The organism is Limosilactobacillus rudii, from assembly GCF_014145455.1.
GTDB classification, from domain to species: Bacteria; Bacillota; Bacilli; order Lactobacillales; family Lactobacillaceae; genus Limosilactobacillus; species Limosilactobacillus rudii.
The window spans coordinates 1-56,024 of sequence record NZ_JACIVB010000051.1 but is presented as its reverse complement, the minus strand read 5'-3'; the positions used below and the strand labels follow the sequence as shown (position 1 = coordinate 56,024).

At 37.4% G+C, this 56,024-nt stretch carries 64 protein-coding genes, 2 pseudogenes, 1 riboswitch and 1 other annotated feature (1 of these 68 running past the window's edge); of the genes and pseudogenes, 21 read left to right on the top strand and 45 right to left on the bottom strand.

The annotated features are described in order from the left end of the window. Positions 1-478, top strand: the 3' portion of a protein-coding gene (locus H5S39_RS05210; RefSeq protein WP_182596083.1) for a GNAT family N-acetyltransferase. Its footprint begins 17 nt before the window's first position; 478 of the gene's 495 nt are visible here — the last part of the coding sequence; the start codon falls outside the window, past its left edge; the stop codon is at positions 476-478. 101 nt (positions 479-579) lie between these two features. Here the strand turns inward: H5S39_RS05210 and H5S39_RS05205 are convergent, their stop codons facing one another. The 5 genes and pseudogenes from H5S39_RS05205 to H5S39_RS05185 form a co-directional block, all read right to left on the bottom strand. After that, positions 580-825, bottom strand: coding sequence for a cytochrome b5 domain-containing protein (locus H5S39_RS05205; RefSeq protein ID WP_182596082.1), 246 nt, complete (start codon positions 823-825; stop codon positions 580-582). Between the two features lie 20 nt (positions 826-845). After that, the gene (locus tag H5S39_RS05200) at positions 846-1,064 is read right to left on the bottom strand and encodes a cytochrome b5-like heme/steroid binding domain-containing protein (protein ID WP_182596081.1); all 219 of its coding nucleotides are present in this window, start codon (positions 1,062-1,064) and stop codon (positions 846-848) included. Positions 1,065-1,166: 102 nt separating this feature from the next. Beyond that, positions 1,167-1,604: pseudogene (locus H5S39_RS05195) on the bottom strand (GNAT family N-acetyltransferase). Between the two features lie 170 nt (positions 1,605-1,774). Further along, positions 1,775-2,431 (bottom strand): NAD(P)H-binding protein, encoded by a 657-nt coding sequence (locus tag H5S39_RS05190; protein WP_182596080.1) that lies wholly within the window; start codon positions 2,429-2,431, stop codon positions 1,775-1,777. A 128-nt stretch (positions 2,432-2,559) separates the two neighbouring features. Beyond that, positions 2,560-2,868, bottom strand: a complete 309-nt coding sequence (locus tag H5S39_RS05185; RefSeq protein ID WP_182596079.1) for a winged helix-turn-helix transcriptional regulator — start codon at positions 2,866-2,868, stop codon at positions 2,560-2,562. Positions 2,869-2,972: 104 nt separating this feature from the next. On the opposite strand from H5S39_RS05185, the gene H5S39_RS05180 reads away from it, so the two are divergent. Both H5S39_RS05180 and H5S39_RS05175 read left to right on the top strand, forming a co-directional pair. Continuing rightward, positions 2,973-3,575 (top strand): nitroreductase family protein, encoded by a 603-nt coding sequence (locus tag H5S39_RS05180; RefSeq protein ID WP_182596078.1) that lies wholly within the window; start codon positions 2,973-2,975, stop codon positions 3,573-3,575. Positions 3,576-3,642: 67 nt separating this feature from the next. Next, positions 3,643-4,110, top strand: a complete 468-nt coding sequence (locus tag H5S39_RS05175; protein ID WP_182596077.1) for a winged helix-turn-helix transcriptional regulator — start codon at positions 3,643-3,645, stop codon at positions 4,108-4,110. Here the strand turns inward: H5S39_RS05175 and H5S39_RS05170 are convergent. Together H5S39_RS05170 and H5S39_RS05165 are read right to left on the bottom strand one after the other, a co-directional pair. Further along, a complete protein-coding gene (locus H5S39_RS05170) occupies positions 4,094-5,275 on the bottom strand; it encodes an MFS transporter (RefSeq protein WP_182596076.1) in 1,182 nt (393 codons plus the stop codon). The two genes, H5S39_RS05175 and H5S39_RS05170, sit on opposite strands and share 17 nt — an antisense overlap. A 296-nt stretch (positions 5,276-5,571) precedes the next feature. After that, positions 5,572-6,894, bottom strand: coding sequence for a C1 family peptidase (locus H5S39_RS05165; RefSeq protein ID WP_182596075.1), 1,323 nt, complete (start codon positions 6,892-6,894; stop codon positions 5,572-5,574). 196 nt (positions 6,895-7,090) lie between these two features. Between H5S39_RS05165 and H5S39_RS05160 the strand changes: the two genes are divergently transcribed. The 5 genes from H5S39_RS05160 to asnS all read left to right on the top strand — a co-directional run bounded on the left by H5S39_RS05160 (position 7,091) and on the right by asnS (position 13,928). Next, on the top strand, positions 7,091-7,732 hold the full coding sequence (locus H5S39_RS05160) for an SDR family oxidoreductase (RefSeq protein WP_182596074.1): 642 nt from the start codon (positions 7,091-7,093) through the stop codon (positions 7,730-7,732). Positions 7,733-7,849: 117 nt separating this feature from the next. Next, entirely contained in the window at positions 7,850-10,384 is a 2,535-nt protein-coding gene (locus tag H5S39_RS05155; RefSeq protein WP_182596073.1) for a M1 family metallopeptidase, read from the top strand. A gap of 146 nt (positions 10,385-10,530) precedes the next feature. Next, positions 10,531-10,626: riboswitch (THF riboswitch) on the top strand. A 54-nt stretch (positions 10,627-10,680) separates the two neighbouring features. Next, the gene (locus H5S39_RS05150; RefSeq protein WP_182596072.1) at positions 10,681-11,232 is read left to right on the top strand and encodes a folate family ECF transporter S component; all 552 of its coding nucleotides are present in this window, start codon (positions 10,681-10,683) and stop codon (positions 11,230-11,232) included. A 53-nt stretch (positions 11,233-11,285) separates the two neighbouring features. Next, positions 11,286-11,536 (top strand) — a binding site (T-box leader). Between the two features lie 64 nt (positions 11,537-11,600). Then, positions 11,601-12,611, top strand: a complete 1,011-nt coding sequence (gene asnA, locus H5S39_RS05145; RefSeq protein WP_182596071.1) for an aspartate--ammonia ligase — start codon at positions 11,601-11,603, stop codon at positions 12,609-12,611. 18 nt (positions 12,612-12,629) lie between these two features. After that, positions 12,630-13,928, top strand: a complete 1,299-nt coding sequence (gene asnS, locus H5S39_RS05140) for an asparagine--tRNA ligase (RefSeq protein WP_182596070.1) — start codon at positions 12,630-12,632, stop codon at positions 13,926-13,928. 200 nt (positions 13,929-14,128) lie between these two features. Here asnS and H5S39_RS05135 read toward each other — a convergent pair whose 3' ends face one another. Continuing rightward, positions 14,129-15,064: a helix-turn-helix transcriptional regulator gene (locus tag H5S39_RS05135; protein WP_182596069.1), complete on the bottom strand. Its 936-nt coding sequence runs from the start codon at positions 15,062-15,064 to the stop codon at positions 14,129-14,131. Between the two features lie 81 nt (positions 15,065-15,145). Between H5S39_RS05135 and H5S39_RS05130 the strand changes: the two genes are divergently transcribed. After that, entirely contained in the window at positions 15,146-15,787 is a 642-nt protein-coding gene (locus H5S39_RS05130; RefSeq protein ID WP_182596068.1) for an FMN-dependent NADH-azoreductase, read from the top strand. 58 nt (positions 15,788-15,845) lie between these two features. Here H5S39_RS05130 and H5S39_RS05125 read toward each other — a convergent pair whose 3' ends face one another. Both H5S39_RS05125 and H5S39_RS05120 read right to left on the bottom strand, forming a co-directional pair. Then, positions 15,846-16,481, bottom strand: coding sequence for an HAD family hydrolase (locus H5S39_RS05125; protein ID WP_182596067.1), 636 nt, complete (start codon positions 16,479-16,481; stop codon positions 15,846-15,848). A 12-nt stretch (positions 16,482-16,493) separates the two neighbouring features. After that, entirely contained in the window at positions 16,494-17,348 is an 855-nt protein-coding gene (locus tag H5S39_RS05120) for a GRP family sugar transporter (RefSeq protein WP_182596066.1), read from the bottom strand. 88 nt (positions 17,349-17,436) lie between these two features. Here H5S39_RS05120 and H5S39_RS05115 point away from each other — a divergent pair, with 88 nt between their 5' ends. Further along, entirely contained in the window at positions 17,437-18,381 is a 945-nt protein-coding gene (locus H5S39_RS05115) for a LacI family DNA-binding transcriptional regulator (protein WP_182596065.1), read from the top strand. A 44-nt stretch (positions 18,382-18,425) separates the two neighbouring features. Here H5S39_RS05115 and H5S39_RS05110 read toward each other — a convergent pair whose 3' ends face one another. The 3 genes from H5S39_RS05110 to H5S39_RS05100 form a co-directional block, all read right to left on the bottom strand. Continuing rightward, entirely contained in the window at positions 18,426-19,100 is a 675-nt protein-coding gene (locus tag H5S39_RS05110) for a type 1 glutamine amidotransferase (protein ID WP_182596064.1), read from the bottom strand. A 100-nt stretch (positions 19,101-19,200) separates the two neighbouring features. Next, entirely contained in the window at positions 19,201-19,563 is a 363-nt protein-coding gene (locus H5S39_RS05105; protein WP_182596063.1) for a HesB/YadR/YfhF family protein, read from the bottom strand. A 38-nt stretch (positions 19,564-19,601) separates the two neighbouring features. Then, positions 19,602-20,201 (bottom strand): DUF7679 family protein, encoded by a 600-nt coding sequence (locus H5S39_RS05100; protein ID WP_182596062.1) that lies wholly within the window; start codon positions 20,199-20,201, stop codon positions 19,602-19,604. A gap of 108 nt (positions 20,202-20,309) precedes the next feature. Between H5S39_RS05100 and H5S39_RS05095 the strand changes: the two genes are divergently transcribed. Continuing rightward, positions 20,310-21,299, top strand: coding sequence for an asparaginase (locus H5S39_RS05095; protein ID WP_182596061.1), 990 nt, complete (start codon positions 20,310-20,312; stop codon positions 21,297-21,299). Positions 21,300-21,399: 100 nt separating this feature from the next. Here the strand turns inward: H5S39_RS05095 and H5S39_RS05090 are convergent, their stop codons facing one another. From H5S39_RS05090 to H5S39_RS05035, 12 genes are all read right to left on the bottom strand, one after another. Beyond that, positions 21,400-22,203, bottom strand: coding sequence for an SDR family NAD(P)-dependent oxidoreductase (locus tag H5S39_RS05090; RefSeq protein WP_182596060.1), 804 nt, complete (start codon positions 22,201-22,203; stop codon positions 21,400-21,402). A gap of 142 nt (positions 22,204-22,345) precedes the next feature. Beyond that, entirely contained in the window at positions 22,346-22,747 is a 402-nt protein-coding gene (psiE, locus tag H5S39_RS05085; RefSeq protein WP_182596059.1) for a phosphate-starvation-inducible protein PsiE, read from the bottom strand. 21 nt (positions 22,748-22,768) lie between these two features. After that, positions 22,769-23,770 (bottom strand): DUF1002 domain-containing protein, encoded by a 1,002-nt coding sequence (locus H5S39_RS05080; RefSeq protein ID WP_182596058.1) that lies wholly within the window; start codon positions 23,768-23,770, stop codon positions 22,769-22,771. Positions 23,771-23,890: 120 nt separating this feature from the next. Beyond that, positions 23,891-24,439 carry a PadR family transcriptional regulator gene (locus tag H5S39_RS05075; RefSeq protein WP_182596057.1) on the bottom strand — a complete coding sequence of 183 codons (549 nt, stop codon included), beginning with the start codon at positions 24,437-24,439 and terminating at the stop codon, positions 23,891-23,893. Positions 24,440-24,480: 41 nt separating this feature from the next. Continuing rightward, positions 24,481-25,020, bottom strand: coding sequence for a phenolic acid decarboxylase (locus H5S39_RS05070; protein ID WP_182596056.1), 540 nt, complete (start codon positions 25,018-25,020; stop codon positions 24,481-24,483). 97 nt (positions 25,021-25,117) lie between these two features. Continuing rightward, positions 25,118-25,978 (bottom strand): alpha/beta hydrolase, encoded by an 861-nt coding sequence (locus tag H5S39_RS05065; RefSeq protein ID WP_182596055.1) that lies wholly within the window; start codon positions 25,976-25,978, stop codon positions 25,118-25,120. Between the two features lie 67 nt (positions 25,979-26,045). After that, a complete protein-coding gene (locus H5S39_RS05060; protein WP_182596054.1) occupies positions 26,046-26,570 on the bottom strand; it encodes a DapH/DapD/GlmU-related protein in 525 nt (174 codons plus the stop codon). 159 nt (positions 26,571-26,729) lie between these two features. Continuing rightward, the gene (locus H5S39_RS05055; protein WP_182596053.1) at positions 26,730-27,215 is read right to left on the bottom strand and encodes a flavodoxin; all 486 of its coding nucleotides are present in this window, start codon (positions 27,213-27,215) and stop codon (positions 26,730-26,732) included. A 244-nt stretch (positions 27,216-27,459) separates the two neighbouring features. Next, a complete protein-coding gene (locus H5S39_RS05050; protein ID WP_182596052.1) occupies positions 27,460-28,092 on the bottom strand; it encodes a PepSY domain-containing protein in 633 nt (210 codons plus the stop codon). 100 nt (positions 28,093-28,192) lie between these two features. Further along, positions 28,193-29,530 carry a sensor histidine kinase gene (locus H5S39_RS05045; RefSeq protein ID WP_182596051.1) on the bottom strand — a complete coding sequence of 446 codons (1,338 nt, stop codon included), beginning with the start codon at positions 29,528-29,530 and terminating at the stop codon, positions 28,193-28,195. Next, a complete protein-coding gene (locus H5S39_RS05040) occupies positions 29,527-30,207 on the bottom strand; it encodes a response regulator transcription factor (protein ID WP_182596050.1) in 681 nt (226 codons plus the stop codon). Before H5S39_RS05040 ends, H5S39_RS05045 begins: the two co-directional genes overlap by 4 nt. A 38-nt stretch (positions 30,208-30,245) precedes the next feature. Then, positions 30,246-31,265: a serine hydrolase domain-containing protein gene (locus H5S39_RS05035; protein WP_182596099.1), complete on the bottom strand. Its 1,020-nt coding sequence runs from the start codon at positions 31,263-31,265 to the stop codon at positions 30,246-30,248. A gap of 213 nt (positions 31,266-31,478) precedes the next feature. On the opposite strand from H5S39_RS05035, the gene H5S39_RS05030 reads away from it, so the two are divergent. Both H5S39_RS05030 and H5S39_RS05025 read left to right on the top strand, forming a co-directional pair. Continuing rightward, entirely contained in the window at positions 31,479-32,156 is a 678-nt protein-coding gene (locus H5S39_RS05030; protein ID WP_231832860.1) for an MgtC/SapB family protein, read from the top strand. A gap of 93 nt (positions 32,157-32,249) precedes the next feature. Continuing rightward, complete coding sequence (locus H5S39_RS05025) at positions 32,250-33,356, top strand: glycosyltransferase (RefSeq protein WP_182596049.1); 1,107 nt, start codon at positions 32,250-32,252, stop codon at positions 33,354-33,356. Positions 33,357-33,429: 73 nt separating this feature from the next. Here H5S39_RS05025 and H5S39_RS05020 read toward each other — a convergent pair whose 3' ends face one another. Together H5S39_RS05020 and H5S39_RS05015 are read right to left on the bottom strand one after the other, a co-directional pair. Continuing rightward, positions 33,430-35,001, bottom strand: coding sequence for an amidohydrolase (locus H5S39_RS05020; RefSeq protein WP_182596048.1), 1,572 nt, complete (start codon positions 34,999-35,001; stop codon positions 33,430-33,432). Positions 35,002-35,155: 154 nt separating this feature from the next. Beyond that, positions 35,156-35,593 carry a MerR family transcriptional regulator gene (locus H5S39_RS05015; protein ID WP_182596047.1) on the bottom strand — a complete coding sequence of 146 codons (438 nt, stop codon included), beginning with the start codon at positions 35,591-35,593 and terminating at the stop codon, positions 35,156-35,158. 137 nt (positions 35,594-35,730) lie between these two features. On the opposite strand from H5S39_RS05015, the gene H5S39_RS05010 reads away from it, so the two are divergent. Continuing rightward, positions 35,731-36,522, top strand: a complete 792-nt coding sequence (locus H5S39_RS05010; protein WP_182596046.1) for a Cof-type HAD-IIB family hydrolase — start codon at positions 35,731-35,733, stop codon at positions 36,520-36,522. An 85-nt stretch (positions 36,523-36,607) separates the two neighbouring features. Here H5S39_RS05010 and H5S39_RS05005 read toward each other — a convergent pair whose 3' ends face one another. The 6 genes from H5S39_RS05005 to H5S39_RS04980 all read right to left on the bottom strand — a co-directional run bounded on the left by H5S39_RS05005 (position 36,608) and on the right by H5S39_RS04980 (position 42,109). Then, positions 36,608-37,246 (bottom strand): nitroreductase, encoded by a 639-nt coding sequence (locus H5S39_RS05005; protein WP_182596045.1) that lies wholly within the window; start codon positions 37,244-37,246, stop codon positions 36,608-36,610. Between the two features lie 13 nt (positions 37,247-37,259). Beyond that, the gene (locus H5S39_RS05000; protein ID WP_182596044.1) at positions 37,260-38,078 is read right to left on the bottom strand and encodes an aldo/keto reductase; all 819 of its coding nucleotides are present in this window, start codon (positions 38,076-38,078) and stop codon (positions 37,260-37,262) included. A 95-nt stretch (positions 38,079-38,173) separates the two neighbouring features. Next, the gene (locus tag H5S39_RS04995; RefSeq protein WP_182596043.1) at positions 38,174-39,088 is read right to left on the bottom strand and encodes a LysR family transcriptional regulator; all 915 of its coding nucleotides are present in this window, start codon (positions 39,086-39,088) and stop codon (positions 38,174-38,176) included. A gap of 95 nt (positions 39,089-39,183) precedes the next feature. Continuing rightward, the gene (locus H5S39_RS04990) at positions 39,184-40,110 is read right to left on the bottom strand and encodes a DMT family transporter (RefSeq protein WP_182596042.1); all 927 of its coding nucleotides are present in this window, start codon (positions 40,108-40,110) and stop codon (positions 39,184-39,186) included. 236 nt (positions 40,111-40,346) lie between these two features. Then, positions 40,347-41,210, bottom strand: coding sequence for an aldo/keto reductase (locus tag H5S39_RS04985; protein WP_182596041.1), 864 nt, complete (start codon positions 41,208-41,210; stop codon positions 40,347-40,349). Between the two features lie 17 nt (positions 41,211-41,227). Further along, positions 41,228-42,109, bottom strand: a complete 882-nt coding sequence (locus H5S39_RS04980; RefSeq protein ID WP_182596040.1) for an aldo/keto reductase — start codon at positions 42,107-42,109, stop codon at positions 41,228-41,230. A gap of 123 nt (positions 42,110-42,232) precedes the next feature. Here H5S39_RS04980 and H5S39_RS04975 point away from each other — a divergent pair, with 123 nt between their 5' ends. Beyond that, a complete protein-coding gene (locus H5S39_RS04975) occupies positions 42,233-43,093 on the top strand; it encodes a LysR family transcriptional regulator (RefSeq protein WP_182596039.1) in 861 nt (286 codons plus the stop codon). Between the two features lie 213 nt (positions 43,094-43,306). Here H5S39_RS04975 and H5S39_RS04970 read toward each other — a convergent pair whose 3' ends face one another. From H5S39_RS04970 to H5S39_RS04945, 6 genes are all read right to left on the bottom strand, one after another. Next, positions 43,307-43,747 carry a GNAT family N-acetyltransferase gene (locus tag H5S39_RS04970; RefSeq protein ID WP_182596038.1) on the bottom strand — a complete coding sequence of 147 codons (441 nt, stop codon included), beginning with the start codon at positions 43,745-43,747 and terminating at the stop codon, positions 43,307-43,309. 16 nt (positions 43,748-43,763) lie between these two features. Continuing rightward, on the bottom strand, positions 43,764-44,129 hold the full coding sequence (locus tag H5S39_RS04965; RefSeq protein WP_231832859.1) for a DUF3021 domain-containing protein: 366 nt from the start codon (positions 44,127-44,129) through the stop codon (positions 43,764-43,766). Positions 44,130-44,150: 21 nt separating this feature from the next. Then, positions 44,151-44,603, bottom strand: a complete 453-nt coding sequence (locus H5S39_RS11700) for a LytTR family DNA-binding domain-containing protein (RefSeq protein WP_182596037.1) — start codon at positions 44,601-44,603, stop codon at positions 44,151-44,153. A gap of 18 nt (positions 44,604-44,621) precedes the next feature. Beyond that, positions 44,622-45,461: an ABC transporter permease gene (locus tag H5S39_RS04955; protein WP_182596036.1), complete on the bottom strand. Its 840-nt coding sequence runs from the start codon at positions 45,459-45,461 to the stop codon at positions 44,622-44,624. Further along, a complete protein-coding gene (locus tag H5S39_RS04950) occupies positions 45,461-46,300 on the bottom strand; it encodes an ABC transporter ATP-binding protein (protein ID WP_182596035.1) in 840 nt (279 codons plus the stop codon). The genes H5S39_RS04955 and H5S39_RS04950 overlap by 1 nt, the downstream gene beginning before the upstream one ends. Positions 46,301-46,450: 150 nt before the next feature. Then, entirely contained in the window at positions 46,451-47,302 is an 852-nt protein-coding gene (locus H5S39_RS04945) for an NmrA family NAD(P)-binding protein (protein ID WP_182596034.1), read from the bottom strand. Positions 47,303-47,433: 131 nt separating this feature from the next. Between H5S39_RS04945 and H5S39_RS04940 the strand changes: the two genes are divergently transcribed. Continuing rightward, positions 47,434-47,967, top strand: coding sequence for a TetR/AcrR family transcriptional regulator C-terminal domain-containing protein (locus H5S39_RS04940; protein WP_182596033.1), 534 nt, complete (start codon positions 47,434-47,436; stop codon positions 47,965-47,967). Positions 47,968-47,971: 4 nt separating this feature from the next. Here H5S39_RS04940 and H5S39_RS11595 read toward each other — a convergent pair whose 3' ends face one another. From H5S39_RS11595 to H5S39_RS04925, 3 genes are all read right to left on the bottom strand, one after another. Beyond that, positions 47,972-48,379 (bottom strand): DUF8462 domain-containing protein, encoded by a 408-nt coding sequence (locus H5S39_RS11595; RefSeq protein ID WP_231832858.1) that lies wholly within the window; start codon positions 48,377-48,379, stop codon positions 47,972-47,974. Positions 48,380-48,708: 329 nt separating this feature from the next. Then, positions 48,709-49,152, bottom strand: a complete 444-nt coding sequence (locus H5S39_RS04930) for a GNAT family N-acetyltransferase (protein ID WP_182596032.1) — start codon at positions 49,150-49,152, stop codon at positions 48,709-48,711. Between the two features lie 2 nt (positions 49,153-49,154). Then, positions 49,155-49,595 (bottom strand): MarR family winged helix-turn-helix transcriptional regulator, encoded by a 441-nt coding sequence (locus H5S39_RS04925; RefSeq protein WP_182596031.1) that lies wholly within the window; start codon positions 49,593-49,595, stop codon positions 49,155-49,157. 193 nt (positions 49,596-49,788) lie between these two features. On the opposite strand from H5S39_RS04925, the gene H5S39_RS04920 reads away from it, so the two are divergent. Further along, on the top strand, positions 49,789-50,109 hold the full coding sequence (locus H5S39_RS04920) for a carboxymuconolactone decarboxylase family protein (protein WP_182596030.1): 321 nt from the start codon (positions 49,789-49,791) through the stop codon (positions 50,107-50,109). 257 nt (positions 50,110-50,366) lie between these two features. Here H5S39_RS04920 and H5S39_RS04915 read toward each other — a convergent pair whose 3' ends face one another. Both H5S39_RS04915 and H5S39_RS04910 read right to left on the bottom strand, forming a co-directional pair. Next, complete coding sequence (locus tag H5S39_RS04915) at positions 50,367-50,855, bottom strand: MarR family winged helix-turn-helix transcriptional regulator (RefSeq protein ID WP_182596029.1); 489 nt, start codon at positions 50,853-50,855, stop codon at positions 50,367-50,369. A 39-nt stretch (positions 50,856-50,894) separates the two neighbouring features. Further along, positions 50,895-51,581 carry an FMN-dependent NADH-azoreductase gene (locus tag H5S39_RS04910; RefSeq protein WP_182596028.1) on the bottom strand — a complete coding sequence of 229 codons (687 nt, stop codon included), beginning with the start codon at positions 51,579-51,581 and terminating at the stop codon, positions 50,895-50,897. A 179-nt stretch (positions 51,582-51,760) separates the two neighbouring features. On the opposite strand from H5S39_RS04910, the gene H5S39_RS04905 reads away from it, so the two are divergent. From H5S39_RS04905 to H5S39_RS04890, 4 genes are all read left to right on the top strand, one after another. Further along, positions 51,761-52,438, top strand: a complete 678-nt coding sequence (locus H5S39_RS04905) for a RibD family protein (RefSeq protein WP_182596027.1) — start codon at positions 51,761-51,763, stop codon at positions 52,436-52,438. 156 nt (positions 52,439-52,594) lie between these two features. Continuing rightward, on the top strand, positions 52,595-53,134 hold the full coding sequence (gene hpt, locus H5S39_RS04900) for a hypoxanthine phosphoribosyltransferase (protein WP_182596026.1): 540 nt from the start codon (positions 52,595-52,597) through the stop codon (positions 53,132-53,134). 521 nt (positions 53,135-53,655) lie between these two features. Further along, on the top strand, positions 53,656-54,462 hold the full coding sequence (locus tag H5S39_RS04895; protein WP_182596025.1) for a helix-turn-helix transcriptional regulator: 807 nt from the start codon (positions 53,656-53,658) through the stop codon (positions 54,460-54,462). A 76-nt stretch (positions 54,463-54,538) separates the two neighbouring features. Next, positions 54,539-54,949: an SRPBCC family protein gene (locus H5S39_RS04890; protein WP_182596024.1), complete on the top strand. Its 411-nt coding sequence runs from the start codon at positions 54,539-54,541 to the stop codon at positions 54,947-54,949. A 631-nt stretch (positions 54,950-55,580) separates the two neighbouring features. On the opposite strand, the pseudogene H5S39_RS04885 reads toward H5S39_RS04890, so the two are convergent. Next, positions 55,581-56,024: pseudogene (locus H5S39_RS04885) on the bottom strand (UPF0236 family protein); the annotation flags it as partial.

Here is a 56,024-nt window from a genome sequence, read left to right as displayed (position 1 = left end):
GGCAACCGCTACCGACTTGCCAGCAATTGTTGCAATCTACAATCAAGCAATTCCATTACAAATTGTTACTGATGATGCTAAGCTGATTAGTATCAATAGTCGGCTTAGCTGGTTTCAGCAGTTTGATAATACCCATCCCCTCTTCGTTGCTAAGGATAATAACCAAGTTTGTGGTTGGGTCGCCTTAGAATACTTTTTCGCGCATCCGGCTTATCAACATTCTGCTGAAATAGCTATCTACATTGACCAAGCTCACCAACATCAAGGCTTAGGGCAGACTCTCCTCGCTTATATTGATCGTCAAATCACTGCATCGTTACCTTTAAAAACTGTTGTGGCATATGTGTACGAGCGCAACCTAGCAAGCCAGCATCTCTTTACTAAATGTGGCTATAAAAAATGGGGAAGCCTTCCACAAATCGCCAAAATCAACCATGAATTACGAACGCTAATCATTTTCGGCAAGCATTTTAACTAGTCATTTTCTCCGCAATAATAGCAACACGACGGCATATAAACCTTTAAAATTAGCAGGAGACTGAGAACCCAAAATTTCTCAGTCTCCTGCTTTATATTTTTCTAATTTTCATCAGATAATGTACCAACTTTAGGTAACTTTGCTAGGACACGATCCTTGTGTGGTGAATCCTTATATAAAACATCCGTCAAATCATACCCTGCTTGGTGTCCATGGTGTTCTCCATCATGCCATGCCGGACTGTTCGATACATCGTAAACAATCCCGTCAATTGCAACATAGGCCGGATTACCATCCTTACCGTTGTACTTACGTAATTCATCCCTAGTAAAAACCTTTTGTGCCATCGAGAACAACTCCTTTGCTCTTAATCAGCTAACTTCCCGACTACTGGCAATTTCTTTAATACTGCATCCTTATCCTTTGCATAACCGAAGACTACTTGCATTATTGTCTTTTCGTCAATTCCCTTTTTAGGAGCATCAGTAATATCGTAAACAGTCCCGTCGACTGCCATATAATGCGGCTTTTCGCCGTCACCATTATACTTTGCCAGCTCATCGCGAGTAAACTTCTTCTCAACCATCAATAGTTCCTCCTAAAGATCATTATTAATTTAAATATAACACTAGTTAATAATAAATAAACTAAAAAGCCTTTACAAGGTCAATAAAGCAAGTAATCCTAGCTAGCCTAAAACCATGTCTAAATGCGGGATATTGTCTTCAAGATATACCTCTGAAACTGGCTTAAAACCAAAAGTAGCATAAAAATTTTTTAAATATGCTTGGGCCTGAATTTTAATTGGCTTATGAGGGAACAATTTTGTGGCTTCATCAATTGTGACTCAGACAAGTTGTCGTCCATACCCATGTCCACGATAATCTTTTAGTACTAGAACCCGCCCAAAAGTCGAAAACTGACGATTCTTATCCATAATTCTTGTATAGCCTACTAGCTTTTCTTCATCGTTCAATAACATTAAGTGATATGCTTCATAATCTTGGCTATCAATTTCTTGATAAGGGCATTCTTGTTCAACAACAAAAACTTTAATCCGTTCTTCTGCTAATTTACACCATTCTACAGCTGACATTTCACTTAATTTTTTTACTTCTACATTCATACCAAAACCTCCTGAAAATAAAAGAGCGCTAACCAACTTCTTCATGTCATTATGACAGGCCCTAGTAGAAGATGGTCAGTGCTCTTATTGTCCTCAATCCGGGAATTAAGAACAAGTTATATAAAATTAGATTTAGTATACATCGTAAACATTAGTCATTCAATATGTTCTTAATACCAGGCCGGCTTGTCTCCATCAGTGCCTGGCTTATCGACGCCAAAGTTTTTACGAGCATACGGTGTTGGATCATCGATAATCTTAGCAACAAACGTACCAATTGACTTTCGTGATACCTCAGTCCCCTTAAACGGTTCACCCTTAGTTGTGGTTTCATAATCAACCTCATCTTTATCAGTAAGCCAAGCTGGACGAATAATTGTGTAATCAAGAGTTGAATTTTCGATGACATCCGCAGCACTACGATACGTACCTAGATAACTATCTGCTTGCCCACCGCCGAGCATTTCATTATTCCATTCGCCAAACTTTCCAGGAACTTCGTCATAGATGCCAATCGATGAAATCCAAATCAACGGCTTAACTGCATACTTTTCCATCAACTTAACAATGTTTTCTGCCTGCTGCTTAATCTCGGGATTGCGCAGGTTAGCATAGACAACATCTGCCTGTTCAATTGCTGGTTCAAGCTGGCCGAGATTTAATACGTCTCCCTTGATAACTGTTTCTCGTTTTTCATCTACAACATTCATATTTTGCGGGTGACGCGTAAATAGTAACAATTGATCATCACCATTAGCAAGCAGGGCATCAATAGCATGACTAGCAATTTTACCTGTTGCACCCAAAATCAAAACTTGTTTTGCCATTATCTTTACCTCCTCTTATCTTCTAACACCAAGTATACGAGTTTTTTTATTAATTAAAAGTAAGTACATTGAAGTAAGATAGTTACGGAAAAGTAAGTTTTATATGGCACTCATACCGTGATGGCTTTTTAATTTTTCTGCTGTTTTCCCCATGTATCAATTGATTTAATTACCGGTTCAAGTGTCTGCCCATAAGGCGTTAGCGAATATTCTGTTTTAGCAGGGGAAGTTAATATAATATTTTTCTGAATAATATTGGCTTTTTCTAATTCTTTTAACTGTAAAGCTAGCATCCTTTTCGAGCATTCTGGAATCAACCTTTGTAATTCCGAAAAGCGACATTTCTGATGCTCAAATAGCTGGAAGATTATCACACTCTTCCATTTGCCGGTAATTAAATTTAACGTCTTTTCAATTGGGCAATCTCTCTTTAACATGTTGATCCTCCTCTATGGTTTATGGTGAATTTAATTTCACCTCTTGAATATTTTCTTATTTTAGTTACTATTAGTAAGTGAAACAAGAAATAGGAGTGCTTTTTATGAATTCAAAATTTAACAACCTATCGACAAAGCGTCGTTCAATTTACGCTCTTGGTGATAATCTTTCCCAAACCCCAGAAGAAATTTTTAGTCTTGTCAAGGAAACAATCAAAAACTCACCAACCGCCTTTAATAGCCAAACCGTTCGTGCCGTTGTCCTTTTTGGTGCGAAATCCGATAAAGTATGGGATATCGTAGCAGATGCATTACAAAAGATCGTTAAAGACCCTGATGCCTTTGCTAAGACAAAAGCCAAGCTTGCAACCTTCAAGGCAGGGTATGGAACAATCCTCTTCTTGACTGATACTGCTACTGTTCATCACCTAGAAAAGGAATACCCATCATACGCAGATAATTTTGCTAATTGGGCAGAGCAAGGTCTCGGCGGTGCCCAACAAGCCGTATGGACAGCACTTGCTGAAAATGGAATTGGTGCTAGCCTTCAACATTACAACCCATTAATTGATGATGCTATCCATCAAGCTTTTGACCTCCCTGAAGAATGGCAATTGCGTGCCGAAATGCCATTCGGTTCAATCGAAGCCCCTGCTGGTGAAAAGACACACCTTGATGATAATCAATTGTTTAAGCTAATCAAATAACTCTAAATATATTTCCCCTTCTCTTAAAGTTATATAATGACAAAAGAGATTAAAGGGGGATTTTTTTATGGAACAAAAACTTAAAATGTATAATACTGGCGCTGATTATGCACTAGCAGTTATTGGTGGAAAATGGAAGTCTGTTATCCTCTATCTCCTAGCAGGTCATCCCCGGCGCCCTAGTGAGCTAGTTAAACAACTAGGAACCTCCTATAAGGTACTAAGCGATCAGCTTCGTGAAATGACTGATGCCGGATTAGTTGTCCGCAAAAGCTTTAATACCATTCCGCCCCATGTAGAATATCGTCTAAGCGAAGAAGGTGAAAACCTATATGCGGCCTTACGCTACCTTAATTATTGGGGTGAAGCACGGGCAAAAAAGACAAGTAATATCAAAATTATGTGTACTGATCAAATGAAACAAGCTGGCAATGATGGATTATGTGTTATCACAAAGAAACATCTTCATCACTGGAAACAAGAAATCGTTAAAAAAGATCAAATAATTGATGATTCCTCTAATGCTGATCAATAGCCCCATTTAACTTTTGCCGGTTAACAAGAAAGATAATAATAATCAACGGCACAATAAATAGCATTACCGGATAAAAGTATCTAACTGGTAAAGTGCTATCAATTATTCCACCAATAACCGGTCCTAGCGTCATGCCAACATCCAACCCTAAAAAGAATGTCGAACTTGCTAAGCCTCGTTCATCATCAGGGGCTAACATCATTGCGGTTGATTGGCATACCGAATAAATTAGGCCATATCCGAATGCCATTCCAGCTGCTGCCAGTGCCATTTCAAAGTTATTTTTCATGATTGTCAACATCACTAAATAGAACACCGTCGCAATTGTACTAACAATTAACCATGGTTGGAAACGAACCGTGTCAAACTGATTACGTAAAAACAAACGGCTTAATAACAATACGATTGCGTAAATCAAAAAATAAGCCCCGACCGCAATCGACAGGTGACGTTGTTCGGCATATTCTACAATATCAGCTTGTGTGGCAAAATAAGGGATTGCAAATAAGGCAGTTAAAATTGCAATTGGGATTGAATCATGTTGAATAATTTTTATGTGTAGTTTCTTTGGCTTCTCACTAGCTGACGATTGTTTCGGTTCTGCACGGTTACTAACAAATTGAATTGTGATAACCACCATTAATGCTGACAATGCTGAGAGAACAATTGCAGCACGGTAACCAATGATTCGATAGAGATTAATCGAAACAGCTGGAGCGCATGCCATTGCTAGTGCGTTCATTAAACCATAAAAGCTCATTGCTTCACCCACATGATTAAAGGGAACAAGGTATGATAGCCAAGTTGTCATACAAACCGTACACAAAACAAATCCCAGGCCATTAACTAACCGACAAATTAATAAGAAGGTACTATTCGGCGTAAACACATAGCCAGCTACCCCAATAAAACATAATACACCGCCAACAAATGCTAAAGAATACTTTGAAAAATGGTCTGTCATGTTACCGGCAATCGGTCGTAAGAACATTGAAACAATACTCATCATCCCCACTATTATTCCGGCAAATGCACTAGATGCTCCTAGATCTTGTGCATATCCGTTTATTAGCGGGTTGCAATACATGTTGCTAAACATAAAAAAGAATGATGCCGCCATTACTAGTACAACATCCTTTGTAAAAATTGTCTCTTTTTTTGCCATCAATTCTCCAGCTTTCTCTCACCAAAATTACCATTACTGATATAATTTAACTTCTATCATACAACCATTTACTTGAAAATTTTATTTCAATTTCAAATTAAGTCTCAATATTTCCCAGGAAATTTTTTCATAAAATAAAAGCAGAAATGTGCATCTCGACAAGGTAGCAATTCAACTAAAATAACTAGGGATTTGCTAATAATCCTAACCTTAATTAAAATTCACGGAATAACTAAAAAGCCTAAGGAAAAGTAATTAACTTCTCCTTAGGTTAAAGTGGATTATTCAATTTACGATTACTGTAAAGAATCCCAGGCAGGTAGAGTAATTGGCTCTTTTTCAGCTACTTTCTTTACACGTTCACTAATATACTTCTTATTAATAACCGCTTCATAAGTATATTCCTCAAACCAATCTTGCGTCATAACAAAGTAACCATTATCACCATTATCTTTGCCCCAACTATTTTCAATCTTCCACCGGGTTGGTTGATCATTTACTAGGTCAAAGCCGGTTAATGTCATTGCATGGGATACCATTGCTTGCTTTGATTCCAGCCGGTGCTTCTTATCCATTGTAAAGTCAACCCCGAGTAGTTCTTCGCGATGGAACAATTTAGCATCCATTAGGCCACGCTTCCGATCCATTTGTTGAAGGACATCATTACCAACCCAAACCGTTTCACCAGCCTTAAGTTGCTTCAACGCTGCCGCTTGTAATTCTGCAAATGGAACATTAACAAACTTAATTGGGATTCCACCAGCAACACTATCTTGTGCCGGCATCAAATAGCTTTGATCCATTTCGTGATCAGGAGCATTAGTTACAACAACATAATCACTTAAGTTTGTATCAAAGTATTCATGATAGAACTTTAATGGGGTTAACCCTAGGATTTGGTGAAATTTCTTATCATCATCACGGTATTCTAAGTCAAACTTAGCAGGCGGTTCACCAAATGAGTAAGCAGCGATTTTGTAAACTCCTGCCATCATCCGTGTTTGCGCCTTTTGCAGTTCTTCTTCACTAGCGCCATCTTGAACCATTCCCCGTAGCTCAAGAGCATCCTTGCGCATCAAATAATTAAATACTTCGGCTACATCAGAGGTATCCTTGGTATTATGCGTATCAGGCATTACATATTCAGGAACAACGCCATATTTTTCAACAATGGAAGCAGCATTTGCCCATTGACCGCCATCATTTAACGCAAAGCTAAGATAAAAGTCAACCGTTCGATCATGCAATGGCTTGTTAGCAGTCGCAATAATCTTTTGGAAGAACATGTTTGCCCGCTCAATCCGATCCCAGAAGAATAGGTAATTTTGTGAAAGTTCAAAATCCTTAAACTTATACTTTGTCGCAAACTTATGACGAAGCGTATTTAAAGCAGCAAATGACCAACAACGGCCACTATGACGCTGATTACTTGGCTTACCAGTCTTTATTTCGTATGAGAATGCACGGTGCAAACGTTGACTAGCGGCCGGATCTTCACTTGAAGCCTTGATTCCATTTTTTTGAATTGCCCGGGCAATAACTTCAGCATCCTTGCGTGCGTGAAATTCCTTTTTCAATTCTCCAACCATTTTTGAAGTTAAATGATGTTCTTCCGTCACAATAAATCCCTTCTTTGACTAAAATTTTAAATGACCTTTACAATATTAATGATACCGCATTTTAGATAAAAATTATTATTATAAACGTTTTTGATTTAAAAATTTACGAAAAGTAAGTAAAATTGTATTACGGCAAGCACTTTGGATAAGAATTTAGAAAAAGTGCGTTAAAATTTTATCTAGGAGGCTGATTAATATGAAGAAAGTATTTATTGTTGGTGGATCTGGCCGAGTTGCGACCGACCTTATCAAAGACCTCGTTGCTACTGGTAATGAGGTAACTGCCGGTGCTCGTCATCCCGAAAAAGTTATTAAATTAAACCATGTTACTCCTGTTGAACTTGACCTTCACAATAGTGTTGATAATATCGCTAAGCTAATGAAAGGAAACGACGCAATTTATTTTGTTGCTGGTTCCCGAGGTAAGGACTTACTTCAAACGGATGCTATGGGTGCTGTTAAAACAATGCAAGCCGCTGAAAAGGCCGGTATCAAGCGGTACATCATGTTAAGCTCCTTATATGCTCTACAACCGGAAATGTGGACCAAAGTTAAGTCCCTTGCTTCAATCATGGACTACAACGTTGCCAAATTCTTCGCAGATAATTATTTAATTTCGAACACTGATCTTGACTATACAATTCTCCAACCAGCTAATTTAACCGAAGAAGCTGGTACCGGAAAAATACAAATTGGTGATGGCAGCGCAATTTCCAATCCGATCCCAGACGTTGCCCAGACCCTTGCCGATATCCTCCAACATGATAATACAATCGGGCACGTCATTATGATGCGCAGCGGTAATACGCCAATTGAAGAAGCGCTAGATAAAATTTAGATTTTTGAAGTTGTTGACTAGTTTGCTTTTTAAGTAAGATTAGTCTTCAACTCTTTTTCTTTTCCTAAACTAACGTATAATAAATATTAAAAACAAATTAAGAAAGGGTCTTTATGTATGGCAAAAATTGAACGATTTTATAATACTTTCCAACCCGACCACTATGATGTCTACCTTGATATCGACCGGAAAAACAAGACAATTAACGGGAAAACAACTATCACCGGTAATGCTAGCGTACCAAATATCGCAGTTAACCAAAAAGGGCTCCATGTTACTAGTGTCCAGTCAGCTAATCAAGAATTGGATTTTACTACTGATAATGAGGCCGAAGCAATTCGGATTACCCTTCCGCAAACTGGCAATACAACATTCACCATTACTTACGATGCTAAATTAACCGACTCAATGATGGGAATCTATCCATCTTACTATGAGGTTAATGGTGAAAAGAAACAGATTATTGGTACCCAATTTGAAACTACTTTTGCTCGCCAAGCCTTCCCTTGCGTTGACGAACCTGAAGCAAAAGCAACCTTTAGTTTGGCAATCAAATTTGACGAACATCCCGGTGAAACAATTATTGCCAATATGCCCGAAGACCATGTAGAAGATGGTGTTCACTACTTTGAACCAACTGTCCGCATGTCAACTTACCTCGTTGCATTTGCCTTTGGTGAACTACAAAGTAAAATAACGGAAACCAAGAGTGGGGTTAAAGTCGGTGTCTTTGCGACTAAGGCCCATCAAGCAAAAGAACTCGACTTTGCATTAGACATCGCTAAACGGGCAATCGAGTTTTACGAAGATTTCTACCAAACACCATACCCGCTTCCGCATTCCTGGCAATTAGCATTACCTGACTTCTCAGCAGGCGCAATGGAAAACTGGGGACTAGTAACCTACCGGGAAGCTTACCTTCTTCTCGATCCTGACAATACCTCATTAGAAATGAAACAATTAGTTGCGACCGTCATTACCCACGAATTGGCCCACCAGTGGTTTGGTGACCTCGTAACAATGAAGTGGTGGGATGACTTATGGTTGAACGAAAGTTTCGCTAACATGATGGAATACGTGGCCGTTGATGCTCTTCAGCCAGACTGGCACATCTGGGAACTATTCCAAACATCAGAAGCACCAATGGCTCTCCAGCGTGATGCAACTGATGGTGTCCAATCCGTTCACGTTACCGTTAATAATCCGGCCGAAATCGATGCCCTTTTCGATGGAGCAATTGTTTATGCCAAAGGTGCCCGGATGCTGGTAATGGTTCGGGCATTGCTAGGTGACAAAGCGTTGCGTGAAGGTCTTAAGAATTACTTTGCTGCTCATAAATACAATAATGCGACCGGTGCTGATCTCTGGACAGCCTTAGGTGATGCATCAGGTCTTAATATTGGTGAAATCATGAATTCTTGGTTAGAGCAACCGGGATATCCAGTGGTTACTGCTAAAGTTGACGAAAATGGTGATCTCACCTTATCACAACAGCAATTCTTCATTGGTGACGGTAAAGATAACGGGCGCAAGTGGCAAATTCCGCTAAACAGTAATTATGACGCTGCCCCTCAAATCATGGCTGATTACGAAATTAATCTTGGCAATTATGAAAAGTTACGCCAAGAAAATGGGCACCCATTCCGGTTAAACCGCGGTAATAATTCCCACTTCATCGTTAAATATGACGAAACGCTACTAACCGATATTCTCAATCACGTTGATGAGTTAGATCCGATTACTCAACGACAACTTCTCCAAGATCTACGTTTGCTTGCACAAGGTCAACAGGTTTCTTATGCGTCATTAATCCCGCTCTTAGCTAAATTCAAGGACAGCAAGTCATCAATCGTGAATGCTGAGCTTTACCAAATTGCCAACAGTTTAAAGATGTTCGCTAAACCTGGTTCTCCCGCTGAACAAGAATTACGAGAATTCTTTGACAAACTCAGCAAGGATCAGGTTAACCGCCTTGGCTGGTTACCTAAAGATGGTGAAAGCAATGATGATCAATTAACTCGGCCATACATTTTAAGTGCAACATTATACGCTGAGAACCCTACTTCAATTAAGCAAGCACACCAAATTTTTGCTGAATATGAAAATAAATTAGAAAATCTCTCTGCTGATATCCGTGGCTTTATTCTTAAAAATGAAGTCCAACACTTTGGCAGTGAAGAATTATTCGATAAATTAATTAAGCTCTACCAGCAAACTGCAGATGCAAGCTTTAAGCAAGACCTCCGAATGGCTGTCCCAAGTACTACTGATCCCGCCTTAATAAGTAAAGTCGTTAGTTACTTTGAAAATGCGAATGTGGTTAAGCCACAGGATCTTCGTGCATGGTACCACGGCTTATTAGTAAACAACGCTGGTCAGCAGGCCGCATGGAACTGGCTCCGTGACGAATGGCAATGGCTAAATGATACGGTCGGTGGTGACATGGAATTTGCCACTTTTATTACCGTGACTGCTGGCATATTCCACACTCCTGAACGTCTTCAAGAGTTTAAAGCTTTCTTTGAGCCTAAGTTAGATACTCCAGGTCTTACACGCGAAATTAAGATGGACATTAGTGTAATTGAAAGCAAAGTTGATTTAATTAAGAATGAACAGGCTGCTGTTAATAAGGCAATTGCTGAACAAAACTAAATTTTAAGGGATGACTTATTAAGGTAGCCATCCCTTTTTGTGTATTAGTGAACATTAAAATCACCATTAAACCCGAATGTTCCTATTTTAATATAATTATAAACAAATATATTGCATATAGTACGTAGATATCGTATACTGCTGTTGTTGGGGTAGGAACTCCAGAGTTATTGTCCAGCGGAACGGAATGTGAACGTTGGAAGGAAGCTTTGATGCTGCTTTGGTTTTCCGCATTCACCATGAACGGAAACGTCAATGTGTTCCCTGACAAAATATTTCTAAGGGAGTGTATTGATATGTCTACATTATCTTTTACCGGGCCACGGTTTACGACCAGAAATCTTACATTAGCTGCAATGATGGTTGCCCTACAAGTTATTTTAGAAAAGTTGTCAATCGGTGACCCATCAGTTTTAAAATTTAGTTTTGGTTTCGTTGCAACAGCTTTAATTGGTTACTGTCTTGGCCCATGGATTGGTGGTTGGGCAATGGTCGTTTCTGATATTATCAGCAATACGATTCTTAGTTCAGGGAGCCTGTTTTTCCCTGGATTTACCCTCTCCGCTTTTATCTCAGGCGTAATCGCCGGAATGTTTTTATATAATCAAAAAATAAGCTGGCAACGCGTATTAGTATATGAATTTTTCCAAATATTAATTACGAATGTTATTGGAACAACCTTGTGGCTTTACTTGATGAGTCTTAGCTCAAGCAGTAGCAGCCATACCTTCATGGCACTATTATTTGTTCGGCTACCAAAGGAATTAATCACCTGGCCAATTGAGACCATCATTGTATTAATCATATTGCGCCAGCTTGCTAAACTAAATTTAATCACTAAAAATTAATTGAAAAAGTATTGCATTTTCAAAAAATTAAGTTAAAATACAATTAACAAAATAAAAAAGCGATGAGAAAGAAGAGTAGCTAGTTATATTCGCCCAGTGAACTGATGATAGTGTGAAGTCAGTCGACCCTATGCTAGTGAATAACCCTTTCGCGAGTGCTGCTAACCCAAATGAGTTTACTTAAAGTAGGCTTAGCCGGATCCGGACCGTTATCTTACCGGCGGAGCATTATGTGCTCTTGAGGAGGTCTAGATTTTCTAGACAATTTGGGTGGTACCGCGGAAAAAAGCCTTTCGTCCCTTGCTTTTAGGGAACGAAGGGCTTTTTTAATTCATTCCTAAATTTAATTTTTTCAAGGAGTGTTTATTATGGACTTAGTTATTCCACAGGATTATGACCCACGTCTTTCAATTCGGGAAACCGAAGCAGCAATTCGTTACATTCGTGAAACTTTCCAAGATGAATTTGGCAAGGAATTAAACCTTCAACGGATGTCAGCACCAATGTTTGTTGAAAAGAGTACCGGACTAAACGACAACCTAAACGGGATTGAACAACCGGTATCTTTTACGATGAAGGATATGCCCAATGAGACGGTCGAAATTGTTCACTCACTGGCTAAATGGAAGCGACTAGCATTAAAACGGTATGGTTTTGGAATGCATGAAGGTCTCTATACCAACATGAATGCGATTCGTAAAGAAGAAGACCTCGATAACTTCCATTCAATCTATGTTGACCAATGGGACTGGGAAAAGGTTATTTCTAAGGATGAACGAACCGAAGAAACCTTAAAGGCAACTGTCCGTGATATCTTCAAAGTCATCAAGCACATGGAACATGAAGTTTGGTACAAATTCCCGCAGGCAGTATACCACCTTCCTGATGAAATCCACTTTGTCACGACCCAAGAACTTGAAGATCGCTGGCCAGACCTGACCCCGATGGAACGGGAAGACAAGATTGCTAAAGAACTTGGCGCCGTGTTCGTAATGAAGATCGGTGATAAATTAAAGCGTTCTGGCAAGCCACATGACGGCCGCGCACCAGACTATGATGACTGGAGCTTAAATGGTGACATTATTTTCTGGTACGAACCATTGCAACGCCGAATCGAAATCTCCAGTATGGGAATTCGGGTTAGTCCTGAATCAATGAAATATCAGCTCGAACAGGCTCATGCTACTGACCGGGAAAAATTACCTTTCCATAAAATGTTGCTCAACGACGAATTACCATATACAATTGGTGGAGGAATCGGTCAATCCCGCCTCTGCATGCTCCTGCTTGGTAAAGCACACGTTGGGGAAGTGCAAGCAAGTATTTGGCCTGAAGATATGATTAAGAAGTGTGAAGAAAACCACATTCAAATTCTGTAATTTAAGGAGAGTATAAAAGTGGAAACTATTACGATTAGTGAAGCTCCTCAACACGTTGGGGAAACTGTTAAAATCGGTGTTTGGTTAACTGATAAGCGGTCTAGTGGTAAGATTGCATTCTTACAACTTCGTGACGGTACTGGTTTTTTCCAGGGAATCATTCGAAAAAATGATGTTTCTGAAGAAAAGTTTGACTCCGCGAAGCACGACCTTCACCAAGAAACTAGTTTTTGGGTAACTGGTGAAATTGCTGAAGATAAGCGGTCCAAGTTTGGGTATGAAATTCACATCAAAGATTTTGAAATTGTCAGCGAAAGTGAAGATTACCCAATTGGAAACAAGGAACACGGGATTGACTTCCTGCTTGATAATCGTCATTTATGGCTTCGTTCACGCAAGCCATGGGCATTAATGCGGATTCGTAGCCGGGTAAAGCTTGCTACTATGGAATTTTTTGACAAGCATGGTTTTACCCAATTTGATGCTCCTGAATTAACCGGTAGTGCCCCAGAAGGAACAACTGAATTATTCGAAACCGACTATTTCGATCGTTCTGCCTTTCTCTCTCAGTCAGGCCAGTTATATGAAGAAGCAGGTGCCATGGCTCTTGGCCGCGTTTACTCGATGGGACCTACTTTCCGGGCTGAAAAGTCTAAGACGCGTCGGCACTTAATGGAATTCTGGATGATTGAACCGGAAATGGCTTGGATGCACGAGGATGAAAGTGAAGAGATCCAAGAACAATATATTGCCTACTTAATTCAAGACTTGATTGACCACTGTGCAACAGAACTTGAAATGGTTGGCCGAAGTGTTGAAAGTCTAAAGCCATTTACCGAATTACCATACCCACGAATCACCTACAAGGAAGCTATCGAAATGCTTAAGAAGGGTGGTTTTGATATTGAATACGGTGCTGACTTTGGTTCACCTGAAGAGACCTACTTGGCTGACCAATTCCAAAAGCCGGTATTCATCAAGAACTATCCAAAGGAAATCAAAGCATTCTACATGCCAACAGACCCTCAAGATGACCGTCAAGTTATCTGTGCCGACCTGCTAGCACCTGAAGGATACGGTGAAATCATCGGTGGTTCTGAACGTTCATACGACTATGAATACATTACTAACAAGCTAGAAGAAAACGGCTTGAGTAAGGAAGACTACGGCTGGTACGATGATTTACGTAAGTACGGCTCAGTTCCTCACTCTGGATTTGGAATGGGTCTTGAACGGTTCCTTGCCTGGGTTACCCTTCAAGATCATATTCGAGAAAACATTCCGTTCCCACGGATGCTTAACCGGTTGAATCCATAATTAGAGTGTGAGCTAGCAAAGAGCTTGCGAGTTTGGACTATGGCAATAAAGGTCACATTTTGACTTGATTGCAGTTTCACTCTTAACAACTAAACAATATTTAACCAAGCCTCTCCATTTACTTGGCTAGAGGGACAAAGAGTTGAGAATTTTTCTCAGCTCTTTTTTATTACAAAAATAAAATTTTAATTTACCTGCCATTATTCAATATTATCCCGGCCGTATTGACTTAAAATTTCTTTAATTTTTGCAATATAGTCCTTTTTTAATTGTGAAGGAGAAATAACCTTTATTTCCTTACCGTATGACAGTAAATACGTTAACAAATATTGATACTCATTTGCAGAGTAGAACCCCTGTAATCGATTGCCATTTAGCTTCATATCAGGATAGTGATTTTTTAGAAAATATTCACACCCAGCAGTAGTAAGCTCACACGTAAATTTAACTCTTTTCTTGACCCTTTGTCCTTGTCGAATTAAGCTATCAATTTCATCAAGTGTGTACGGGGCCTCTTCTGATAATTCCTCATAATAAGCCAATAAATCACAGCGATAGCGAAAAAAGCAATGGCTATGAATATCTATTCCTTCAATAAACCAGTTTCCATTACGATATAAAAGTCTCCGCAATTGCGCTACTGATAAAGCTCGCTTATCTTGATGCGATTTAATCTTAACTAACTTTGTATTAAGAATTGCTCGCAATAATTGGTGCAATCGATTATTATGATGAACACTGGGTACCCGATAATATTCAACAACTTGTTGTATTTGCCGAACTCTATCTCGTTGTCTATTAGATAATGACTCTAATAATCTGTCGGCAATTCGTGGGTACGACTGCTGGAACGGGTTATCGTTAAGCAACCTAAGAGCACTGATTGCAAAAAAGATCGCTGAAATTTCGCCACTTGTAAAGTTAATTGGAATAAGCGGCTCCTTATTTATTAAGTTGTACCCGCCATACTTTCCCGGTTCACTATAGATTGCTAGTCCCGTTTCTTCTAATGCTTGGAGGTCACGTAAAGCTGTCCGTTTTGAAATTCCAAACTCGTGGATTAAATCCTTTAAATTAAAATGATGGTGATTATCTAGGTAACTTATCTCTTGTACTAATCGTTCAGATTTTTTCATCGTTATTCCTCTTATTGGTGCCATAATTTGTCACCTTTTAATTTTATACTAACAATTAAAAAGGAAAGAGGTATATCGATAATGAAAACACTTATAATTAATGCTCACCCAGACTTCAATAATATTGCTAACCACTACTCACTACAATTACAACAACGCTTTATCAAGGACGTTCAAGAAAAATATCCTAATACTGAAATCACTACACTTAACTTATATCAGCAACAAATTCCCCGACTCGAATATGGTAAAAACGGCTTATTTACCGCATGGAATACAGAAAATACTAATGATGCAACGATTGTTTCGGCCCAACAGGCACATCAACAACTACTCGCCCAATTCTTGGCTCATCACCGCATCGTAATCACTCTTCCCCTTCATAATTTCAATATCCCCTCACGGCTAAAAGACTATCTCGACAATATTATGATTGCTGGCAAAGCATTCCGCTATGTTCATAATGGTTCCGTGCCGTTACTAACGGACAACCGTAAACTAATGGTGCTACAAGCAAGCGGATCTATCTATACCCAAAACGATCGTTACGCTGACCTTGACTTTTCCGTGCAATATCTTAAAGAGATGTTCACCAATATCATGGGCTTTAATTCTTTTGAGTTAGTCCGAGCACAAGGTACTTCAACAAGCCACTGGAATAATCACTCTCTTGAGATGAGCTTCGCAGACCTTGATAAAAAAGTGACCGAATTTTATAGCTAATCTAACATTAAAAGGCATAGTTTCCGCTTTGAAACTATGCCTTTTCAATATCTCTTTTCTATATTTTTAATAAGTCTGCGGGGGTTACAAGCTTAAAATCAGCATTAACCAGCTTTTCAGGAAACACCGACCCATAATTAGCACCAGCAAACTTGATTCCTGCCATTTTTGCTGCGCTTAAATCTGTTTGCATGTCCCCAACATAAACGACTTCTTCTGCCTTTGCGTTGAGTTGTCTCATCGCTAGCAGCAGCGGATCAGGTGCCGGCTTGTGCTTTTCAGTATCGTTTGCTGTAACAGCAATACTAAAATACTTAGCGAAATCATATTTATCTTGAAAGTACTTCTTATATTCCTCACGCGTTTTGGACGTAACAATCGCCATTCTAGTTTGCGTCCTACTAGCAAGATTTTTAAGTACAGCTGGTATTCCAGGTAGCACCTTAACTTGATCAACCTTTTGATATGCTTTTTGAATCCACTCGCGATCAAGAGCACTAATGTCATCAGCCGGTACTCCCAATTTATGTAATGCATCCACTGCAGCAATCCCATACAACTGTTTCTCTATTCCTGCTGGATCTGAAAAGTGATACCCATGATTTTCTAGTGTTTCTAATAAAGCCGGCATATACATTTGAAAAGTATCAATTAATGTCCCGTCAATATCAAAAATAAAGTTTTTTATCGTCATCTTAAGCACTTCCTATGCAAATGAAGTAGCAACACTACCGATTACAATTAAAATAATGCCCCAAATTGTAAACTTCATTTCACGCTTACTCTTATGTTCATGAAGAAGGAGAATTCCACCAAATGTAGCAATTACCACATTTAGTTGCGTCCAAATAAACGCCGAGGTATTTCCATTTGCTTGGGCTGAGAAGATATATGCAAATCCAGCAATTCCCCATGCCAAGCCACCGAGAATATTAAGATATTGCGTCCGTTGTTTGAATGCCTGCCGATCTGCAAACAAATCATAAACAACTGCTCCTAGAAGGATTCCTAACATTTCAGGAAGGAAGATTCCTGTACCACTTTGTTCCTTAATGATTCCGATGTTAGGAAATGATGAATAAACCCAGAAACCAATAGTTGTACACAAAAGGAAGATAACATTACCCATGCTTATCCGTTGTCCCTTTTGGTCAGTAACCGACGTTAATAACGCGCCAATAACTACAATGACTAATGCTGTAATTCCGATTATTTTAGCACGGCTGCCGGCCCAATCACCGAAAATAACCATCCCAATAATCGAGTTTCCTACTAATTGAAATACTGTTGATAGTGGGATAGTATTTGCGACACCAATCCGTTTAAATGAAATAAACTGACCAATTTGACCGATCGTCCATAACGCTCCACATAATACAGCAAACCAAAATGCAGGCGTGCTAACACTTGGTTTAGTAATGACATAAGCAATCAGTCCAATAATCGATGCGCCTGCTCCGATACCAAAAATTTGGTTCGCTGCTGATCCACCAATTTTACCGGTAATCAGCGGCATTGTTCCCCAACCAATTGCGGGAATAAGTGCAATTAAAATATTCAATTTTGTCACTCCTTGTTTTGACTAAATTATTTCGGAAATTATAATAATTTAGGAAACCAGTTTCCTGTCAAGAGAAAGGAGAAAATTAATGGTTACAATATATGACGTCGCCAAAAGAGTAGGTTGTGCCCCGTCAACCATTTCCAAATACATTACAAAACATGGCTACGTAAGCCAGCAACTTGGTCAGCGTATCGCCCTCGCAATTCAAGAACTCGATTATCACTATAACGGAATGGCAAGAAGTCTTAGTACAAATACTAATAACCGGATTGGCATTATGGTTCCTTTTCTTAACCATCCATACTTTCAAGGGCTAGTTTCAGCTATTAGTGAAGCAGCTACAGCGGTAAATAAAGAAGTCATCATTTTTCCAACAAAGTATGATATTAACCGGGAAAAACATTATTTAGCTGAATTAGAACATCAATTAATTAGCGGGTTAATCATTACATCGCATGCCCTGCCGTATCAAGAAATTGCGCAGTATAAGAGATTCGGAGAGATTGTTTTCTGTGAAACCTTAGCTGACGAATCTGTTAAAAGCGTCAATATCAACCGTTATTCAGCTTTTATCGACCTTTTCAAAACACTTAAGAAAAACGTCAAGAGTAATATTGGCTTCCTATTAATCAGACCAGCTAAGCAAAGTATTACAACTAGGGACACTCTTAAAGCCTATCAAGAGGTCTTCCACTCACCTATCCCATCAAATTCTATTCAATATCATTGTTGCACTGCACCAGATGGTCAAAAAGCGGTAGCCAAAATCATTAAAAAGAATCCGCAATTACAAGTTTTATTAACAGAAGGTGATGCCAGTGCAGCGGGAGCCTTTAAATACCTTCAAAAAATAAAACATGACCATATCATGATAATCGGCCAAGGAAACCGGCTGCCAAGTCAGCTGCTTAACTTTTCGTCAATTGACCAACACATTACTCAAATCGGTCAAAAGGCTGTTGCACTAGTACTAGATCATTCAGCAAGAAAAAAAGAGGACGTGTCATTTAATATTATTTGGCGTAAATAATATTAAATGATACATCCTCATCTATGACACTAATAAAACTTTTGCTAACTATTTTTCACCATGAAATCCAACAATTGATACATTACTTGTTTATTTTCAGTAGGAACGCCATGGTCAATAATTTCTTTACCAGTCTGGTGCAAATCATTATGCTCTAATGGATACTGATTGTCGTTAATCGCAATCTCCCGCACATTATCTGCTTCTGGTTCAAAGTGAAATTGAAGACCAATTACGTTACCATTCATAATAAATCCTTGGTTCTTAACCAAATCACTGCTAAATAACAGGTCTGCTTGGTCTGGAACTTCAAACATCTCCTCATGCCAATGCAAAGCAGTTAACTTTTCAGGGATGCCAGGAATAATATCACTCTTTAAGTATACGGGTGCCCAGCCAACTTCTTTATGCGGGGCCTTCTTGATCGCATATCCAAGTGTCTTAGCAATTTGTTGAGCACCGTAGCAAGCACCAAAAATTGGCTTATGATCTGCTAACAATTGACGAATTAAGACCCGCTCTTGCTCAATCCAATCTAAGTCATCATTAGGACTCATTGGACCACCAAGAATAACTAACATGTCGGTCTGATCACTAGTTGGCAAATTGCCAAATTGATATGGATGATAGATATACATCTCATGGCCATGTTCTTGTGACCAGCGCTGGATTGACCCGGGACCTTCATTTGGCGTATGTTGCAAAACATTGATTCTCATCGAATATCCTTTCCGTCGACGGCAATGTTGTATTAGGTATCGCCTGCAAGTACCTAAGATATTATTGTTATACCACTATCCAGAAAAGCTAACAATATTTTTATTCCCAATATTCTTCATATTTACTTGAGGCACCAGTAGAAGCATCAACATCTTCATTACCATCATGCTCCCATTTAAAATTGAAAGTTGGTTGAGTACTATCTTCTACATAATCAACGGTCACGATCATCCCTGAAAAGAACCACCCATCATCAAAATTAACATGATAATTAATCCCATCTTTTGCGGTAACAATAATTGCCCGTTCTAATTCATTTTCAACTGCAAATCCTTGCTCAGGACTATGCTTAACATTGTGAGGCTGAACCGTTTTGCCATAAAATTTAACCCCCTTGTCTCTTACTAGATTTAAGTTCTTCTTAAACCACTGACTAGCATTATCTGTAATAATCAGTTGCACTTTACTCGCGCTCCTCTCAATTTTCTACCTTGTCACGCTTACAACACAACTAGGCTGCTAATACCTAATATTAAAGCTAAACCAATGCCGATAAATAAGACACATCGCCAAATCCGCTGACGTACCTGTTTTACTTTTTGTAAACGGTATTGTGCCAGGATCGCCCTAATCCGTTGTTGATTTTGCGGTTGGAAATCGTGAGTAAGGAAACTTAGCTCTCGTGACAATTGAACGCGATTGAAGAACCATTTCATCCACGAATAATCTGGCTTTATAAACTGACTCCTTGTTATCCACCGCGGATTACTCGTGTGTACTGGCAAAATGAAAATGCGGATAATAATTCCTGGCTTTATCTTTGCTTCTCCATTATGATATTGTGAAATTGGAACATTAATCAACGCTCCCAGCAATATATCTCGCCATTCCCCAGGGTGGTGTTGACGGTGTTCATCCAATGGTTGTTGAAGATCCTTTGCTAATTGATAGTTCTCTATTTTGCCATTTGTGAATTGAACTTGTACCCAATAAGACCGTCTATTTCGATAATGTCGATGCGTCGGTCGCTTTTGCTTTTTCTTATTCTGATATAATGCTCGTTTAGAAAATGACCAATCACGTGTATCTGGTGTCTCCATTTCTAAGCTCCCCCTATTGCCATCTCACCTGTTACCACATTAAATTTCTTGTATTTATAAAAGCTACAATTTAAAATAATAACAAAAAATTGAATCATGGTGACTATAATGACTAAAAAATTATTACTTCTTTCGACTGGTGGCACGATTGCATCTGTCGTATCTGATGAAGGACTAGCTCCTGGCGAATCTGGCGAAAAACTAATTAAGATGCTGGGCCGGTTACAATATGATGTCACTGTTCGTGATATTTTAGAACTCGACTCATCTAATATTCAACCGGAAGAATGGAAAATTATCGCTGAGGCTGTTTATGATCACCGCAACGATTACGATGGAATTGTTGTTTCACATGGAACAGATACGATGGCATATACTGCCTCTATGCTTACGTTTATGTTACAGCACATCAATCTTCCAGTAGTTCTAACTGGAAGTCAAGTACCAATGAATGTTCTCCTCAGTGATGCACCGGATAATCTCCGACTAGCATTTACTGCTGCCGCTAATTGTACGCCTGGAGTTTATATCGCATTCAATCGAAAAGTAATGCGAGGCTGTCGTAGTGTCAAAGTCAGAACCACGGCTTTTGATGCCTTCGAAAGTGTTAACGTTCCTCCTGTCGCTGAAGTCACCTCGGATGGCTTTTCAGTTAAGGACCATCGTTTACCCCAGCCGGGTGAATGTCAATTAAACACAACGATTGATACCCACGTGTCATTAGTTAAACTCTTCCCGGGATTTGATCCAGCCCTGCTTCATGCAATGGCGAAGAATGGCTGTCACGGAATCGTTATCGAAGCGTATGGTCTTGGTGGAATGACATCAATTCGTCGTAACATGGTAGCTGCTGTTGGGGAATTAATTCGTAATGGAATCCCGATTATCACTACTAGCCAGTGTCTTTATGAACGAAGCGATTTAACTAAATACGAAGTTGGACGGCTAGCACTCTTAGAAGGCGCAATCAGTGCCCGGGACATGACCTCGGAAAGTGCCATTACTAAATTAATGTGGGGACTTGGTCAAGGTATGGATATCAAGGAAATTACTGACTTCTTTAATACTGACGTTGCTGGCGAAGTAACCATCGATTAAGGTTTAACAATTACCCTACAATAAATACATCAAAAATGAGCGGAAAACATTGTCTTACTAGGCAGTTGTTTTCCGCTCATTTCAGTTAAAATCGATAATTTTAGTTTTGCTTAATCTTCCCGCTAATAACGTCACTATAAATTGGCGTTGGAAGACCAAATCCGCCACAAACTGGAACTAATTCTCCAGTAATATCGCGTGATTCCTCGCTTGCCAAAAATGCTACTGCATTAGCAATATCTTCAGGTTCAATGAAGTGACCAAGCGGTACATTATTTAAGAACGTCTCCGTAAAGTCCTTGGAAAGCTTCTTAATTGCATCTGTATCAACCATCCCCGGTAAAACAGCATTGCAACGAATATTTTGACGAGCGTATTGAACGGCAATATTTCGTGTCAACGAGTCAATAGCTGCTTTAGACGTTGTATAAGCCAATCGTGAAACATCTGGTGTTGTTCCTGCTACTGAAGAGATGTTAACAATACTGCCACCAGTCTTTTGCTTCATCATTTGTTCAACAACATAGCGTGATCCATAGTAGACACTACCAATATTTTCCTTAATAATCGCAAAGAATTTTTCAGGATCGCCTGTTGTTAAGGTTAAGTCATGAGCAATATCAGTAGTTCCAAAATTGTTAACTAAAATATCAACTTTTCCAGCATCTTTGACTACTTCGTCGACCATTGGCTTATATGAACTAAAGTCAATGGCATTGTAAACTACGCGCCGATAATGGTCATTTTCTGCATGTAGCTTATTAGTCAAGTTAATGTCCTTATCACTATCACGAACTGCCATATAAACAGTTGCGCCATCTTCAACAAACTTTTTAACAATTGCAAAACCAATTCCACGGCTACATGCTGTTACAATTGCAACTTTTCCTGTTAAATCGCTCATATCCATACCTTCCTTATTAATAAATTTATAGCATTCTACGGTTTCATTATAGCGAATCTACCACTAAACCTTAAGAATAATGCTTTTACTAAAAAATAATTTATTAAAAGATATAGAATAAGCTAAAACATAATTTAATTTGCTATTTTATAAACCGGTTAAGAATAACCATTCCGACAATCAATAACAGGATTGCCAAAGCATATAACACAATTTCAATCGGATCACCATGGGTGGCAATTAACCACCGCAATAATGCCGTAACTCCCAAGCTCATCAAAAAATTCACTGAGATATGACCATTATGTTTGAGGGCTGAAATAATCATCGCAACAAACTCAAAAAATAAAAAGAAAACAATCACATTATCAAGAATCTTAAAATAATCATTAGCGAGATTAACCGTTAACAATTGTGTACTAAGGTTGAATAATTCAACAAATAGGACAACGCTCAAACAGATTCCTAATAGGGCCATTGCAATAATTGTCAGTAACTGAAGAAATCGGCTAAATTTAACAATAAATTGATTAAACCTTTCCATGATAATTCTCCATTAGCCTAGTTAAAACCAGCTGCGCAGCCAATTAATAAATCGCGACCACCATGACTGTGCTTCCTGTTTTACAGCTTGCCCATCTTTAGAATTTAAAAATTTCTTTGCCTTATTCATCATGTCGCCTGAAGAATTCTTAACATTATTAATGGTATCAGTAACATGAGAACTATAATCCTTACTTGAACTAATTGGCGCATTATTAAATTGGACTAAAGCATTAATAATTGGTTGTTCATACTTCTTAGTTTCATTGTAAATATTATGTGTTTCTAATTTTTGATTTAATGTTGTCTGAATTTCACCCTGCGTTGGGGTGTTTCCTTGCTTCTTTTGCTGGTTAATCTCCTTAGTCGTATCACCAACAGCAGCCATTAATTTACCCGGATACTTACTATCATCCTTATTTGCTTCAATTGCACTATTAGTAGCGGTAAGCATCTGGTTAGCTGACTGCGTATTCTGTTCATTTAAACTAACGCCATCTGCTGCAATCGCCTTGTATACCCCAGTCAGTGCTGACTCACCGGATACAGCACGGTTAGCACTGACGGTAATCGTTACGTCTGTTACTCCTGCCATTTGTGCAACCATCGCATATTGTTGGGCTGTTACTTTCGTAATATTATCTTTCCCATTAAATTTTTTCACATTAACTTTAATTCCTGAACCTGGATCGGTCGGAACAATTGCAACTGAACTCACCATTGCAGCATTCGTAGTCGATCCATTTGGGTTAATGTACTTTTGATAATCGCTCGCCGTCGCCGTTAACGTTGTAAAATTATCATCAACCGCAAGAACGTTGTCTAGCTCGCTCTTATCTGCTGCTCCAGCGCCATATACGACATACGATTTATTTAAGGTATGCGTCTGTATATTAGTATTACTAGTTGAATTCTCATTAGTCGTCTCAGCAGCATACACTACCGATTGACTTACCGGAACTGCTAACATTGACATCATAAGTGTTGAGGCAATCAATACCTTTGCTAATTTTTTCGAACGCACTTTTTTATCTCCTTTTACCATGAAATAAATTATATTAATCATATAGAAACTGCTGTCAAAATACTAGCATCTCTCTAACATCTTTATAACAGTTTAATGATTATAACTAGAGAGATTTCGCTACTGCTCCTCTTTCAGCAACTTTTGGGTGTCTTTTAACCACTGAATCTGCCCTTGCGTTCGTGAAATTGCCCGTGCCAAAATCAAATAGTGCCCATAATTATTTTGAATCGTCTTCTCATTAGGAAAAACAGTTTGCCGGCGTTGCATTAAATACTTAAGATCTTTCTTTAATAATACTAATTGGCGGGCAATCAGCTGTGGAATCCGTTTATCATGCTTGTCCTTAATAAAAAATAGCTTTAACGAAAATAAGTCTTCATGAACCGGCAAATCCGTTACCAACTGTCCTAACCACTTGTTTAAAATTTCTCGTCCTTCATCAGTTAATGTATAGTAGCGCTCTTTAGCATTATCTTTACTTGTAGCATCATATATCCACCCATCATTCACCATTCGCTTTAATTCCGGGTAGACTTGACTATGAGATGCCCTCCAAAAATCGCCAATTTCTGTGTCAAATTCAGCAGTAATTTCACGTCCTGTAATCTGGGGATGATTATTAATTATTCCTAAAATAATAAAAGGAAGAATTCGTTTCTTTGGCATTATTAGCCCTCCAAACATTAATTCTTCCATTATTATACTAATTATTTTTGAATTCGATGATAATTTTCATCAAAGTACCGCCCCGCACGAATATCATCAGTAATACCGTCATAAGGTGCTTCAGCGATCACATCTTCATTGTTTTGACCAGCATTTCCAATGTACGTAATATGAGCAAATTCAGGAACTACTAATTTAGGATAAGTATCATATTTTTCCCGTGCTTCATGCATCCGGTCAATGTGTTCATTTTGGAACGTAACAGTAATTTCAGGATGTTGTTTTACCCATGCTGGGAAGAAAATAGTTCCGTTAAGCTTTTTCTCATTAGGAACAAAATCAAGTGCAACATCTGTCCCCGTTGGTTCGGTCCAAGCGACCTTATAAATTCCCTCGGTAAGCATCACAATGTTAGCCTCTTGATCTTTTACCCAGCGACCAGCAACCATTCCACCATGAATTCGGTAGTCAACAGTATGGTCATTTTTAGCGTACCATTCATATTCCCAACCGTTATCATAGGTGTAAATAAAGTGGGTACCTAAAAAATCATCAAGTGTCTTAAATTTCTTTTCAGTCATTACAATCATCCCTTCACATTTTTATCGTTGATTCTATTTTATGTCGTTATCGACACAAAGTCAATAAAAAAAAAAGGAGGTATCTTTTTGACCACCTTTATTTTTCCCACAAGAATTTAATTAACTCGCGGTTAACTTGCGCATTGTTATGTAACTTACTGTGCTGGGCATTTTTCCCTTTAATTTCAACTTCTTTATAGGATTTTGCACGGTTACCCACTAAATATTTCAACGACTTAGCTGAATTTACTGGGACATCCTCATCAGAATGACTGCCATCGCCGATATCCCCATAAATATTGAGAACCGCCGTATTCCGTGGAAAGTCTTGACGTAAACCTAAGAGTTCACGATAAGCTGAATCCATTTTACTTGGTTCACCAGTTTGCGGATTTATCGTTATATTGGCCGTATCGCTTTGACCTACTAAACCATCATAGTGACCTGCAATTGCGACCAAATGTGCTACTTGGGGCAACTTTTTATCATTTACATTATCATTAATATAATTGATAATTTCAAGGTTACCCATGGAATGGCCGACAAAGTTTATTTTTTTATAGTGGTGTTGTTTTTCGAGGGCTAACACAACGTTTTTAATGTACTCGCCACCCCGATGGTACCCCTTCATATAGTTATCTTGATAAGCACTTAACTTATTGTCTTCTAAGTTCACCTCAACAATTGGATTTACCGCGTTTGCAGGAATCTGACGATTAAAGGTATCCTTCCCTTTTTTATCAACATTAGCCCGAACAATTGTCTTAGTCACACCCGCATCACGAGCGGCATTTGCCATCTTTTCTTCCGCATGAGAACTACTTCCCCAACCATGAACAAAGATTGTTGGAGTTGAAGATTGGACATAATGCGTTACAGCATGAGCCTGTTGTTTAAAACCAATCATAATAGCAAGTACCGTTGCTAACCCTAATAATAGTTTTAAATACTTTTTCATTGATTTCTCCTTTCTAAATTGCTAAAAATACTGCAATTTTCAGACATAACATCAAATAAATAGTATCCTAATCTTCCTTAATTACTTTGATTACCTTTGCAGGGACACCGGCAACCACCGCATTATCCGGCACGTCTTTAGTAACAACGGCTCCTGCAGCCACTACCGCATTCTTGCCGATTGTTACCCCTGGAAGAACTGTCGCATTTGCACCTATCCAGGCATTTTCCTTAATCAATACTGGCTTCAATTCCACTTGCCGCCGTTCTGATGGGGCTAAGGGGTGGTTTACCGAAACAATCGTTACATTAGGAGCAATTAAAACATTATCTGCTAATTCAATCCCTCCAAGGTCAGTAAACATGGCCCCGCTATTAATAAAAACATGTTTACCAATTTTTAGGTTTGCGCCATAGTCACTCCGGATCGGTAAGCGAATTTCAACTGTATCATCAATCTTTTGCCCAGTGATATCGCCTATAACTTGCCTAATTTCTGTTTGAGATGCTGGACGGTTGTTTAACTGTTGTAGTAAGTCTTGATTTTTTAAGGCTATCTGAGTAATCTTGCTTAATTCATTTACTCTAGTCATTGTTCTCCCTCTTTTCCTTAAAATTATTATTTATAGTTTAACCAAGTCGTAGAACAATGTTAAATACTTATATTAAATGACTTATTATAACTAATAGGTATCGCTAAAAATAAAAATCATTGCATTGAGGTTTTGAATTAAATGCAATGATTTTATTTATTAAGCAAAATTAAGTGTATCTATCCAGGCATCAATTTGCTGAGCATTATTTAGTACAGCACCTTGATTAATATTCGTATCATAATTATTTTGTTTAATTGCCCGTTCAATATAGCTTTGTGACCGTGCATAATTGGTTCCGCCCGAGGTCGCAAATAATGCTAAATTCTTACCATTTAAATTAAGATGGTCAATCACCGAACTAATCATCCGCGGCGGTATTGCCCACCAAATTGGATGTCCAATAACAATATTATCGTAGCCACTAATATCAGGTAAGTCATCTTTGATTTCAACCCGGCTATTGTGCTCATGTTGTTCAATTGAAGTCCGGCTACTCGAATCATGCCAATCTAAATCAGCAGCCGTATATGGTTGAGCTGCATGAATTTCAGCAATATCAGCGCCAAGTTTTTCTGCAATTTGCTCAGCAATCTTTTTAGTCGTATTTGTAGCTGAATAGTATAAAACAAGGGTATTTGCCATTAGAAATCGCTCCTTTATTAATCACTTATTACTCAACAACGTTAGTATAAAACTTAAAGTAAGCTTTAAGTCAATAATAAAAAGTAATTTTTTCTGTACCATCAGCAAAGAGTTTTATTATAAATAAAATATCACTTAATGCCAAAATCATATAGTAAAGTAACTTTGCGCAAAAATCCCCCAGAGCTAACTTTTTTAACTCTAGGGGATTCATGCTCTTATACTTTTTCTATGAATCTTATAATTAGTGGTCTTTATCGATGTTTAGTACTTTCTTAGAAGTTGCATTTATATTAACTTCTTTAACTGTTTTACCATCTTTTACTTTAACTTCCCATACCGCTTGGTCCTGTTTTTCCTGTTCTAGTTTCCATTCAATACTATTTCCCTTTTTAGCAGCCTTTTCTGCAATCTGGCTAGCTTCGTCACGACTAATCGTTTGGCTTAGATCTAGTGCATACTGCTTATCATTCTTATCAAGCTTTTCAGATTTAGCAGAAATCACTTTTCCATCCTTAGCATTGACTTTGACCTTATACTCATTTGTTTTATCAAATCCCTTAACCTTATATACATACTTACCGTGATCATTTTCTAGCTCCACTTCATTAATTTGTTTATCGTTGTACTTTTGGTTAAATTGATCAATTGCAGCTTGCTGGTCAATCTTAATATCATTTTTATTTGCCGTCTTTTCGTGTTGGACAGCTGCCTCAATTTTTTCATAACCACCATGGGTAGCCATTACCCCAATTCCACCAGCGCCTAACAAAATTCCGCCGCTGATGCAAGCTGTAATAAGCATCTTTTTCGTTAACTTGGTAGCTTTTCTTAATTTCTTTGCTGAATCTGGTTGATTATTCATTTTTTTAGTCATTTAATATTCTTCCCTTCTGTATCTCCTGTTGATGATTTTATTTTACAAAATAAAAAAACTGTAAAAACCAAAAACAGGTAAAAGTACGATGAAGAAATCTTCATTTTTGGCGAGGAAGATATACTGTAAAAATTGTTCCTACCGGGTCATTATCGTGAATTGTTATTTGTCCATGATATTTCTCAACAATTGCTTTAACGATTGCTAAACCAATTCCTGAACCAGTAATTTTATTTGAATGTGACTCATCTTCACGATAAAAGCGGTCAAAAACCTTTTGACGATTCTCCTTAGCAATTCCCTGACCTCGATCAGCAACTTTAAGAATTATTTGGTCGCTATTCGATGTCAACTGAATTCTAATTACTGAATTATGTGGTGAATATTTAGCCGCATTTTCTAAAAGGTTATGAACTAAGCTTTGAAAATCACCTTTTGTTATACGATAAAGTAAAGCTGGCTGTAAATCCATCACAAATTTATGGTGGTATGCGCCTTGTAGCGATCTAACTTCATCAACAATAATTTCGGGCAAGGCAATTTCTGTTAGTGGTTTTGTATGATGCCCTTCCAAAATAAGAAGTTCATTTACTAATTGGCTCATCCGTTGCGTTTCCTGATCAATATATTTTAATGATTTGGTGACTAATTCTGGATGTTGTTTACCATGCCGCCTTATCAAATTTACATGACCAAGAATTCCGGCAAGGGGAGTCTTAAGTTCATGTGAAGCATTTGCAATAAATTCTTTTTCTCGTTGCATTGCCTGATATTGCCGCTTCAATAATTGGTTAAAGGACTGTGCTACCTTTTTTACTTCTAGTGGTTGCTGCGGGATAGTTAAAGTCTGTAAATTATTGTTCTGAGGTACTATTGAGTCAATTTCCCTACTTAAATTAGTTAATGGCCTTGTCCATCGATGGGCCAAACGGTGAATTATCGGAATAGAAGCCATAATTGCGGCAATGTTGATCAATATTGTCACTATTAGTAGCCAACCAGTTAATTTAATCAGATCATCGACATTGATTGCTACTTTCACAATTCGATCATGATGAAGTTTTTCTTGCCGTAAATAATAAATTCCATGACGGGTTATCTGTAAATTTTTAATCGCTAAATTACGATGGCTAATCCGCTTAAAAATTTTATGCGCTTTAGGGGAAGCAAATTTTTGTTGACCATCAGTAATTTCAATTGCATCATCATCTTGACGGGCAACATACGCATTTAAAAAAGTTTCATGGCTTTTATTTATTGGCCAGTCTTTTTCAATTGTTTCAACTACTTCTTCTGCCTGATCATCAGCATATCGATAAATTAAATCACTAGCAGTAACGATAAAGACCAGGTTAATAACAACCAAAATTGTGATAAATAACCCTAAAAAAAGCCGTGTTAATTGACGAGCAGCAGTTACCGAATAATTTTTCTTCATGCTTCATCCCCTAATACATAGCCAACCCCACGAATCGTTTTAATCAAATTCCGGTACCCGCCTAATTTGCTTCGTAAAGCCCGAACATATACATCCACTGTATTAGTTTGACCATCAAAATCATAGCCCCATATTTCGTTAAGAAGGTCATCCCGCGTGTGTACTATGCCAGGCTCTTTCATTAAGGAAACCATTAGTGAAAATTCTTTGGGAGTCAGGTGAACCTGTTTTTCGTCGATTAAAAATTGATGCTTCAATAAATCTATTTTAAATGGTCCGAAATTATAAAGATGTTTCTTATCCTGTCCTTGTTTTAACCGGCGCAAGGCAACACGGATTCTAGCTAAAAGCTCCTCGATTTCAAATGGTTTAGTAATATAATCATCCAGTCCTTGATCAAGAGCCATACTAATATCTGATGTCTGACTACGCGCAGTAATCATAATAACCGGAATATCACTTGTTTTACGAATTCGACGTAATACTGTTAAGCCATCATATACCGGGAGCATCCAATCTAATAGGATTAGTGTTATATTTTCTTTTTTAAATATATCTAATGCCTCTTGGCCGTCTTTTGCCCAGATAACTTTATACCCTTCAAGTTCCAGCTCAGTTATCATAAAACTTGCTAAGCTTTCTTCATCTTCAACCAACATAATTACTATTTGTTCCATTCCTACTGTCTCCTCTAAGGTACCCTTCACTAGAGAAATTACCGTTCCATATAATTATGCAATATATCATCCGAGGTCGCTTTTAACTTTAAGTAATCAATATTGTTAGAAAAAAGCATAATCATTCGCTTAGTCTTATAATCGGCGACAAAACAACTATTATAGCCAGGAATACTTCCGTTGGCCCGAATAATATCTCCATCGAAGTACACCCCGCCAAAATAGGCAACTTCTTGATTCTTTGCTTGCTGGTAAAATGCCGGTATTATTTTAGGATCTTTTAAAACACCATCATAAATAAATTTCCAGTAATCATTAGGAGACATAAATAAATTTCCAGCGCCAAAATCAGATGATGTAGTAACCGTAACGCGGTGCCAATCAGCAGTAGGATCCATTGTTTGTGGAACTTCTTTTTGCGAAACTGCAGAAAAATCTTTAATCTGATGAAGATGAAGCGGCTTAGCAAAATTCTTTTGAATATAAGCATTATAGCTAGAATGCGTCTGTTTTCGGATAATCGCTGCCAACATTTCATAATCCACATCCTGATAATCCCACGCATGAGTATGGTCATTTTTCAAGTGTTTAAACATATATGCAATTTGTTGTTTCTCACCCTTAAGTGGCACAAACGGGCGATCATTATTAATTAATCCGCTGGTATGGTTCATCAATTCGCGGATTGTTATATCTTCATGTCCAGCCGCTTGTGGATAATACTTATACAGCGGCGTATCCCAATCCAATTGCTTTTTTTGTTTTAATTGATATATCGCTGTCCCTGTCATAACTTTTTGAAGTGATGCAATCGGAAATAATTGGTTTGCCCGTACTATTTGTCTTTTATTAGACGTTTCATTATTAGTTATTGCAATCGGCTGGCTTGTTTTTCCGCTGACTAGCATTACACCGTTAATATGGTGCGATTTTAAATAGTCCTTGAGTTGTTCCTGGGTTTGCTTGTCTACCATGTCAGCCGCTTTAGCCCGTGGTTGAATTGCTACTAAAAATAATACAAAGGAACATAGTAGCAAAAATAGGTTAACTTTTTTCATCATTATAAATAATTCCTTTCGCTTAATTCTCAAAATCATTTCTTAGAAGCAGCACTTTTATTGCCAAATTCCTATCCTTCTTTCTAATTATATAAAATATTTTTATTTTTCTCTCCTGTAAGCTACCCAACTTAACTTTGGCTTTAAACCGTCGAAAGCGCTATAGTAAAATTAGTGGGATAGTAATATATTTATGTAGAGAAGGTGTCGTTTTTGCAAGAACTTGACTGGTGTTTGCGAATGCTTCTAGCAGCTTTTTGTGGTGGAATCATCGGCTTCGAACGAAAAAGTAAAGCTAAAAACGCTGGAATTAGGACTCATGCCCTGATTGCCCTTGGCGCCGCTCTTGTAATGATTGTTTCTAAGTACGGATTCTTTGATCTCCTTAAAATCACTCATAGCAACTGGGCTGTTGACCCTTCCCGTATTGCTGCGCAGGTAGTTAGTGGAATCGGTTTCTTAGGTGCCGGGACAATTATTAACCGCCACGATCAAATTATTGATGGTTTAACGACTGCTGCCGGAATTTGGGTAACCGGTGCAATTGGGCTTGCTTATGGAAGCGGCTTGTACAGCATTGGCGTTATTGGAACTGCCTGTGTATTATTAGCTGAAGTCCTCGGTAAATACATTGATCAATTTGCGCTCCACCAAGGAAAGGGGTTCTCCTGCTTTATTCTTTTAGACGGTGATACTGACCAGCTTCATGACATTATTGAACAATTAAATCACCGCTATTTTAAGGCACCGGTAAGATACACAATCTATAGCTATGAAAATGGCAAAATAACTTGTCGTATCTTCGGTGAACTACGCTCAAAGATACGAGCAGAAAACATCTTTGATTATCTTGTCAAATTAGATAATATTGAAAACGTTGAATTAGAATAATACTAGGAAGAGGGCAAATAGCAAACTGCTATTTGGTCTTTTTTAGTTACCTTATATTAGATATTAGCTAAAATAATTATAGGAGGTGGCATAATGAAGATTCTTATTGTAATTGACGATTATTTTAGTACCACTAATGGGATGGCAATATCAACCCAGCGTTTTGTGAAGCAATTTCGGCAATTAGGGCATGAAGTTCGAGTCCTTTCAACTGGTAAAGTTGACTATCAAGTCCCTCGCTTTACGCCACCTTTTTTCAATCAATTAATAGCAGAACAAGGCTATGTATTTGGTCGCCCTGTCCATTCAATATTGAAAAGGGCAATCACCTGGGCAGATATCATTCACCTTGATACACCTTTCTTCCTTGGTATCGAGGCAGGTATCGTTGCTAACACGCTTGGAAAACCTGTTACCGGTACTTTTCATCTTTATCCCGAAAATATGACCGCTTCCGTTCCACCACTCGACCGCCCGCTCGTAAATAAAAAAATTATGCAATTCTTTCGTAACTGGTCTTATAAGCACTGCTGCGCAATCCAGTGCCCAACTACAAAAGTTAAGGATCGACTTGAACGTTATCATTTTCCACAAAAACTGGTCGTCATTTCTAATGGCATTCCAGCTACCTTTTTAACCAATAAACATATTGAAAACTCAAATAAGCTGTTCACAATCCTTTGTATTGGTCGTTACTCTCGCGAAAAAGATCAAGCAACTTTGCTTAAGGCCATGCGATTAGTCCCCAATAGGGCAAGCATCCAACTTATCTTAGCAGGAAAAGGCCCATTACAAGATGAATACCATAAATTGGCAGAGGGATTAGCTAACAAGCCAATCATGAAATATTATCCACCAATTAAATTGCGACAATTAGATAGTCGTGCCGATCTAGTGGTTCACTGTGCTAATGTCGAAGTTGAAGGAATGGCTTGTATGGAAGCTTTTGCATCAGGTTGTGTTCCCGTCATTGCCAATAGCCCTCTTTCTTCAACTGCCGCCTACGCACTTACTGCCAATAATCAGTTTCCTGCAGGTGATGAAACAGTACTCGCAAACCGCATAAATTATTGGTACACTCATCCGAACGAACTAAAAGAATGGCGGGAAAAATACGTCAATTATGCTAAGAAACTCTCCGTTCAATTATCCGCTAAAAAAGTCATTACAATGATGGAAAATGCGCAAAATAAAGAATAACCAATTGCAAAATTTGATAGATAATAAAGGCCACTCAGCTTCTCACTGAATGGCTTTTTTTAATTACTAACGTTTATCCCATAATTCGTTGTCCTGCCATCCATGTTTCTTTAACACGGACGTCTTTTAATTCTTCATGCGGAACCGTAAAAATATCCGTAGTGAGGACAACAAAATCGGCTGCTTTACCAGGCTCTAATGTTCCATTATCATCAAAGCCGCCAATTCGGGCTGCATCGCGCGTATAGCCAAGGATTGCCTGGGGGACCGTAATTGCCTCGTTCAAATTAACGATATCTCCATTAGCCGCTTTCCTCGTTACCGCAGCATAAATACTATAAAATGGACTATCTGGTTCTGCCCATGGTGTACAAGGTGCATCTGAACTCAAACCTAGCAACGCATTAGAATTTAACATTGTGTTAATACGGTAAGCTAATTTAAACTGGGCTGGCGAAAGATAATGACGGTAGGATTCATCTTCCGCAAAGAAGAAAATCGGTTGAGTCACTAAAGCGTAGTTCATTTTACTATTAGCAATCGCGTCAAACATCTGGTCATTCATTAATGAAGCATGTTCAATCCGCACTGATGGCATCGAAGTTAACCACGGTTCCATGCCCTTAGTTACATCAATCACAGTCTGAATTGCCTTGTCACCCATGGCATGGACAGCTAATTGCAGTTTATTTTTACGTGCCATCTCGATTGCTCGTTGAAGCTTTTCTACTGAGGTTAAGCTAACTCCCATTTTTCCCGATGGATATGGGTCATTGTTATTTGCTGTCTCTCCTGAGATACTACCATCCATAAAAACTTTAATACCTGCAACTCGCAGCTTCTCATTTCCGCTCGGCTGCAATCCTCTTTCTGGATCAAGCTCATCAAAAACGTAGTAAATCGAAGCTTTGGGTGCAAACCCCTGCTTAACTGCGTCTTGATATAGCTGTAATGAAGGATAAGGTTTCATTCGCCCCATCATTTCACCAATTGCAACAATTCCTTCTCTGATATAGTGGTCAGAACTATTAACCATATTAGTGACATCATTATCATAACTTTGGGCTGATTTTGCGCGAATCAGTAATTGCGATGCCGCAACCTCACGCATAAATCCGGTTGGCTGTCCATCCGCAAAACGCTCAATCTTTCCGCCAACTGGATCAGGAGTATTCTTATCAATACCCGCAAGTTCTAACGCCTTAGAATTACCAACCGAAGAATGACAATCAGACCGATAGATAAAGATTGGCTGTGTTGTTGAAACTGCATCTAGGTCATTGCGGTTAGGACTGCGATGTTCAGCTAATTTGGTTTCATCAAAGCCCCATCCTTCAATCCATACATCACTACCTTGCCCATATGCGGGAGATTTTCGTAAAGCCTCTTGCATTTCCTTAATACTGTTAACATTTGGTGGTGTACAGGCAACACCGTGTAAAGCATCAGCAATATATTTAGGGTGAGTATGACAATCAACTAATCCTGGAAGGACTGTTTGTCCATGTAGGTCAATTTTTTCGCCTTCAATCGATAAATTATTACCAATTTGTTTAACCTTACCATCCTCAACAATCATACTATCAACAAAGTGACTCTCATTATCACCAACAAATATTTTACCGTTAATAAACGTTTGGGTCATTATTCTAACTCCTTCATATTATTGGATAATTAAGCATCCTTACTTATTATATTTAATATCCTACTGCACTTAAGTTTTAAATGAAACCGCTTCAATAAAATAGACAATAAAAAAATAATTTATAACTATCAGCATCCCGTTGATTAGCTATAAATTATTTTAATTTGTTAATAACCGTTGCTAGAGACATTGATTCCAAAACGTTTTTCTCGGTTCCATCTTTGGCAGCTTGATCATAATACATACATTTATAATCTAAAATTTTTAACGTCTTTTGCAGGTCATTCATCTTATTGAGTAACCTTTGTCGAATTGCATGAAACAATTGTTGGCGATCAACAATCGAGCTATCACCTTGTGCCACTAAGTGCGTATAATGCTGTATTTCTTTTAAGGTAAGGCCCGATTGCTTTAAGCATTCGACCACCCGAATTGTATCAATATCTTTTTGGGTAAACTTTCTAATTCCTTGGCGACTTTTTTGAAGGTAAGGAAGAAAATCTAAGCTATCATAATACCGAATTGTCGAACTCGGCAAACCCGTGATTTTTGAGACTTCACCAATTGAATAAACTTTTTCTGTCGTCAGCATTAATCAGCCTCCTTCACTTATACTTGAATTTTCGATCATTATATATCGCAGCTTTACTAATTTTCAAACATCACTACTTGCGTTCTAATAATCATCAATTTTAAAATAAACGTAAAACTTTTTTTGGGGGCCATTCTATGATCCAAGCAATTGCAACTGATATTGACGGGACGTTTTTAACAACTAACCGAATGTACGATCAAGCACTATTTAAACAAGCATTTCACTTGATGAACCAAAAGAACATTAAGTTTATTGTTGCCAGTGGTGATCAATATTGCTTTCTTCGCTCTCTTTTTCCGGAAATTGCAGACCAGATTGCCTTTGTTGCTGAAAATGGTGTTCTGACGATTGATCAAGGACAAGAAATTGCTTGTGGTCAATTAAAAATAGCCGATATCGACAGGATAATTGACTACATTGACACAATTCCCGGTACCAATTATGTTGTCTGTGGTCGTCAATTTGCATACGTTAAAGAAAGCATGCCCAAAGATTTTCGCCAGGGAATTAACCGTTTTTACACTCGAACAAAAACTGTAGCCGACTTCACAAATCTTCACGATAAAATATTTAAATTCGCATTAGTAGTTCCACCTGCTAAACTACGGGAAATTTCCAATAATATTAACAGCAAATTTAATAGAATTATTCGAGCAACCGCTAGCGGTTATGGTGCAATTGACCTTATTATTCCCGGCATGGATAAATCATATGGTCTCCAACTTCTCCTTAATCGGTGGCAGCTGGCTCCACAAAACCTAGTCGTATTTGGTGACGGTGAAAATGATTTAGAAATGTTCGACCTTGCGGGGACAAGTTATGCCATGAGTAATGCACCACGAAATGTTCAACAAGCGGCAACAAAAGTAATTGGGACTAATGATGATCAAGCTGTCCTGCACCAAATAATTAAGCTACTTGAATAGGGTTAATAGCGTGTTTGCAAATTAATTAATTAAGCGATGTTATAAATTAAGCCAACTACCTGATTACTAGTAGCTGGCCTTTTTATTACCGATGAATGGTCAAAATATCATCTAAATTCATCCGACGCGATTTAATTGTGTTAACCAACGCATTATCATCAGGATAGCCAAGGCCAATACCGATAATAATCTCTTCATCGTCAGCAATATTTAATTCTTTGCGTAACATCTTTGGATACTTAATAAACTGGTAGGCGGTCATTGATGCAAGTCCTTGATTTGTTGCTGCTAATACGATCCCATTCCCAAATGAGCCTAAATCATATAATGACCAGAGTGAATACCCCTTAGGTAATGTTAAATACAGAACTTCCTGAGCATTATAGAGCTTAGCAGATGCAGGCCCCATTTCTTTACCAGCTGCACCAAGTCCCTTAGTCCATTCGGCCATATTTACCTGCGCCTGGGCTGGCCAATCTTTTCTTGACATCATTGGGAGATCAGGGGCCCCTTTAGCACCACTATTATCTAACTGTTCTTGTTGTGCTCGAACTCTTTCTAGGGAATCGCCCGTTGCCAAATGAACATGGTAAGGCTGGGAATTAACCCATGAAGGTGCTAACTGCGCTTCTTGTAATACTTTCTTAATCACTTCAACCGCTACTTTTTGATCAGTAAATTGGCGGGTTGATTTGCGATTTTTAATTACCTGTTCAAAATCCATTACGATTTGCCTCCTAGTAATTACGTTCAATTAACATCGTGCTTGGCCAACCGCCTGCTTGTCTGCGGTCCTCATTTCTAATATCAGCGATATCTTGGTCGCTTAATTCAAAATCAAAAATATCCAAATTTGCCTTCAAGTGTTCTGGATTAGTTGACTTGGGAATTACCAGGATATTTTCTTGCACGAAAAAGCGGAGCATCGCTTGTGCAGGTGACTTACCATACTGTCGCCCAATTCGTACTAATGTCGGGTTGCTTAAAATATTACCGTTGCCTTCACCAAGCGGCGCCCACGATTCGTGAAGAATTCCATGTTCTTGTAAGTATTCATGCATTCCCCATTGCTGCCAAAGAAGGTGGGTCTCGATTTGATCTACTGCTGGAACAACTTCACTATTGTCAATAATTTCTTGAACTTGCTGGTGATTGAAATTACTTAACCCAATTGCTCGTAGTTTACCTTCATGGTATGCATCTTCAAGAGCCCGGTAAGTTTCCAGATCATTACCATTGGGCCAGTGAATAATCATTAAATCAAAATAATCAAGACCGGCCGCTTTGAGTGAAGTATCAATCCCAGCTTTAGTACTCCGATAGCCACTCGTCTGGGTCTTGGAGGTAACAAAGATATCTTCACGGTTGATGCCACTGTTTCGAACGGCTGCACCAACTTCACATTCATTTCCATAATTTTGTGCAGTATCAATTAACCGATAACCAACTTTTAATGCTTGTACAACCTCCTGCTCTGTTACACGTGGTGAAGTAAGGTAAGTTCCATAACCAATTGCTGGAATTTTAACGTTATTATTTAAAGTATAGTATTTCATTTTAAATCTCTCCTTATCAACTTGTTGATTTTATTATAGGAGGCATTTATGAATGACAGAAGGTAGTGCTTAGTTAAGCCGGTTTTAACTTTAAGTTAATTCTGATTAGTCTGCTGATTTAAGTACTCCTGACCGACTAAGCTGATAAATTCTTTTACTTGAGGATTGGCATGGCTAGACGACAAAATCCCGTAACTAATTGAATAGTCCCAAGTCATCGGAATACTAACCATTGAAGGATGGACATTATGCCATTGTTCGAGCGCTTCCATCAAATAATTATGATGCACACAATAATTAAACGTATCAATATCATAAAAATAATCAGCATTAACAATCGTAATTTCTGGATGATGCTGGGTTATTTCATTCCGTAATTCATCAATTTTTGGCGACAAACCTGGCCGAATTAATAATATTTTTTGCTCTGCTAAATCATCCCAGTTTAGTTTTTCCTTATTGGCTAGCTTGTTTTGTCGCGGAACCATAATATTGCAGCGCTGGTCACCGAGATTAAAGAAGTCAAATTCATTATCCATCAAATAATTAGCATTCGTTGGTCCTACCAGTAAATCGACTGTCTTACCAAGTTGATTGGTAATTTGCCGTAATGTAGCCGCGTCATCATTAAAAGGGATAATTTGTAATTGGTAATCTTTTTGTTGCTTACCCATCCGCTCCCAGGCCTCCATTAACGGGCGAGCTGACCGCAGCATTGATGTTGCAATTCGGATGGTTGTCTGGCCTTTTTCAGCGATCGCTTGAGCAGCACTGATAGCCTCCCGTGAATCCCGGATAATTTGCTGCGCCGAAGAATATAATGCTTTCCCGGCTGGGGTTAAACTAATTCCCCGCGGTGAACGATTAAAGATTTTAAACCCTAAATCACTCTCAAAATTATTCATCTGCTTCATGACGGAAACTGCCGACATAAAAAGGCTACTAGCCGCTTTGGAAAAACTTCCTTCACGAACAACAGCAATAAACGTATCTAACACTTGATCGTACATTTGCGAACCACCTTTAACTAATTGTTAACTCTAACTTATAAAACTATTATACAAAAAAACGAGCAATGGCGAATTACCACCGCTCGACTTTTTTATTACAGTAATTCAGTAAAGACAACCCCAACAATTAGGACAAACAGGCCAATAATCTGAACCCGTTCTGCTGGACGTTTTTGACCTCCAAGCAAACCAAAAGTATCAATCAATAGGCTAATTGCAATTTGACCAAGGATTCCTAGGGTGATCGCCGAACCATTACCGATCTGAGGAACCAGTAAGGCGGCTAGATAGATGGAAAAACCACCAATAATCCCACCTAAGAAGCCCCACCATGGAGTATGATTTTTTCTAATCAATGCTAAACGGGTAATATTCCCACGAACTGTAACAAAACCTAGTAAAAGAATTGTTGAAATAAGGAAAGTTAAGAATGCCGCGTGGATTGGTGAATGGAGCACTTTTCCGACATGTCCATTAATCGCAATTTCTGAAGCGTAAATCATCCCGGAAACAATTCCACCAATTTCCCAGAAAAGCTTACTACCGCTTTGCTTGGTCGTAATAGATCGGTGGTGTAATGATGGAAAAACCACAATTAAGATAATCCCCAGCAATACGAGAATTGCCCCACCGACCTTCATCGCCGTCAATGGAATTACCTGCGTGCCAAACCAGCCAAAGGTATCAATTAAAATACCAAAAATAATTTGGCCAACCATTGGCAAAACGATCGCTAATACACTGCCCAATTCACCAAACATAAAAATATTAGCCGTTAAACAAATTGTCGCAAGCACACCACCGAGGTAACCCCACCATGGTAACTGACCTAATTCGCTAAAACCAATAAATGGCGAACCCGTAAATAAACCAAAAATAATTAAGAATAAGGTTCCAACTAAAAATGAAATTCCTGAAGCAAGGAATGGTTCATTAATATCTTGTCTTAATCGTGAGTTAACACTCGTCTGAACTGGCACTAACCCACCGGCAATTAACCCTAATGCAATTAAAAATACCATTTTATCATCTTCCTTTACTTAATTTCCGGCCCGCTAATAATAAAATTCAAAATTAATAGTAAAAGTGCGATTACAATTATTTGATGAATCATATTAGCCACTTCCTTTGTGATAATTTCTGATTATTATCTTAAAGGCGCTGACAACATTTCAGAAGATGGTAAAAAGCTAAAGTAGTTTTAATTATAGGTTAATGCTAAATAAAAAGCAGGCATTAACGCCCGCTCGTTTTCTAACTAATCGTTTGCGTGAACATCGTATGCACTAAGCATTTCTTCAACGCCCGGTGCATCAGGATCATGTTGACCCTTGCCCTTATCAAGAGCGCGCATTTGGTCCATTTCCGCAGAGTTCAATTCAAAATCAAAGATATCTTGATTACTCTTAATCCGAGCCTCATGAACTGATTTAGGAAAGACAATTACGCCTTCTTGGTGTTCAAAACGGAGGATAATTTGTCCAGCATCCTTACCGTACTTTTCCGCCATCTTAGTAATAACTGGTTCCTTAAATAAATCAGCATTACCTTGACCAAGTGGTGCCCACGCTTCAAGGGCAACTCCATTTTCAGCCATAATCTTGCGAAGTTCCTTTTGTTGGAAGTATGGGTTGAATTCAACTTGGTTAACTGCTGGCATCACATCAAAGTCTGGCACAAACTTATTCCAAAGTTTTGGTGTCATATTGGAAACACCGATAGAACGAATCTTACCAGCCTTTTGTGCTTCTTCCATGGCTTTCCAGGCCTCAGCAACCTTGCCGTATGGTTGGTGGATTAAGTAGAGGTCAACATAGTCTAAGCCAAGTTTCTTTAATGAAAGATCAATGGCCTTCTTAGCATCTTCATAAGCATAGTCCTGTAACCAGAGCTTTGAAGTCACCCAAATTTGGTCACGTGGGATCTCACTATCCTTAATTGCCTTCCCAACTTCTTGTTCATTAAAGTAAGCCGTTGCGGTATCAATATGGCGGTAACCAGCAGCTAAAGCATCCTTGACTGCTTTATAAGTTGAACCGTCTGCTGGAATTTGGAAAGTTCCGAAACCAAATGAAGGAATTTCATTACCATCGTTGAGTTTAAATGTTGGAATATTAGCCATTAGCAATTACCTCCTAATTATTTTTCACTGTCTTTTACTTGTTGCAAGCTAGAACCAAAGATTTGTTCAATGGTGACCGGATCACGGTGGTCAAAGAATTGGCTTTCATTTTTGTCCAAACTAGCCATCTTCTTCATGTCATCAGCAGTCAATTCAAAGTCAAAAACATCGATATTTTCTGCCATCCGTTTTTGGTGAACGGACTTTGGAATAACTGTAATCCCGCGTTGGAGTAACCAGCGAAGAATGATTTGACCATTACTCTTACCGTATTTAGCAGCAATTTCCGCAATCGTTTCATTCTTGAAAATATCATACTTGCCTTCCGCAAATGGTGCCCACGCTTCAACCCGGACATCTTGGCTTTGCGCAAATTTCACTTCGGCATCTTGTTGATACCACGGGTTAACTTCGATTTGGTTCAAAGCTGGCTTAACTGGCATTGTGAGCATTAAATCTTGTAATTGATCAGCGTAAAAGTTAGAAACACCAATTGCACGGATCTTACCCTCCTTTTGGGCTTCTTCTAATGCCCGCCAAGCCCCCATTGTGTCACCATATGGTTGGTGAAGAAGATAAAGGTCCATGTAATCAAGGCCAAGTTTTTGAAGAGAAGTATCGATTCCCTTTTTAGCCCGTTCGTAGTTGAAATCCGAAACCCACAGCTTAGAAGTAACAAAAATATCATCACGATTAACAGAACTATTCTTGATTGCCTTACCAACTGCTTCTTCATTTTGGTATGCGGCAGCTGTATCAATTAAACGGTATCCTGTTTCAATAGCTTCAGTAACTGCTTTTTCTGCTTCATTAAGGTCTGGTACTTGGAAAACACCAAACCCAAGTGTCGGCATTTCAATGCCATTATTTAATTTTACGGTTGAAACATTAACTGTCATTCTATATGCTTCCTTTCGTTTGCTTTGTGATTGTCTATATCATAACCGTATCCTCTTTCATTGAAAATTACTTTAACTCTATGCTAGCATACACATAACGTATACTAGAAGTGAGGAAGCATTATGATCGATAATTACCTATTAGAAGAATTAGTCACTTTTGCTGAAACAAAGACCCTTGCTAAAACCGCGGAAAAATTAATGATCACCCAGCCAACTGTTACCCGTGGAATGCAGAAGCTCGAAGATGAATTAGGGGTTAAATTATTTGATCGTCAACCAAATAAAATTTCATTGACCAAGGCTGGTAAGTTAGCAGCTAAAAAGGCTCAGCTCGTCTTAGACACTAACCGGCAATTTGTAACTGATATTCGCAACTACGCCTACACCCAGAAAGTTATTAAAATTGCCAGTATTGCTCCTGGACCGCAGATTGTAATTAACGATAATAAAGCTTCATTAACTGCTAATATTGACCTAAATCAAAAACTATTTGATATCAATCAAGTTGAACCAGCCTTACTTAACCACCAGTATTCACTCATCATTACCAATCGGGAAATCCAAACCGACCACATTGAATCACGCTATCTTGGTCAGGAACAACTCTACGTCAATCTTGACCAATTCATGTACCTAGCTAACCAGCAACAGGTCACCTTTAAAGAATTGACCGGACTTAGTTTTGTCGTCCTCAATGAAATCGGCCCGTGGAAACAAATCATTCAAGATAATATTCCAAATGCGAAGTTTCTTTACCAAACTGAATATGATTCAATGCAGGAATTAACCAAATATACGAACTTCCCTTTTTTCACCACCAATATCACTAATCCAAGTGAAACTTATGATACTAACGATACTGTCAAAATTTCGATTACTAATGATGCCGCCACAATGACTTTCTATGCTGCCTATTTAAAAAGCCAACGGAACATAGTCGCTCCATTGGCAAAAAAGTTAGTTAATGTTTGGCCTAAATAGTAACTCAGACTAAGCGTATCTTTTAAGGCGGCTTATAAAATATTGGTTTGAAATTACTTTTACATAGCATCGTTATTTTTAAAAAGTGTAAAAGTAACTTTAAACTTTTGGCTTAACCGATATGAAGATGAAATTAATTTAGAACTAATGAAGCATCAAAATGGCCCACTAACAGCAAAGTGGACCATTCATTTTTTATAAACGTCAAATTCACTAAATTTGTCGCATCTTCAAAATTGGATACGGGTTCCCCTGATCATCAAGTGGTGAACGAGAAACCACCTTAAACCCCATATGCTCATAAAAGCCCCGGGCAGCAGGATTTTGCTCATTTACTGCTAATTCATTAACATGATACTTTTTCATTCCTAAGCTAAGCAACTTGGTCCCAATTCCATGACCACGTTCATTATTATCAACAAACAGCATTTCAAGTTTCGTCCCGTTAACCCCCATCAGTCCCTTAATTTGGTTGTCTTGCATAGCTACTATTAGGTGCTCAACTCCGCGAAAAGCCTGAGGAACATATTGCTTAATCTTTTGGATCTCTGTATTAGTTAGAAAATGATGGGTGGCAGTGACAGCACTCTCCCAAACGTTGATTAACTGGTTCATTTCTTGGTCGGTGATGGTGGATAGCTCTTGGATTTGCATTATTTAAACCTCAATTCTATTTACGTTGATTTAGTCGTGCATTAATTTTACGAACATCTTGCAATTGCTGTAAACGCATAATAATCCAAACAATCACATAAGTCAGAACAACCAGCAATACCGATTGCCAACCTATTTGCCAATGGTTTAAAAACATCATTATTCCTACCAAAACTGATGTAGTTAAAAAGTGAATGAGTATTGCTAAAAAATAGTTAATATCAGTTTTAAATACCACCGTTGCAATCCCAATTAACCCACTAATAATCATTACGCTTACCGTATTGAAAACTGTCGGTAATGTATTTTGAAAGTGAAATGTTATAAATACTAGGTATGTTGTCGCGCCGATCACTAGCCCCTTTAAAAATCTATTAATCATTATTTTCATCATTGAACCACCCTACAAGTTGAGATATTGTTTAATAATTGGTACATATCGTCTACTAACCGTTGTTTTGACATTACCTTTTAATCTTGCGACTAAAGTTCCAGAAAATCCACTTTCAATTGATTGCAGGTAGTTCATATTAATAATGGCAAAACGTGATATTTGAATAAAATTAGGTAAATTTAAGCGTAAGCGAATATCTTTTAATTTTCCAACTGATTTTATTAATTGGGTTTCAGTGAAAAATGAAAGTTCATTCTGATTAACTTCTACCATAATTAACTCAGTAGACTTAATAATCAATACTCGATCATCAGCTTTAATCGGGATATTATCACTCTGCTTTTTCTCAAACTTTTGTAGATAATTAAGTAGTTTTTCAACCCGCGCTGAACGAGATTGGCTTTTAATAATTACTTCAATTTTATCTGATGTTAAGTCAGTTGACTCAAACTTAATCTTCACTATAAACCTCCCAAAAGTTTAATATTGCTTATATTTTAGCTTATTAATGAAAATCAGCAAACTAAGGCCTATAAAAGTCATTACAGCAACAAGGGTTAGATTTTGGAGCAGACTGAGTGAATGCTGTGAAATTACCATTTTTACACCAAGATACTCATTCAACATTGAACGGATATTTTGCGGAATTTGATTATCAATTAAGATATTTCTCATACTACTGGCAATATATGAGCTTGGAAATACCTTTACTAAATGTCGACCAAACTTAGGTAAGGTTCCTAATGGCATGTAGGTTGCAATGGCAAAGCCAATCCCGGTACCGATAATTGCAGATATTCGATTAAAAACAATATGACTAGGAATAAATTCTACAATAATTTGGCAAAAAACCGTTGCGACTAATGTTCCTAAAACCGCAATTAATAATAACCAAATTCCTTGCCGAAAACTGATAGTTAAGCTATCTGTTAATTGAAAGTAAACTGCCATCACAATAAGGGCTACAATTTGCATAATAAAGCTAATAAGAAAAGTACTAATAAAATAGCTAAGAGCTAATTTAGATTGTGATACTGAAGTAATCTCAAAGTCACGATAACGATTCGATTCACGGTCATTGACCAATTGTCCTAGTGCACCGAAAGCTGTTGTTACCTGAGCAATTGTTAAAATTCCGCCCATCATCCAAGCATCTAAAATTCGCTTGGCATGAGAAATATCATTCCACTGTTGGACAAGATTTTCTTTCAAGAAACCAATGTAGATAAAGAAAGCAATTAAAGCACCTAAAAGTGACATGACTGCTCCCACACGATTACGAAAGTATAATTTAAGGTTTCTTTTGATTAAAGCATTCATTATTGAAGCTCCTTTCCGGTAATGTTTATAAATGCGTCATTAAGATCACCATGACGATATTCAAAACTGGCTAGCTGTTTTTTGCGCTGATTTAAGATTGTAATTGCCTGTTGATAATCAATACCAGTTAATAAATAAGTATTTGCTTTAATCTTCCGTCCACTTTTTACATTATCCATGGAATATAATATAAGTTGATTTTCCGCATAATTTTTTATTAATTTATCAGCTGATCCTTGAGCCAGTACTTTTCCGTGTTCAAGAACATAAATCATTTCTGCATTACTTGCTTCTTCTAAATAATGAGTAGTCAGAAAAATTGTTAATTGTTGTTCCTGCTTTAACTTTCTCAAGAGTTTCCAAATAACATTTCTTGTTTGAATATCTAAACCCGTTGTTGGTTCATCGAGGAATAATATATCTGGATGATTTAAGAGTGCACGTGCAATATCTACCCGTCGTTTTTGTCCACCAGATAGTGTTCCATATTTTTGTTGATAGAAGTTACTTAATCCCATCATCTCTTTAAGTTTTTTAATCCAAGATTGTTCAACGGATTGATACATGGCAGCACGACTTTGAAGATTTTCTTGAACCGTAAGTCCATCGTCTAGAACACTTTCTTGAAACACTACGCCCATTTTCAAATTATTAGCATAAATGATTGTTCCTGTAGATGGTCTTAGTAAACCAGTCAGCATTTTAATTGTTGTTGATTTTCCAGCACCGTTTGTTCCAAGATAAGCAACTAATGCGCCTCGCGGAATTGATAAATTTAAGTTATTAACAGCAACTTTATTACCATATTTTTTAGTTAAATTCTGTGTTGTAATTAGCATTTCTCTCACCTCGCTATGCATAATAGCAAGAAAAAAGTGGATTTTATGGTGTAAAACGCTAAGTGGTTGTTATTGGCTTATGAAATGCTTAATTTAAATTATTAAATACACTTAAAAAGCCAGCGGAATTTGTTCCACTGACTTTTATGATTATTCATTAATTACTTTCTTAACAGCTTCAGGCAATGGCGTTAAAGAATGTCCTAGTACTTTTTCAAATTCCGTTGGGTCAGCCTGCGCCTCGCCGTTATTTCCTTTTCGAGCATAATCCTGATAGAGGTAGCTGAGTTGGGTATCCATGGGGCTAAGTCCACTCGCACTTAATGAATTCATTAATTCTTGAGGACTAACTACTTTAGATGTAATTCTTTTACCCGTGGCTTTTGCAAGTGCCTGCGCCAATTCCAGATAAGTCACTGGTTTCCCAGCCAAATTAACGACCTCACCCTCCTGGTCACTTAAAATTACCCGCGCACCTACTTCAGCGTATTCTCGTTTGAGCGTCCACGCAACCTTGCCATTCTCAGATAAGTAATCAAGCTTTCCTGTCTTAACTGCTGCTTTTAGCTGAGGTGCTGCAATTTCTAGGTACCAGTTATTCCGTAAAAAGGTGTGTCGAATTCCCAACTGCCTTATCATTTCTTCTGTTGCCCGATGGTTTTGCTCTAAACCAAACTTTTCGTGATCTAAACCATACAAACTAGTATATGCTACATAATTAATCTCACTTTGCTCAATTGCGCTGACAATATTTTGCTGCAAGGCAGTATTGGGAACTGAAACAAATAGTAGTCGATCAATTCCCTCAAAAGCTGCAACCAACGATTCTAAATCACCATAGTCGGCAATTCGTGGTATAACACCGGAAGCACTTAACTTGTTTGCTTTTTCCTGACTACGTACCAAGCCATAAATCTCTGTTCCCGCTGGCGCAAAGTTTTGTAAATAGTTAATTGCGTAATGACCGTAGCCACCACTCGCACCTGTTACCATAATCTTCATTACAATGGCCTCCTGATAAAATAATATTGTTATTTAAATTATAAGAAGTCCTGGCAAGATTATAATAGATAAAAATGCTATTTTATCCATTTGCTTGATAAAATAGCATAAATATCAAAATGGAGAATACGATGAAAAATAATACCAAACAATTATTTGCCAAAACATTAGAAGAAATGCTACTCACCACAACTTTTGATAAAATTCGCATTACTACGCTTTGCAAAAATTGTGATGCAGCCCCACAAACTTTCTATAACCATTTTCGTGATAAATATGATTTAGTCGCGTGGATTTTCGAGCAGGATTTCAAAAAAGGCGTCCACGACTTTCAAGAATATTCTAGCGTAGCAGTTTTAAAAGTAACTAAAGAGTTGCTTAAGCATAAATCGTTCTATCAAAAAGTCTACCGTGATCATTCACAAAACTCGATCAACAACTATATCTATGAATTCAATATTCGCCTAGCTACAGAGCAAATAAAAAAGTATTACCATCAAGATAAACTTATGACCAACCAGCTTATCGCAGTCAAATACCACATTTATGGAACAATGGCGTTATTTAAGGAACTGCTCTATGATAACTTGAATATTTCATTAGAAGGATTAAGTGAGTTTGAATATCAAAGGACGCCTGATTTTTTAAAGAAAGTTTTGATTTAAGCTGTTAAAATTCATCCAACATTATCTGTTCTTCAATAAAGCGATCGAAATAAGGTAACATAAACTGAACGTAGCCATAACTTGCTGGCATGATAATCTGATCATCAATCAACTTTCGCCGATAAACCGAAATATAACCCGGTTTTTTGTCCATTTTTTGACCAATTTCTTGGGCTTTTCCTTTGGGCCGGCCAATTTTAACCATTGCTTGAACAAACTGCCGCTCTTTTTCCGTCATTTCGCGATAAACCTTATAGTACACATTCCGAAAAAGGTCACTAATATATTGATCTAAAATTTTATCAACTGTTTTCTTAGTGATTACCTTGTTACCTTGCTCACTGGCTGTTTTCCACACCCAATACCCTAATAACTGAAAGGCGTATGCAAAACCCATTGTTTGTTTAGTCATATAGATCACCGTCGGAATATCCAGCTGATAGCCTGCTTCTTTAAAAATATGAAAATAGCTATTTTTGATACTTTCCACATCTAACGGGTTAAGCGCGATTCGCTTTTTGCGATAAAGAATTACGCTTTATAAAGATACTCGATGTCATCTCAATACTAGGATTAAATGGATTTTCCATAATCATTGCCTCTCATTTTATAACTTTTTATAACTCTTCTGAAATTTTATAAGTTTTTATAACTTTACTCAATAATAGACGATCCTTTAAAATCACACCATTTAAACTTTCCAAAAAAAACTGCCCGACCAAAAAGTCAGACAGTTTTGTTCTAAAGCGGTTGATGAACCATCTTAATATGTGGCGTTGACTTGTAAATAAATGGTTCACCCTCACTAACAAAGTTGGCTCGCTCATAGAAACCTTGTACCTGTTCCTGTGCTTCAATCTCAATCAACTTGCCGGGGTAATTATCCCGAATAACTTCCATAATTTTATCAAGAAGTTGGCCGCCAATACCTTGACCACGAACCTTGTTACTAGTGACTACTCGGCCAAAAGTAACAGTTTGCTGGTCATTAATTAAAAATACTCGCGCATAGGCAATAACTTTCCCATCTTGGTCATGCTTAAAAAGATGGATAGCTTGTTGGTCGCGGTTATCCGGATCCTGATATACCCGTTGTTGAGCAACTACGAAAACTTTCGCCCGCAGCACCATAATCTGGTATAGTTCAGGAACCGTTAATTCATTAAAATTTTTAATTTCCCACATCGTTACTCATTTCCTTTCTTGAACAGCAACTTATTAATTGTTTGAATACTTTCAAAATATTTATCTTGCTCTGCCGGTGATAGACCCTCAATCATTTTTTTAATGAGGTCATTTGACTTTTGGTTAATGTCATTAAAAACTTTCTCTCCATACTTTGTTAGTGAAATATTAATTGACCGCGAATCAGTTGGCGATGGTGTTTTCTTTAGAATTTTCTTATCGACTAATTTCTTAATTGTCCTGCTAGCATAGCTTTTATCCAGTTTTAATGCTTTCGTCACAGCCATTGGAGTATCAAGGTGGTTCACTCCAACTTCAATTAAAATCCGTCCCTCTGGCCATGTAAGATCAGTGTCAAAAGTCCGTTTATTTAAGACCCCTAATACTTGTGTATATTGACGATTGAATGCTCGGATATTTTCAATTTCATTATTAGATAACATTTTTTCTCCAATATAGTAGACTTTAGCAACTAATTTTTAAATTATAATATCAAAATTAGTTGCTAAAGTCCACTAACATTTTGTGAAAGTAACTATTCATTTCTTGCATAAATAACTACTTAATATAAGTATTTTTAATTGTGCTTTTACAGATTTATAGTAAAGACAGTAAAAGCGGAAAGGAAGTCTTACTATGGCTAAAAAACAAACTGCTGGTCGTGATCAATTAGGTGATTTTGCCCCTAAGTTTGCCGAATTAAATGACGATGTCTTATTCGGCCAAGTATGGTCGCGGGAAAAAGAATTGAGTCCTCGTGACCGGAGTTTTCTTACTGTTACCGCATTAATTACTAAGGGCGCTTTTGAACAACTACCTTACCATATGCAAACAGCAAAGAAGAACGGTATCACTAAGGAAGAAATTGCTGAAATGATTACTCAACTTGCCTTCTATGTTGGTTGGCCAAATGCTTGGTCAGCTTTCAATGTGGCTAAGAAAGTTTGGGACGATTAATATACACAGAATTGCTGGGAACAAAAAAGATTCATCTTTAAAATAGTTATGAGGCTTGAGAGTAGTTGACTTGCTTATATCTCTTCTCATTCTTCATGAACATAAAAGCCCACGAGAAACGAAGTCCACAATCTGTGGGAATTATTTTAATTGTCCTCGATAGCGTTGCATCACCATTTGCATAGTTATTTAAAAATGCCCGTTAAGTATCTAGAACTTCTCTGATACTTAGCGGACATTTTAGTTTATTGATATTTTTAACTAAACTCTTTTTCAAATTCATATAGATCAGTTAAGAAATCAGCAACCACTTGTAATTCCTGATCTGAATATTTTGTAACTAATTTAGCAACTATTTGTTTTTTTATCGTCCTATGCATTTCATCATGAACCAGTGCCACTGCTCTACCTTGATCAGTCAAAGAATAGTACAGTTTCTTCTGATTATCGGTGTGTTTTTTAGCTGTAATTAGTTGGTACTGCAACAGTTTCTTGGCAGCCCTAGTAATACCGCCCCGCGTAACTGAAAGTTTTTCCGCAATTTCAATTCCCGTTAATTCACCATTTTCTAATACTGATAATATATGAAAGGAAACAATTGATAAATTCAAGACTATTTTTTTCAATTGCTGATCCGTAATATGCTCTTGAATCCACTGTTGTTCTTTTGAGCCATGAATATTACTGTGTTCGGCCCTTAGCAATTGAATTATTTTTTGAATTTTATCGACGGTTACTTTACTCATAGTCTTAGCCTCGCTATTTAATTCATTACGCTAATTATATCAGAATTTAGGAGCCATCTTCTCTGCTTCCTTCATTGCCCGATTGAGAATTTGTTGACGTTGATCACGGTAAGCATCTGCTCCTTCAATAAAAATTTTATCCATATCAGTAACCCCATAAAACTTCATCATGTTAGTTAAATATAGGTCACCAAGATCCATTAATGCGGAACTTTCATTGCTTTTAATCCCTAGCATCTTTCTAAATAAGAACTTAACAATTCCCCATTTACCGTCTTTATGGTATTCACTACCGGCTGCTTGGATATGGAGAGCCTTTTTTCCTTTTAATAGTCCCACTGATCCGTTAGATGTATATTTGAATGTCTTATGAGCTACTGCCGTAAGATCAAGATATTGTTTCATTTCAGCAGGCAAGAAATGATTATACATTGGATTAATAAAAACGTATTTATCTGCATTTATAAATTCATTTAACCATTCTTCATGACGTTTAAGTAAATCAGTCTCTTCTTTTGTCATTGGTTCGCCAAACTTTTGCTTACGCCATGCTTCCATCGTTAAATCATTTAATGGCGGAACTCCCGCCCCCTTATATAAATCACGAATAATTACTTTATCATTGGGATGCGTTGCGCGGTATGTTTCTACAAATTTATTACCAACCGCTAATGACAAACTCTTTTCAGTGTGTGGGTGTGCTTGAATTACTAATAATGTGCTCATATTTATATCTCCTTTTTTGTTGCTTATCAACATTTTTTGTCTGATTATATTTTACACGATTTTTGTTGCTTGTCAACAAAAAAGTTAAAAATACTTTTTAGGCATTACTTATAAATAGAAATAGGCATTTCAAGTTCGTACTTTCTTCATTTATTATTAAGATGATAGGAGGCTATTAAATGAATAAGCCATATATAATTTGTCATATGATGATATCTGTTGACGGGAGAATTGACTGTGGAATGACTGCCCAACTGGCTGGTGAACCAGAGTACTACTCCGCATTATCAGCATTAAACGCACCAACAAGAATCAGTGGCCGGGTTACCGCTGAAACAGAACTAACTAGTGGGAATAAGTTTATTCCTCAAAATAACGAAACAATTGATAAAACTGACTTTGCTAAAAATTCATCTGCAAATCAGTTCAACATCGTTATCGATACTAAGGGAACGCTACGTTGGAACCAAGAAAAAGATTCCACTTTTCCTCACCTTATTATTACCAGTGAGCAGGTCACAAAAGAATATCTTGACTACTTAAATCAGCAAAATATCTCTTGGATTGCTTGCGGAAAAGATCACGTTGATTTAGCACATGCAATGGAAATTCTTAAAGGTGAATTTGGTATTGACCGGCTTGCAATTGTCGGCGGTGGGAAAATCAATGGTGGTTTCCTTGATGCTGGTTTAATTGATGAAATTAGCATCTTGATTGGTGCCGGTGCTGATGGTCGAATTAACCAACCAACACTATTTGATGGCCGTCCAGTAACTCGTAAACCAGTTGCATTAAAGTTAAAGGATGTTAAAGGTTACAATGACGGCGCCGTGTGGCTTCGTTACTTAACCAAATAATTTTCCTAAATGCAAAAGAACTATTTTTGCTTTTTAACGAAAATAGTTCTTTTTTTACTTTAAATTATTTGATTTTATGGTAAAATTCTAACGTTAATAAATGTAAACCAGAAAAATAGTTCGATAATACCGAACATTGTTTAAGGGAGAAATACCATGAATAACGACATCGAAAAAATCCTATACACGCAAGAACAAGTAAGCAACCGTATCTCTGAACTGGCAACTACTATCTCTACTAAGTATCAAGATGAGTTTCCAGTAGTTGTTCCAGTAATGACTGGCGCAATGATCTTCGCTTCTGAATTGATGCAAAAGCTTGACTTTAAGCTAAACATTGATTATGTCGATGTTTCCAGCTACGAAGATAACTCGCAATCTTCAGGTCGTGTCCGTTTACTGCGTGACCTTTCTCACGACGTTAATGGTCGCTCTGTATTAATTGTTGAAGATATTATTGATTCTGGTCATACCCTACAATTCCTAAATAACCTTTTTGCTAGTCGCGGCGCTAAAAGTATCGAAACATGTTCTTTATTAGATAAACCTGCTCGGCGCGAGGTTGACGTTGATGCTGATTATGTTGGTTTTAAAGTACCCAATGAATTTATTGTAGGATACGGTCTTGATTACGACGGACGTTACCGAAACATGCCCTACGTTGGCGTATTAAAACGTTCTGTATATGAGAATTAGATTGCGATTAACAGATTTTATCGTTTAATTTTTACTAAGTACATCATTAACATAGCTTTTAAGAACCTGCTTAATATTTTTTAGACCTATCCTATAGTAAGAAATAGTTTGCAAAGTTTCGACTGTTGTTCGATCAAAGTCTCTTCTCCCATTCGTACTTCTATGGATTTTAATCAATGCTTTTTTCATAATATCTAATGGTATAGGGAATAATTTTTTATAATTTTGAAACTTCAGTGATTGTTTTTTCCATTTTAACCCTTTCAAATATTCTCAAAATTGTTTCTTAATTTGACTTGCTATTTTCTGAAGCTAACCGTAGCTCTATATAAGTTGTGTTATCTAATACTTTTTGAGGAAATTAAAGTTAATTTGCATTAGTTATGTTGATGAACTCCACTTATCCTTAGAATAAAAGTATTATCAGAATCAACTATACATATAGCAGAACTGAAAAGTTTTCTATAATTATTGGCAAGAGATAATTGTAGTAAATAGATCATTAAAGCAAGGAGAAAATAATGGTTGAAAAACTAGGACAAATAATACACCAGAGAAGAATAGAACAACACTTCACGCAATCTGAATTATCACAGGGAATATGCTCACAATCCATGCTTTCAGCAATTGAGCATAATAGATATACTCCCAATGCTGAATTACTAATTAAGCTATGTCAACGGTTATCCATTGAGTTAAATAATCTTAACTTAGCTAGCAATTATGATATTACTGATAACATTGATTATAATTCTCAATTAAAAGAATTTTGTAACCACCATAAATATAAACAATTAAAAGTATTTCTATTAAATCCAAAAACAATTACTTCAATTCAAACCGAGGAACAAATACAGGCTTACTATTATTATCTTGGAATAGCCCTATATAATACTGGTTCCTCTCATCTTAAAGTTGAACAAGCTCTTAATTTATCTTTAAAAATTAAAGGTAATAAATCTTTAACAAGACTGACATTAATATCACTGGCATTAATCTCTGCTTTAGATGGTAAAATTCAGTTGTTTAATAAGCTATTAAGTGACGCAACTAATCGTATAAATGAGCTTCCATATAGTGAAAATTTAAATATTATTTTTTATCTGGCAGCTTTGTCCTACTACAAAATTAATGACCAAATTACTGCTTTTAATTGGATTGAAAAGGGAATTAGTTTTGTAGTCAAGCATAATTCACATTATATGTTAGCAAATTATTATCGACTTCTTGCCGAAATCACAAATAATAGTAAACAAGAAGAACTAGCTGAACAGCGTAGCTTTACTTTTTCCGAACTCTTTGGTGAAAAAGTATTTCAAAATTTTTAATTATCAGTATTCTGATTACCTCTTATAAATTCGTTAAAGTAAGATAAAAGCATCTTAAATAGAGGAGCTTTTACTTATGAATAAAAAACTATTTACTAATCAAATTACTGTTAATTCTAAACAAAGTACTGTTCATGAAATTTTAGCTAATCCACAAAATTTATTGCAGTGGGTGCCAGAAGTTACGAATGTTAACTCTTCACATAACGTGTTTAATATTACTAGAACAGAAAAAGCATTTAATCAGCAAGAGCGGATCGTAATAACTCAAGGCAATAACATTGTTAATTATCAAAGCACTAATGGAAATATTGAATATAATATTACATTTTCGTTATCTTCTGATAATACAAAAACAACTATAGAAGAAACAGTTTTTATGACTAAATTGAAGACACCAATTCCAATAAATATCTTTACCCCAATTGCTAAACGTGCATTTAAAATAAATTTAAGGCACTTAAAATCATTTATTGAACTAGTTTAATAAATATTGATAGAGTTTGTCCTGACTACATTACTTTTAAAGCTTCATCATTTTTCGTTACTTCTTAATAAAAAAGTAATAATCCAAGGCACGATGATAATCACTAATCAGAGTGTAGCCTAGAAAACACCTGATTATTTATTTCAAGATAATGAGATATCTGAAAAGATGTTTTTTTATACCTAATTTTTGATAATCTTGTACAGAAAGAAAGGATTGATTAAGTGTCGCCTAAGCTAAGGACTACTGTTCTCTTTCTTATACTACTCGTCCCGTTATTTATAGCTTATCGGCAATTTATTTTTCATCGTTATGAATTAACAATATTCTGGCTAATACTTGATGGATACTTTATTTACAATTTATTCAAAGATAAAATCTAATTCTACACAAAATAAAGCTTATTTGTCAGAAATAACTTTCTAAAAACACTATTAAATAAAGGCCCTTATATCTCAGCAATTGAAATATAAGGGCCTTTAAACTTATAAGTGAACTGGCTACCACCAATACATAAGTTCACTTAAAGAGCTGATTCTATAATTGTAGCATAGTTTAGCAATCTTGTACTACCGCTTGACTCATTTGCGTATCTGTCAAGTTTTCATAGGTAGCCTTTAAATATGCAGTTTTAGTGGGTTAGCGCCTTTAAAAGTTGTCCCATTGGTCTACTTGTGGCAGTGTTAATCGGGATTGTTCCTTGCACTGCCCCGACTGATGACTTTATTGGTGCTTTTCTGAGAAACTCTCCAGTGCGAATATGCATTTCCTGTAATAGGCTTGTTTGAGCTACTCGAGGAAGAACAGTTAATTGTTCTAGAATCGTATTTAGACTAGCTTGTAGTTTATTATTCATTCGGGCTTCAATTAATCCAACCATCGCTTTAGCCCCTTGCTCAGTCCATGACTTGCCCTGTTTCTTCATCCGGTAAGTAAAGGCCCGGTGAGAACTTTCGACTGAACCGATTAAATGAATTTCCTTAAATCCGCGCCTTTGTGGTGAGGGGATATACTGCCAATTCCTCTGTAGATACTTTCTTAAGTGCATTAGGTCGTCTGTTTGTTTTTCCGTTAG

Excerpts from the sequence above, each read along its gene's own strand:
- H5S39_RS05205 (WP_182596082.1), bottom strand. The coding sequence starts at position 825 with ATGGCACAAAAGGTTTTTACTAGGGATGAATTACGTAAGTACAACGGT.
- H5S39_RS05200 (WP_182596081.1), bottom strand. The coding sequence starts at position 1,064 with ATGGTTGAGAAGAAGTTTACTCGCGATGAGCTGGCAAAGTATAATGGT.
- H5S39_RS05190 (WP_182596080.1), bottom strand. The coding sequence starts at position 2,431 with ATGGCAAAACAAGTTTTGATTTTGGGTGCAACAGGTAAAATTGCTAGT.
- H5S39_RS05185 (WP_182596079.1), bottom strand. The coding sequence starts at position 2,868 with ATGTTAAAGAGAGATTGCCCAATTGAAAAGACGTTAAATTTAATTACC.
- H5S39_RS05180 (WP_182596078.1), top strand. The coding sequence starts at position 2,973 with ATGAATTCAAAATTTAACAACCTATCGACAAAGCGTCGTTCAATTTAC.
- H5S39_RS05175 (WP_182596077.1), top strand. The coding sequence starts at position 3,643 with ATGGAACAAAAACTTAAAATGTATAATACTGGCGCTGATTATGCACTA.
- H5S39_RS05170 (WP_182596076.1), bottom strand. The coding sequence starts at position 5,275 with ATGGCAAAAAAAGAGACAATTTTTACAAAGGATGTTGTACTAGTAATG.
- H5S39_RS05160 (WP_182596074.1), top strand. The coding sequence starts at position 7,091 with ATGAAGAAAGTATTTATTGTTGGTGGATCTGGCCGAGTTGCGACCGAC.
- H5S39_RS05155 (WP_182596073.1), top strand. The coding sequence starts at position 7,850 with ATGGCAAAAATTGAACGATTTTATAATACTTTCCAACCCGACCACTAT.
- H5S39_RS05150 (WP_182596072.1), top strand. The coding sequence starts at position 10,681 with ATGTCTACATTATCTTTTACCGGGCCACGGTTTACGACCAGAAATCTT.
- asnA (WP_182596071.1), top strand. The coding sequence starts at position 11,601 with ATGGACTTAGTTATTCCACAGGATTATGACCCACGTCTTTCAATTCGG.
- H5S39_RS05135 (WP_182596069.1), bottom strand. The coding sequence starts at position 15,064 with ATGAAAAAATCTGAACGATTAGTACAAGAGATAAGTTACCTAGATAAT.
- H5S39_RS05130 (WP_182596068.1), top strand. The coding sequence starts at position 15,146 with ATGAAAACACTTATAATTAATGCTCACCCAGACTTCAATAATATTGCT.
- H5S39_RS05125 (WP_182596067.1), bottom strand. The coding sequence starts at position 16,481 with ATGACGATAAAAAACTTTATTTTTGATATTGACGGGACATTAATTGAT.
- H5S39_RS05115 (WP_182596065.1), top strand. The coding sequence starts at position 17,437 with ATGGTTACAATATATGACGTCGCCAAAAGAGTAGGTTGTGCCCCGTCA.
- H5S39_RS05110 (WP_182596064.1), bottom strand. The coding sequence starts at position 19,100 with ATGAGAATCAATGTTTTGCAACATACGCCAAATGAAGGTCCCGGGTCA.
- H5S39_RS05100 (WP_182596062.1), bottom strand. The coding sequence starts at position 20,201 with ATGGAGACACCAGATACACGTGATTGGTCATTTTCTAAACGAGCATTA.
- H5S39_RS05095 (WP_182596061.1), top strand. The coding sequence starts at position 20,310 with ATGACTAAAAAATTATTACTTCTTTCGACTGGTGGCACGATTGCATCT.
- H5S39_RS05090 (WP_182596060.1), bottom strand. The coding sequence starts at position 22,203 with ATGAGCGATTTAACAGGAAAAGTTGCAATTGTAACAGCATGTAGCCGT.
- psiE (WP_182596059.1), bottom strand. The coding sequence starts at position 22,747 with ATGGAAAGGTTTAATCAATTTATTGTTAAATTTAGCCGATTTCTTCAG.
- H5S39_RS05075 (WP_182596057.1), bottom strand. The coding sequence starts at position 24,439 with ATGCCAAAGAAACGAATTCTTCCTTTTATTATTTTAGGAATAATTAAT.
- H5S39_RS05070 (WP_182596056.1), bottom strand. The coding sequence starts at position 25,020 with ATGACTGAAAAGAAATTTAAGACACTTGATGATTTTTTAGGTACCCAC.
- H5S39_RS05065 (WP_182596055.1), bottom strand. The coding sequence starts at position 25,978 with ATGAAAAAGTATTTAAAACTATTATTAGGGTTAGCAACGGTACTTGCT.
- H5S39_RS05060 (WP_182596054.1), bottom strand. The coding sequence starts at position 26,570 with ATGACTAGAGTAAATGAATTAAGCAAGATTACTCAGATAGCCTTAAAA.
- H5S39_RS05055 (WP_182596053.1), bottom strand. The coding sequence starts at position 27,215 with ATGGCAAATACCCTTGTTTTATACTATTCAGCTACAAATACGACTAAA.
- H5S39_RS05050 (WP_182596052.1), bottom strand. The coding sequence starts at position 28,092 with ATGACTAAAAAAATGAATAATCAACCAGATTCAGCAAAGAAATTAAGA.
- H5S39_RS05045 (WP_182596051.1), bottom strand. The coding sequence starts at position 29,530 with ATGAAGAAAAATTATTCGGTAACTGCTGCTCGTCAATTAACACGGCTT.
- H5S39_RS05040 (WP_182596050.1), bottom strand. The coding sequence starts at position 30,207 with ATGGAACAAATAGTAATTATGTTGGTTGAAGATGAAGAAAGCTTAGCA.
- H5S39_RS05035 (WP_182596099.1), bottom strand. The coding sequence starts at position 31,265 with ATGAAAAAAGTTAACCTATTTTTGCTACTATGTTCCTTTGTATTATTT.
- H5S39_RS05025 (WP_182596049.1), top strand. The coding sequence starts at position 32,250 with ATGAAGATTCTTATTGTAATTGACGATTATTTTAGTACCACTAATGGG.
- H5S39_RS05020 (WP_182596048.1), bottom strand. The coding sequence starts at position 35,001 with ATGACCCAAACGTTTATTAACGGTAAAATATTTGTTGGTGATAATGAG.
- H5S39_RS05015 (WP_182596047.1), bottom strand. The coding sequence starts at position 35,593 with ATGCTGACGACAGAAAAAGTTTATTCAATTGGTGAAGTCTCAAAAATC.
- H5S39_RS05010 (WP_182596046.1), top strand. The coding sequence starts at position 35,731 with ATGATCCAAGCAATTGCAACTGATATTGACGGGACGTTTTTAACAACT.
- H5S39_RS05005 (WP_182596045.1), bottom strand. The coding sequence starts at position 37,246 with ATGGATTTTGAACAGGTAATTAAAAATCGCAAATCAACCCGCCAATTT.
- H5S39_RS05000 (WP_182596044.1), bottom strand. The coding sequence starts at position 38,078 with ATGAAATACTATACTTTAAATAATAACGTTAAAATTCCAGCAATTGGT.
- H5S39_RS04995 (WP_182596043.1), bottom strand. The coding sequence starts at position 39,088 with ATGTACGATCAAGTGTTAGATACGTTTATTGCTGTTGTTCGTGAAGGA.
- H5S39_RS04990 (WP_182596042.1), bottom strand. The coding sequence starts at position 40,110 with ATGGTATTTTTAATTGCATTAGGGTTAATTGCCGGTGGGTTAGTGCCA.
- H5S39_RS04985 (WP_182596041.1), bottom strand. The coding sequence starts at position 41,210 with ATGGCTAATATTCCAACATTTAAACTCAACGATGGTAATGAAATTCCT.
- H5S39_RS04980 (WP_182596040.1), bottom strand. The coding sequence starts at position 42,109 with ATGACAGTTAATGTTTCAACCGTAAAATTAAATAATGGCATTGAAATG.
- H5S39_RS04975 (WP_182596039.1), top strand. The coding sequence starts at position 42,233 with ATGATCGATAATTACCTATTAGAAGAATTAGTCACTTTTGCTGAAACA.
- H5S39_RS04970 (WP_182596038.1), bottom strand. The coding sequence starts at position 43,747 with ATGCAAATCCAAGAGCTATCCACCATCACCGACCAAGAAATGAACCAG.
- H5S39_RS04965 (WP_231832859.1), bottom strand. The coding sequence starts at position 44,129 with ATGATTAATAGATTTTTAAAGGGGCTAGTGATCGGCGCGACAACATAC.
- H5S39_RS04955 (WP_182596036.1), bottom strand. The coding sequence starts at position 45,461 with ATGAATGCTTTAATCAAAAGAAACCTTAAATTATACTTTCGTAATCGT.
- H5S39_RS04950 (WP_182596035.1), bottom strand. The coding sequence starts at position 46,300 with ATGCTAATTACAACACAGAATTTAACTAAAAAATATGGTAATAAAGTT.
- H5S39_RS04945 (WP_182596034.1), bottom strand. The coding sequence starts at position 47,302 with ATGAAGATTATGGTAACAGGTGCGAGTGGTGGCTACGGTCATTACGCA.
- H5S39_RS04940 (WP_182596033.1), top strand. The coding sequence starts at position 47,434 with ATGAAAAATAATACCAAACAATTATTTGCCAAAACATTAGAAGAAATG.
- H5S39_RS11595 (WP_231832858.1), bottom strand. The coding sequence starts at position 48,379 with ATGACTAAACAAACAATGGGTTTTGCATACGCCTTTCAGTTATTAGGG.
- H5S39_RS04930 (WP_182596032.1), bottom strand. The coding sequence starts at position 49,152 with ATGTGGGAAATTAAAAATTTTAATGAATTAACGGTTCCTGAACTATAC.
- H5S39_RS04925 (WP_182596031.1), bottom strand. The coding sequence starts at position 49,595 with ATGTTATCTAATAATGAAATTGAAAATATCCGAGCATTCAATCGTCAA.
- H5S39_RS04920 (WP_182596030.1), top strand. The coding sequence starts at position 49,789 with ATGGCTAAAAAACAAACTGCTGGTCGTGATCAATTAGGTGATTTTGCC.
- H5S39_RS04915 (WP_182596029.1), bottom strand. The coding sequence starts at position 50,855 with ATGAGTAAAGTAACCGTCGATAAAATTCAAAAAATAATTCAATTGCTA.
- H5S39_RS04910 (WP_182596028.1), bottom strand. The coding sequence starts at position 51,581 with ATGAGCACATTATTAGTAATTCAAGCACACCCACACACTGAAAAGAGT.
- H5S39_RS04905 (WP_182596027.1), top strand. The coding sequence starts at position 51,761 with ATGAATAAGCCATATATAATTTGTCATATGATGATATCTGTTGACGGG.
- hpt (WP_182596026.1), top strand. The coding sequence starts at position 52,595 with ATGAATAACGACATCGAAAAAATCCTATACACGCAAGAACAAGTAAGC.
- H5S39_RS04895 (WP_182596025.1), top strand. The coding sequence starts at position 53,656 with ATGGTTGAAAAACTAGGACAAATAATACACCAGAGAAGAATAGAACAA.
- H5S39_RS04890 (WP_182596024.1), top strand. The coding sequence starts at position 54,539 with ATGAATAAAAAACTATTTACTAATCAAATTACTGTTAATTCTAAACAA.